This window comes from Reinekea marinisedimentorum (genome assembly GCF_004341165.1).
In the GTDB taxonomy this organism is placed as follows: domain Bacteria; phylum Pseudomonadota; class Gammaproteobacteria; order Pseudomonadales; family Natronospirillaceae; genus Reinekea; species Reinekea marinisedimentorum.
Genome location: NZ_SLZR01000012.1, coordinates 1 through 56,624 on the forward strand (window position 1 = coordinate 1; position 56,624 = coordinate 56,624).

A 56,624-nucleotide genomic window follows, 5' to 3' on the forward strand; every position below is an offset into this window, starting at 1 on the left:
GTCTAATTCACTTCTTGCCGGGAGCGAAAAAGACGGAGTATTGCAGGTCACCTCCATTTTTTGAATGTGTGTCGCACTTAGTTTATGAATTCGGCAAGGCTAAGAAGGCAAATAAGAAGGACAGCCAGCTGATTATTCGTATCAGCGGAGCAGAGCGAGATGCTTTTGTTTCTCTGTGTGAAGATCTGGATACCAGCGCAGCAAGAGAAGTTCGAAAATTTATTCGGGGTTTCATTAAAGAAAACTCAGAGTAAGTAACCGGCCAGCGGTGTCAGTCGTTAGCTGGGAAATTTAAATCGCTGAAAGCGAAAATGGAGAAACAACATGGCTTCTAAGAAAGTGAAAGCACTGAAAAAAGAAATTAAAGCCCGTAAAACCAAAGTTGCTAAGCAGGAAAGCAAAATCAAAAAACTGAAAAAGGCACTGAAAAAAGCTTAATTCGTTTTTGAATTCCAGCCTGGCATCATTTGAATCACTATGGCTGTCAGGTTGGCTGTTGAATATTCGTCTTGTTCTTGCCGTCTTTAACGTTCAGTTTAAGATTTTGGTTGCCGCCAGAAACTTCCCTTCATGCTTTTGCAACAGGTTGCCGCTGACCTTGTAACCCAGTGCGACCGGGATAACCGCATTCAACGCGACTTTCAAAACCAACGGCAGGCCAGGCAGTGCTGCTTCGGTAAGCAGGGTGGCAAGCAATAGCAACAGCAGGGTCGGTAAAAACAGCGCGGCAATGTAGCCAAGCAATGCCTGTTCGCTGCACTGCAGGGTAACCTTGTCTCCTACCGCCTGGTGTCCATCTGCTTTGACTGTAATAGGGTCATTGCTTTCAGTAGGTTGCCATAACACCGCGCAGCTGTCTTTTTGAGCGCAATTGGCACAACCACCGCTGCGTGTCGCAGAGAGTTTTACCTGGTTGTTGCTGTTTTCAATAATGGTTGCACTGACTGAAGCCATAGGTCTTTCCTGTCTCTGTTGTCTTCTTAATAAGGCGATACGGGTGCCGGCACTCAGGTAAAACTGGCGGGGAATGGATGTTACACGAAGTGTGTACAGGCATTCCAGGCCAGCTTACCCCGGTGTTTAGGCGGCCAGCTCACTCGCCTTGGTGTGCGTATGGCAATTCTTCGGGCAAACGCGCGAGCACGAGCCGCAACCGATGCAATCGCCTTCGTCTTTTAATTCCATAACCATGACCACATCGTCTTCCAGATCATCGTACATGTCGTCGTCTTCATCTATTTCACGCTCAACCAGATCAAATACATCGCGTGGGCAAACTTTGTAGCATCGGCCGCAGCCAATACAGGTTTGCTGATTAATATCGGTAACAAATTCCGGTTCCCAGGGTGTGCCGGAGCGGGTGAGTGATTGAGTCGTCATCGTTGTTTCAGTCCTGTTTTTTGTAGTTTGCTTGGTTATTCCCAATCTTCATCCAAAAGCTCGAGCATTTTCTCTCGCTTATCGGACAGTTGAGATTTTGTTTTATTAAGTTGGCTCAGCCAGCCGGTACGAGCTGTCTTTCGATCCTGATTTATAGCGGCCAGCAATTGCTTAATGTTGGTGTCGCTCTCTACGATGATCGGTTGTATTTTCTTCTGCAGCAGTTGCTGCACTGCTGAAGGGCCAACAGCATTGCTGTACACCGCATTGCAGCCCGCTAAGGCGTTTATGCGGCTGATCAGTTTGTTCTGGCTGTGCTTACGGTCGGTTGCCGGGTATTCAATAGCCTTCTGCAAATGCCATTCATTCTTGATGAGCGCAAAAATCAGAAAGTTAGTTGCAGTACCGAAATGTTCATTCACATAAAGCCGGTCGCTGGTGGCAACGGCAATTCGCCCGCTGACTTCAGTTTCGTCAATGGCATCCACTAGCTGCAGTGATCTGTCTGGTTGTTGAATGTTCATAGCATTTATCTCCCGCAATACCGGTTATTTAACCGGTATAACTTCTTCTGGCCTGAAACGGTACGGGCTGTAAAACGGTTTAACCTCGTCGTGGTGGTTATCCAGCATCAGGTTGCCCAGCGTACTGAGCAGGGCGCGCGCGCCCTGATAACCGACCTGTTGCTGGTGCGCAGCGCCGAAGCGGTCATGGCTGGGCAAACCGGCACGCAGTACCGGAACTTTGTCTGCAAAAAATTCGGCACAATGGGTGTTGCCGATCAGAAAATCGGTTTCACCGACAACGTCATCTAAATCTGAATGGTCGCCAACAACGATTGTTTCTGCATGGGCTTTTTTCAGGTATGCGCTGGGCGTCGCGGTAACCCCAAGTTTGACGAAGCTGCCTGCTTCCTGCAGCAGCGCGTCGAAACCTAAAAGCAAATCAGATTCCAGTGCCAGTGCCGTGTTGGTGGTGGATAGCACGAAGTGAGTGTCCAGCAGTGAATCCTGCAAGCGCTGTCGGGCGCGATTAATAAAGGGTGCCACGGGCTTCTGTGTCAGCTGTGCCAACTGAAAGATAAATTCGTCCGTCGCTTCAAGGCCCATCAGGTGAGCAAACTTGAAGCAAGGAATGTTGAACTGCTGCTCCAGCCAGGTGCCGGTTTTAAACAGGCTCTCGCCTATTACGAACGTTGCGGCACTTTTGTACATGGCGGAAATATCTGCAACGTGGCAACCGCCGGTACTGGTCGGGCTGAAGTCATCCTCTTCCAGGTGTCCATCGAGAGAGCTCGAAAGATCGGGTACGAAAATGGCTTCAAGGCCGAACGATTCGGTATAGCCCTTAAGTATTTCGACATCCGCTGTGGTCAACGCAGAAGAGCAGAGAACGTTAATCTGATTGGCAACTTTCTCACCCACCGGCTGGGTTTTGTTCAGGGTTTTTACGTAGGCATCGACCGTTGCAGCAAAGCCGGATTGCAGCGAGCCGATAAAGTCAGGGCTGGAAACGGTAATAATTTTAACGTGTGAAAACTCCGGGTAGGCCTTGTAGAAATCGCGGACGTTGCGCTCTAAATCGCAACCCTGAAGTTCCGTCAAACCGGTCGACATCAGGGTAATGGCTTGCGGGTTGTGTTTTTCACACAACAATTGCAGTGCCTGAGCGATGTTGTCATCTGCACCCATCACGGCCGCTATCTGGTCTACCGCCGTATTCTGAATGGGCATCGGCTCACGGAAGTGCTGAATCAGGAACACCTTGGCAAAGGCGCCGCACCCTTGCGAGCCATGCATCAGTGGAATGCAGCCCTCAATACCCATACTGGCAAGGCTGGCACCGGTGGCCTGACTGGTTTTCAGTGGGCGGTCGGCCAGAGGTTTTTTATTGCGGAGTAGTTGAGCCATGGTTACAGCGCTCCTGTTTTAATTTCGGTTGTGGCGACTGGCTGGGTTTCTGCCGGTTTGGGCGTTTCATGCCAGGGGGCTGCTTTGCGTGCCAGCGACCAAACCGGGCTTTCCAGTGTACGGCACAGCTCTTTAGCGAGCGTGATCATGCCTTCGTAGCCGGCATAGGCATGGTGGCGTTCCTGATTGATATCCAGGAAGGGCAGTTTGGCTTTAACCGCGGTGTACATGTTGCGGCCGCCGGCAATGAGGATGTCGGCGTTGTTCATGCGTGCAACCTTCAGCAGGTTGGTTGCGCCGCCACTTTCCATCATGTGGGCATCTTCACCCATAATTTCTTTAATGCGGGCCTTGTCGGCTTCGGTGGATTTCTTGGTGCCGGTTGCTACGACTTCAATACCCAACTCATTTAATGCGCTGACCACTGACCAGGATTTTACGCCACCGGTATAGAGCAGGGCTTTTTTACCTTGCAGGCGTTCTTTGTACGGCTTAAGTGCTTCGCGTACGCGCTCTTCTTCGCGCTGAATCAGCTGTTCAGTTTGCTGGCTGAGAATCGGGTCACTCATAAAGCCGGCAAACTGGCGCAGAGCCTTGCTGGTGTCTTCAATGCCGTAAAAGCTGCCTTCAAACCAGGGGATATCCCAGCCTTCCTGGAGTTTACGGGCCACGTTTATCTGCGCGCGCGAGCAAACCACCATGGCGGCATCGGCGCGGTGCATGGTTTGAATCTCGTGGAACTGGGTGTCTCCGGCCAGGCAAGACAGCAACCGGTAGCCGAGTTCGGCAAACAGTGGTGCGACATGCCAGTATTCGCCGGCAATGTTGTATTCGCCAATCAGTACAATATCGTGAACAGGCTGAGCAGGTCGGTGCAGCATCATTGGCTTTTGCGGTGGTTCAGCAGTGCCGACCACCTTATCAACCATCACTTCGCCGGCGATGCGGTTACCGAGGTTTTTACTGCCATAGAAGCCAGCGGCATCGACAGAAATGACCGGGCGATGCCATTTTTCTTCGGCCAATTTGCAGATGGCATCGACATCGTTACCTTCCAGTGCCGGCACACAGGTCATGTAGACAAATACTGCCGGAGGGTCGTATTGCTCGACTACCTGTTTGATGGAGTGCAGCAGGCGCTTTTCGGCGCGGCCCATGATGACATCCTGCTCATTGAGGTCGGTAGTGAAGCCATGACGAAACAGATTATCACCGTGAGCACGGGTACCTCGGTTGTTCCAGCTGTTGCCGGCGCAAGCAATAGGGCCGTGAACAATATGGGCAACATTGGCAATGGGCAGCAGCGAGATTTGCGCACCGTCGAAACTGCAGCCGCCGGCCGTATTACCCGGGACCGGTCGCGCACAACCGCTTTTCTCGCCCTTGTTGTGGTCGCATGCCGGTTCGTCCATCAGTTCACGAATGTCGCTCTGTTTCATTGCCAATTACCTGAAAAGTATTCGAATTGGCTGATGCAATGCGCTTGCCAAGGCTAAGTTATTGATTTTTAGGGGTTTGCTTTGTAGTGAATGCGACAAAGACGGTGCTAATGTCTTGTCGCATGCCGACAAATCAGGCTCATCATGGCGGGTTTTGAAATTGCCGGTCAGTCAGCGTATGATCGCCGGCTTTTTTCGCAGGGTGGTTAAATTATGTCCATTTGTGGTCTGGATTTCGGCACATCAAATTCAACGGTATCGCTGCTAAATGACAGCAACGTGCAAATGGTGCCGCTGGAGCAAAATCCGCTGAGCGGGCAGATGGAAACCACGCTGCCCAGTGCGCTGTTTTTTGATTTTGAAGACGACACCATCAGCTTCGGTCGCGAAGCCATTGCACAGTATACCGATGGCGATTTCGGCCGGCTGATGCGCTCCATGAAGAATATTCTGGGTTCGTCCAACATGGCCGAAGGCACTCAGGTGAAGGCGACGATGTACAGCTTTGATGACATCATCCGGTTTTTCATACAGAGCCTGAAAGAGCGCACAGAAGCTTTCGCCGGCTATGAAGTGAGCTCCGTGGTGTTGGGTCGCCCGGTACATTTCAACGATGATGATGCGGCGCTCGATGCGGAAGCAGAATCCCGCCTGGCGGCCATTGCCAAATCCATCGGCTTTAAGGATGTTTCGTTCCAGTTTGAGCCCATCGCCGCCGCATACGATTACGAGCAGCAGATCCGCGGTGAAGAACTGGCGCTGATTATTGATATGGGCGGTGGTACATCTGACTTCACGCTGATGCGTTTAAGCCCGGAGCAGCGGGGCAAGGCGGATCGGACGGCAGATATTCTCGGCCATCACGGCATTCACATTGGTGGTACTGACTTCGACCGTCACCTGAGCCTGCAAACGGTTATGCCTCATCTGGGCCTGGGCACGCCTTACAAAGATAAGCCCAACCTGACGATGCCACGACATTATTATGTCGATTTGGCCACCTGGCATGTGATCCATCGCCTGTACGAACCCAAGGTGCTGCGTGATATTGCCGAGCTGACTTTGCAGGCAAAAGATTCGCTGGCACTGAAACGCATGGCCGACGTGTTGAAGAATAAGCAAGGGCACCGCCTGGCAGGGCTGGTTGAGCATGCCAAAATAGAGCTTTCAGATTCACCGGATTACTTTATTGACTTGGGTTTTATTGAATCTGCCAGTGCCGGGCTTGCGCACCTGCCGGTTACTCAGCTAAACCTGGAACAGGCCGTACACAGCGATGTTGAAAGAGTCATTCAGGCTGCAGAAGAGTCGTTAACCCTTGCCGGACTGAAAAAACAGCAGGTAACCACGCTGTTTACCACGGGCGGTTCTACTGCTTTACCAGTGGTGCAGAAGCGGGTTCGTGAAACCTTCCCGAATGCCAACCTGGTTGCCGGTGATCTGTTTAATAGTGTGGGGGCCGGCTTGGTGTTGGAAGCGCAGCGCCGCTACTGTTAACAGCAAATAATAGCGAAGATTTTGCACAAGCTCGCTTAACCGAAAACTGCTTGTCAGCCGTTGACCGTGGCTTTTTGTGCCGCACAGCGGCCAGCGAAATTCAATGCCTGCGGCGAAACACCGGCGGCCTGCAAAATAGTCGAAAGCTTATCGGAGATTTCCGTGAGCTCTTCATTTGCCTGAGAGCTGGCAACAATGCCGGCTCCGGCACAGGCGGTCAGTGACTGGCCGTGCATTTCCGCGCAGCGGATAGCGATTGCCCATTCGCCATTGCCCTGCGCATCGCACCATCCCACCAGCCCGGTAAAGTAGCCGCGGCTGAAAGGCTCGCTTAACTGAATGTATTGATGAGCAGCGGCTAGTGGCTGGCCGCAAACCGCGGGTGTAGGGTGCAGCGCTGCAGCCAATTCCAGTACATGATGGTCGCCTGTCAGTGTGCCCTCTATAAGGGTAGACAGGTGCAGCATGGTGCCTGTGCTGATCACCGAGGGTGACCGGGGTACCGTGATGCGACGGGCGAAAGGCCGCAACGCCTGCTGCATGGCTGCGACGACGATAGCGTGCTCATGCCGGTCTTTGGGGCTGTTCAGCAGTGTTGCTTCCAGCTCACGATTTTGCTCGCTGTAACTGGCCCGCTTTCGGGAGCCTGCCAGGGGGTTCGCACTGAAGTGATCCGCCTGTTTGCGAATTAGCAGCTCCGGGCTGGAGCCGAGCAGCCATTTGCCCTGGCCTTGTACATCGCTCAGCGGTGCACAGAAATTGAAGGCTGACGGGTTCTTCTGAATCAGCGTGAGTAGCAGTTGCTCGGGTTGGAGCGGGTTAGTAAAACCAAGCGTCAGTGCTCGCGCCAGCACCACCTTTTGCAGCGTACCGCTTTGCATCTGTGCAATGGCACTTTTCACTGAATGTTTAAAGCTTTCCGCATCAGGCAGTGAAGTGACGGAAAGAAGCGGGTTTTCTGGCCAAAAATCAGGTGCAATCGGTGGTGTTAAGGGCTCGCTGATCAGAGTGTGCTGCGGTAAAACAAAGCGTGCTGGTGTACTTTCATTGAATGGAATCACACCAAAAGCGATTGGGTTATCGTGTCTGTCATGCCGCTGTGCCTGCAGCCAGTTGTTTACCGTAGCGGCCAGACGGGGTCGGCTCAGGGATTGCTGAAAACGGCTGCGTGCTCCGCAAGCCAGCATAGATACCGAGCTGTTGGAAAAAAAGAATGGACTGTCAGCACTCGGCCAATCGCGGATATGTTGGCACATTCGCGCAGTGCTAATGGTCTGTTCTGCCATGAAGGTCGTTCCGGTTTGAGGGTTGCTGACATCTGCCTTGTAGCTGCTCGGGTGAGCAGAGGCTGCTTATTTTACCATGAAGCATCAGAATGTCGCAGCGTGCACAGGGCGCAGGTTCGGTAGAGGCTCTGTTGCCTTGATCTCATAGCGTTATACTGTTTCGGCAGTCTTAACAAAAACAGCTGAATCCGCTAACCTCTGGCGCATTTAGGCGAGTGCGCTTCATCTCCTTCGCGGCAGACCAGCAGCGGCGAATAAAAACCGGAAACCGATTCATAAACATGACCCTGGCAGAACAAAACTATTACTGGGCCGAGCAGATTGTGTGCGCGCTGCGTGGCTGTGGAGCGCAGCACTTCTTTATTGCGCCGGGCTCACGTTCAGCGCCACTTACACTGGTGTTGCTGCGGCTCGCAGAGGTTCTGCCAGATGTCTATTGCCATACCGGTTTCGATGAGCGCAGCCTAGCCTTTGCGGCATTAGGGGTGGTTAAGGCCAGCGGCTTGCCAGCGGTGACTGTGACCTCTTCCGGCAGTGCCGTGGCCAACCTGTTACCGGCCATGGTGGAAGCGCAGCAATTGCAACTGCCGCTGGTGGCGTTGACTGCCGACCGGCCAGCGTATCTGATTGGTGTTGGTGCTAATCAGGCTATTCATCAGCCGGGCATCTTCAGCCACTTTGTTGCTTTTGAGTGTTCTTTACCGCTGCCAGATGGGCCATTGGCAGCGGCCGGTCTTCAGCTCAGCCGCCATCTGCATGGCTCCATGCGGCAACAGCCCGGGCCGGTACACCTGAATGTCCCCTTTGCCGAGCCACTGTACCCGGATAGCCGCCTGCCACTGCGCGCTGTGCCGGTGAGCACTGCGCCTGCTCCGGCGAAACTGGTGAGGCCTGCAAACATTATTGATGTTCACGGCGAGTGCCTGATTATCGCTGGCAGCCTCAATATTGCTCAGGCACAGCAGGTACTGAAGCTGGCTGAAGCGCTGCAGGCGGTGGTGATAGCAGATATTACCAGTCAGCTGCGACAGCTACAGCATCCGCGGGTTTTGGCCAACAGTTACGAGCTATGCACCACTGAACAGCCGCTGCTGAACCAGTTCAAAACGGTACTGCAGTTTGGCGGGCGTTTGGTCAACAAGCCGGTGAACCAGTTTTTAGCTCAGTATCCGGGGTGCTATTGGCTTATTAACGAGCACGATCAGCTGCTGGACCCGACCGGGCTGGCGCAGTGCCGGAGGATCCCGGCAGCGCACTGGCCTTTGGCGTTTAAACAGGCGGGAATGGCCACCACGACGCTGCAACAACAGTTGATTGCGCGCAGTGTCGATATTGCAGGTCATTTGGCTGAACAATGGCAGAGGCAATATTCCGAATACCATTGCTTGCATTTGCTATCTGGGTTGATTCCGGCAGAGCACCTGTTGTTTTTGGGTAACAGCCTGACCATTCGGTTATACGAGCGCACAGCGGAGTGCCGGGAACGGTACCCCGAAGTTTTCAGTAATCGCGGTGCCAGTGGCATAGATGGACTGCTGGCAACCGCCGCCGGTTTGCAGCTTGCGCGAGGCCAGCCGCTGACCGTCATTGTGGGCGACCTGTCGGCGCTGCATGATTTAAACAGCCTGTATTGGCTGAAGCAGGCCGGTCAAACACTGGTGCTGATTGTGCTCAATAATGATGGTGGGCAGATATTTTCCATGTTGCCCGCGCGGCAGCAAAAGGATGTATTTGAGCAGGGTTTTGAGCAGCCGCATGGAATTTCTCTGGCGGCCATTGCCGCTGCGATGGGGCTTACGAGCGAGCAGGTTGCGGCCACAGAGCAGCTCGCAGAGGCGTATCAGAAGGCTTGCCGCAGGGCCGGCGCAACCGTGATTGAAGTGCTGTTACCACGCGATGCGTTTATTCGTCATCACCGGGCATTGCAGTGCAGGCCAACATGAAGCCATGGTTCTTTTTGCCTGGCTTTATGGGCAACAGCCATGATTTTAACCACTTGGCTGAAGCGATGGGGTTGCCCGCCCCCGTATTCTGGCAGTGGCCGGAGGTTGACGCGCCGGTAAGTTTTGAGCATTACGCGCAATTGGCCTGGCAGCATTTTCGGGCGCAGCTGCCTGCGCAGTTCTCGCTGTATGCCTACAGCATGGGCGGGCGAATAGCCTCCTTTTGGTGGCGCTATGACGATTTTCAGCAGCGTTGCCAGGCGCTGGTGATTGCAGGCAGCCACCCAGGGCTCGCCGAAGCACAGGCACGACTGCAACGGGCGCAGCACGATGCCCGCTGGGTACAGGCCTTTGCTTCTCAGCCGCTGTGCGATGTGCTGCAGCGCTGGTATCAGCAACCGGTGTTTGCGTCGCTTTCCGGGCAGCAAAAAGCCCGGCAGATTGCCAACAAACTGCAGCGCAGCGGAGTGGCGTACGCGCAGATTTTACAGTCGGCGAGCCTTGCTCATCAGCCACTGCTGGGCGATAGCTGGCGGGCAGAGCCGCGGCTGAGTTATGTTGCCGGAGAGCTCGACGAAAAGTTTTTAACCCTAGCGCAGCAGTATTGCTGTGAACATCAACTCATCCGTATTGCCGACTGTGGTCATATGGCCCATTGGGAAAAGCCCGCGGCGCTGGCCGATGCCCTGGCAACACGGTTCAACACAGGAAATAACGATCGATGACTCAATATGCTCCGGGCCACCCTGGCCATAGCACTATAATACCGGGTACCGAATGGGCGGATTGCTCTGAGCCCTACAGCGATATTCTTTACCACAAGGCCGAAGGTATCGCGAAAATTACCATTAACCGGCCTGAAGTACGCAATGCTTTCCGTCCGAAAACCGTGAAAGAGATGATTCATGCACTGGCCGATGCGCGTTTCGATGCAGACATCGGTGTGGTGATCTTTACCGGTCAGGGTAATATGGCATTTTGCTCCGGTGGTGATCAGCGCGTTCGTGGTGATGCGGGTTATCAGGATGATGAAGGCGTACATCACTTGAACGTGCTCGATCTGCAAAAAGACATCCGTTCCTGCCCTAAGCCGATTATTGCAATGGTGGCAGGTTATGCCATTGGCGGTGGTCATGTGCTGCATCTGGTATGCGATTTGACCATCGCTGCCGAGAATGCCCGCTTTGGTCAGACCGGACCTAAGGTCGGTTCATTTGATGGTGGTTTTGGCGCCAGCTACATGGCCAGTGTCGTCGGCCAGAAGAAGGCGCGGGAAATTTGGTTGCTGTGCCGTCAGTACGATGCCCGACAGGCACTCGATATGGGCCTGGTGAATACGGTCGTGGCGCTTGAGCAATTGGAACAAGAAACCGTCAACTGGGCGCGTGATATTCTAAAGCACTCACCACTGGCGCTGCGCACGCTGAAATCTGCCTTTAATGCCGGTCTTGATGGTCAGTCGGGCATTCAGGAGCTGGCGGGCAATGCCACTATGATGTTCTACATGACGGAAGAAGGCCAGGAAGGGCGCGATGCCTATTTGCAAAAGCGGCATCCCGATTTCAAAAAGTTTGTGCGTAAGCCCTGATGATAATCTGGACGGCGTGGCGTGGTGATATCGCCTTTAAAAAGCCGCTGCAATTAAAGCGTGGCTCTGTTGCCGTTCGCAGCCTGCTGTTCATTCGCAGTGAGCAGCAAGGGTCTATTTGTTGGCACGAGGTTGCGCCACTGCCGGGGTGGTCGCAAGAGACGCTTATGCAGGCAGAGGCTTTTTTACTTGCCAATCAACAGCGTTGTTTGACTGAGTTGGCCGCACTGCCGGGCATTCCTGCTTCGGTCTCGTCTGCTTTGTGGCTGGCACAATTGCCGGAAGGTATCGGGCCGGTGCGCAGTAATCAGCTGTTGTTGAGCGGGGAGTCTATCGCCGGCGAGCCATCTGATGTAGTCAAAGTTAAGGTGGGTGTTCAGCCATTGCTGCAAGAAATCGAGCGGCTTAAAACACTACTGGTCACGCTTCGGCCCGGTCAGCGAATTCGGCTGGATGCCAACCAAAGCTGGAGCTACACCGACCTCGCACAGCTTACCCAAGCGCTGGGTGATAGTGCCGCCATCGATTACATTGAAGAGCCTTTGTTACCTGGGCTTGGCTACAGTGACTGGCAGCGGATTTGCCCTTACGGCTATGCGCTGGATGAGTCGCTGCACAGCGGTCTGCCGCAGTATCACCCCGGTTTAAAGGCGTTGGTGATTAAACCCACGCTGCTTGGCAAGGCCAAGACGCTCAGTTGCCTGAGTTTTACCGCACAGCATCAAACTGGGCTCACCGTCAGCAGCAGCTTTGAAAGCCCGCTTGGACTAAGCCACCTTAAACGCCTGGCACGGCAATGGGCACCCAACGGTTATCATGGCTTGAATACGGAGGCCTACCTGCAAACGCAGTTACAAACAGGGCCTGAGCAGGCTTTGCGGCCAGTAACCCAGTTGCTGCATTGGCAACCGCTATGGTAAGTGTATTGGGCCCTTATCTGGCCCGATTAGCTCAGGCCGGAGAGGTTGTTTTTGATGCTGACCGAGGCCTCAGCGGTGGTGATTTTTTAGCGCAGATGGAACGTCAGCAGCACCTTTTGATGTCTGCATGCGTAACTCAGCAGGATATTCTTGCGCTGCAGGTGGGTAAATCGCTGAGCGATTGGAAGGCGCTACTGGCGGCGATAAATCTGGGTATTCCGGTGGTGGTGCATCAGGCAAAGCAACGGCTGCCGGATTGGGTGAGCGTGCGTTTTGATGTCGCAGCCGAGCGACTGACGCGACTGCGCCCGGCGCATGCCCACTGTTTGCCAGAGCCCATGCTGGCAACGTTCAGCTCTGGTTCTACCGGCCAGCCGAAGGCAATTTGGCATAGGGTGCAAAATTTTATTGAGAGCGCCAACGCCTGCAATCAGCTGTTGCCGTTGAGTGTAAGTGATCGCTCATTGGTGTCGTTGCCGCTGCACCATGTGGGTGGTTTAGGTACGGTTTTCCGTGCATTGACAGCCGCGAGCCAGCTCGTCTTTAGCGGCCCGGCAGATAGCCTTGAGGCATTAAAAGTACAGGGCATAAGCCGACTGTCACTGGTGCCTACGCAACTGTACCGGTTGCTGGAGCAGGGCGTCGCACCGGGGCAGCTCGCCGTTTTGCTGGGCGGTGCACCAATCCCAGAAAGCCTACTGCAGCGCGCGCGCAAACAAGGCTGGCGCATACACCGCAGTTACGGTTTAAGTGAAATGGCCTCGCAGGTGATCACCGAAACCGCTGACGATTACTGGCAGCTGTTGCCTCATGCCGAAGTGACGGTAGTGGGTGGCGAACTCTACGTGAACGGGATCAGCCTGTTTACCGGCTATGGCGACCCCTTTCAGTTGCGTCGTCCGCTAACGACACGCGGCTTTGCGACGGGTGACCTTGCCAGCTGGCAGGGCAACCGGTTCTTGTTTACAGGCCGCAAAGACAATACCTTTATCAGCGGTGGTGAGAATGTGCAGCCAGAGGCCATTGAACAGCGCTTTATAGATGAATTTAAGTTTTCTCAATGTGTGGTCGTTGGTCGGCACGATGATGAATGGGGGCAGCGCTGCGTGTTGTGTATTCCAGCAACCAGTAAGGTGAGCTGCCAAACCCTCAGCCTCTTCGCGCAACAGCTAATGCCGCATGAACGGCCGGTGCAATATTACCTGCTACCTCAAACGGGGCAGTTGAAGGTCTCGCGACCGCTTATAACAGAGATGGTGACCAGGAATGATCTGGAAGAAGTCAGTTGATTTGCAGCTAATCAATAAGATGAATGCCAATACGGCTGTTGCTCAGTTGGGTATTGAGGTGACTGCCGTGACCGACACAAGCCTGGTGGCGCGTATGCCGGTAGATCATCGCACCCGGCAACCCTTTGGGCTGTTGCACGGCGGAGCCTCTGTTCTGCTTGCCGAAACGGCCGGAAGCATCGCTGGCAATCTGTGTGTGGATGAACACAGCTATTGTGTTGGCCTGGATATCAACGCCAATCACCTTGCGGCGGTAAAAGCGGGGTGGGTCACTGCAACTGCGGTTCCGGTAAAGCTCGGCAGCCGAGTGCAGGTTTGGCAGATAGATTCAGTGGATGACAGCGGCAGGGCGGTGTGCGCTGCACGCCTGACGCTGTTGGTTCAGCGGCAATAACAAAGAGTCGCATCCATCATGCGACTCTCATCTTTGCCAACTGCTTATAGTGCGCAGCCGTAAATGGCAACTTCGGTATAGGCACTCCAGGCATTCTGCGTGGTGCCGTTACCAATAATGCGTACATAGCGGCCATCAGTTTTTGCGATCTCAATGGTTTGCATGCCCAGTGTATTGCCAGAGCTGGTTCCGCTTTTGAGCACTTTTACCCATTGTTCGCTATCGGTGGATGTTTCCACTTCATAAAACGCCTGGCGGGCATCACCTTTATAGAAGGCAATTTCCAGATTATTGATTACTGCAGGCATACCCAGATCAAACATCAGCCATTTGCCTTGCCCTTCAGATGACCAGCGTGATTCCGGTGAGAAGTCGTTATCTAATACATTGGCTGGCTTGTGATCTTCATCGTATTCACCCTGATCAAACGCGCCAGTGATCTGCAATTTTACCGGGTTTGCACAGGCAGAAGCCTTCACGCTAACCTCAGGAATGACGTTGGCAATAACCTCGGGTTCTTCGCGCGGGGTTATAATCGGAGCTGCTTCCAGTTTCTTTGCAACTTCTTGTTGTTCTTTTTTTATCAATGCATTGACTTGGTCATCTACAGATCCGGGGGCTTCGCTTTTGGAGCAGCCGGTTGCCGCCAGGGCAATTGCAGTTACAAGTAATGCAGTAGAAACAGATTGAATCTTCATTTAACGTCCCATTATGACTTGTGAGCAGGGATAAAGTTAAAAACTAATGTCGTTCCAGTCAATTAATCTTGTCAATAATTTGAAATTTCGGTGTGCAACAAAAAGGCCGCTGTGTGGATGCAGAGGGGAAGCATGCCCAGCGGCAACGGAGGAAACGTTAAAACAGCGCGTATATTCAGTCATCATCCGGCTCTATGGTGGCAATAATGACCCCGACAGAGCTTTCCGGTGAGCGGCTCAGACTGGCGCAGCCCAGGCTGGCAGCAATCAGATGCAACTGATAATCATCGTTTTCCCAGTAGGGATCTTTACCCCCCATATCGTCCTCGCTGCACAGAATGAAGCGGAACTGTGGCCACTGGGTTTTCATCTCGGCAAGGGTTGAGTCATTCGCGCCCTTTTCGTTCAGCAGGGCGGTAAATTCTTCAATCGCAGCCGGAGTCAGGTTTTCTGTATTGATTGCTTGGGCCTGAGTCATAACTAATCCTGTATCCGGTTTAGGCTTGTTTTTCCAGAATCTTTTTAATCCATGGCGGTGGCGTGCCTGCCAGCATGGTGCATACGCGTTGCATGAACTCTTCAGACGGTGCCGGTGTTGCCTGTTTAATGGGGTGTACATCGGCGTTGGTGACTTTAGCGGCAGCCGGGCCACCAATAGAAAGTGTTGCCAGAATCTGACAATCGCGGATTAAATCAGTCAGGTAGTCTGTCCGGTTCATGCCGCTTTCCTGGGTTTCCACTTCCCGCACATCGGTTAAACGGAAGCGTTCGCTATTGGCTTCGTAAATTAAGATGCGCAGGCATGAGCCAAAGTGGCCATCGATCATTTCTTCATTGTTCGAGGTCACCGCAATTTTCAATACCGGCCCGGTTAACGGTGGGGTTTCGCTAATCACCGGAGCCTGCATCGATGAAATAGACTCACTGGTCAGAATTGCCAGCGCCTGATTCGATTGTCCGCGTTCAATATCGGAATTTAATCCGATCATGAACTGGTAGAACTTTTTAGGGCTCAGAGATCGCAGCTTCTTTTCGTTCAAGGGCTCGCCCAGTTCTTTTACCAGGTTTTGAACGAATAGCTGCAGGCTGAGTTGTGGCACAGCTTTGGCTGCCATGCCGAGCCGCAAAGCAAGAGAATCTTGTATTGCTTCTGTCATAGTGCCTCTCCTGAAGGTTAAAACTGCAATTAGTTAGCTGGGTTCTTGCGGGGCTTCACCTAAGCGCGTTTTGCCCTTAATGTGATCGGCAGCTTTGGTGGTGCATCCAGCGGATCAATGTAATAGCTGGAGCCGTCGGCTAAGTCGAACTGACCACCCCAGCGGTCTTCAGAATCAAATTCAATGGAAGTTACAGTTTCTTCCAGGTCTTTTTTAGCGATGTACAGCGTCAGGTTACCGGTTTCGGTTTCCTTTCTAATCATTACGCTAGGCATGTGTTTGTATCCTCCAATGGTAGTTTTTTTAATTTCAAAGGGGTCATAGTCTTTGATTTTGGCCATGCTATGGTCAGTAAAACCAATGACTCTGACCCCTTTGGAATTAACAGGGGCCGGGCAGAGCCCGGACCCTTAACTGGCTTGCAAAGCCGACTGTTATCGAACCAGGTCGAATGTCAGGTCGGTTTTGCCCAGTTTCATGGAATCGGCATCCAGTTTTTCCAGTACCGCGTTAACAATGGTTGTTAACATCATCATGCCGCCTTCGTAACCCAGGGTGGTGTTACGGTGCAGGTGATGGCGGTCGAAAATCGGGAAGCCCAGACGAATCAACGGTACTTCAAACTCTTCGCCTTTTGCTTTGGTATCTGCCTGAATGAACTTGGCATAAGAGTTACCAATCATGAAATCAGGCTTGTTGGTGAATACCAGAGAGCGGAAGTGCCACAGGTCTTTACCGAAGTGAACTTCAGCGTTTGCAGTTCCCGGAGCTTCAGCAATAAGTTTTTCCATTTTCTTTTTCCAACGCTTGGTGCCGTTGTTACAAAGAATATGTTTAACTTCGCAGCCCAGTTCCTGTAAGAACTTGGTTAGACCGAACAGGTAGTCAGGATCACCGTAGATAGAGAAGCTAACACCGTGCAACCAGGTATGGGAGTCGGTCATCATGTCTACCAGACGGCCGCGCTCTTTTTCCAGAGAAGCAGGAACTTCTTTACCGGAAAGCTCAGCAATCTTCATGACGAAATCGTCAGTCCAATCCAGACCCATAGGGATGTTGAGTGTCGGAACTTCATGGTTCCAGGTGCCTTCCACATACTTCTTGGTTTTAACCAGTTGATCCGGTTGCAGCAAGATAGTGGTTTTAGCATTTGGAGCGTCTTTCATTTCAGAAATCGGCGTACCACCCGCGTACATACGGTATTGGCCGTCTGCCGGAGTATCCAGAACTTCCGTCGGGTCACACAACAGGCTGTAGCCGGTATCGAACTCCTGCATCATGCGGTGCATAACGCGGTAGTTACCCAGGTAAGTTTCGAAACCCGGTACCAGGTTGATCTTGCCGTTGCTGCCTACTTCTTTGTCTTCCATCTCATTGATGGTGAAGTAGCGAGCCATACCCTCAAACATGTTGTCCCAACCGGTTGTGTGGCTGCCCACAAAACTAGGGGTGTGCGCGAATGGCACAGGCATGTCTTCAGGGATGTAACCTTCCTTCTTGGCGTTGCCGATGAAGGCGTTCAGGTCATCACCGATAACCTCAGCCATACAGGTTGTAGAAACCGCAATGACTTCCGGCTTGTATAACGCAGTCGCATTTTCCAGACCGTCGAACATATTCTTTTGCCCGCCGAATACTGCAGCGTCTTCTGTCATAGAGTCAGAAACGCAGGCTACAGGCTCTTTAAAGTGACGGTTAAAATAGGTGCGGAAATAAGCGACGCACCCTTGTGAACCGTGCACATACGGCAGGGTGTTTTCAAAACCCAGAGCACACAATACAGAGCCCAAAGGCTGACATGCTTTTGCCGGGTTAATGGTTAAGTTTTTACGTTCGAAGTTTAACTCTTTGTACTCTTCGGTCGTTGTCCAGTCGAAGACTTCTTTGATTTTTGCATCATCATAGCCTTCTTCGTATTTGGCCCGTTTATTGGCCATCATGTCCTGATATTCGTCTTGCTTAAATAACGAATATCCAGGCTCTACTTTGTCAACAGTCTGACTCATAACATCTCCTTCCTGTGCCACTCAAACGTGAACATCCAGGGTGATCGTGTTGCGCGTTATACGTAAAATTACGTGTCCTGATACGGGTTCTGATGAAAACCTTAGGCAGTTTCTGCTAAAGCTTCGTCTTCAGTTTTTTTCCAAGGTGCAGTCAATTTATCCCAACATGGATTGTTCAGGGTCATGTCCATATCGCGTGCGAAGATAGCGAAGCCATCAAAGCCGTGGTAAGGGCCTGAGTAATCCCAGCTGTGCATCTGACGGAAAGGAATACCCATCTTCTGGAAGATGTATTTCTCTTTCACACCCGCACCAATCAGGTCTGGTTTAATGACTTCTGCAAACTTCTCTAGTTCAAAGCCGGTCACGTCATCGTAAATCAGCGTGGCGTCTTTCACTTCAGTTGCAGTTTTTACGTAGTCATCGTTATGTGCGAATTCATAACCGGTACCCACGATTTCCATACCCAGGTCTTCATACGCGCCGATAACGTGACGAGGACGCAGACCACCAACGTACAGCATGACTTTTTTGCCTTGCAGACGTGGCTTGTACTTTTCAACGATGGGTTCCCACTGCTTCTTGTATTCAGCGATAACTTCTTCAGCTTTTGCCTGAATCGTTTCGTCGAAGAAGGCAGCAATTTTACGCAGAGATTCTTCACACTTGGTTGGGCCAAACAGGTTGTATTCCATCCAAGGGATACCGTACTTCTCTTCCATGTGACGAGAGATGTAGTTCATAGAACGGTAGCAGTGAATTAGGTTCAGCTTAACGCTTGGTGTGTTTTCAAGCTCTGGCAGAGTACCGTCACCAGACCATTGAGAAACAACGTTCAGGCCGATTTGCTCCAACAGGATACGTGAAGACCAGGCATCACCACCGATGTTGTAGTCACCGATGATCGCAACATCGTAAGGGCCCACTTCACGCTTCTGTTCTTTATCGGCAGCGCCTTCGAGAACGTAGTCGCGAACCGTGTCGTTAGCGATGTGGTGACCCAGAGACTGAGAAACACCGCGGAAACCTTCACAGCGAACCGGAACAATGGTTTTACCGATCTCTTTGCCTTTGGTTTTAGCAACGGCTTCAATATCGTCACCGATCAGACCAACCGGGCACTCAGACTGAATTGAAATGCCCTGAGCCAGAGGGAACAGAGTTTCAATTTCGTCAACAATGCTCGCCAGCTTTTTGTCACCGCCGAATACAATGTCACGTTCCTGGAAATCGGAAGTGAAGTTCATGGTACCGAAAGCGTTTACGCCAGTGGTACCGGTGTAGTAGTTACGACGTCCCGCACGTGAGTACTGACCACAGCCAACCGGGCCGTGAGAAACGTGGATCATGTCTTTGATAGGGCCCCAAACCACACCCTTAGAACCTGCATATGCACAGCCACGGGCCGTCATTACACCAGGTAGAGATTTACGGTTTGAAGTTACACAGCTTTTAGTCGCTTCAGTGTCGTTCGATGCCAGGTGCTTGGTACGGTCTTTCTTAGCTTTCGCCGGATAGACGTCAAGCACCTCTTCGATCAACGCGTCGGTCGCAGATTTGTCTATTGTCATAACAGACTCCTGTTAGTTATTTGGTTGATCGAAAAATTAAGCAGTAGCTTCTTCAGCTTTCTGACCAATGATTGATTCGTCTTCAACATCCATGATGCCGAATTCCATCAGCAGGTCTTCCAGCTCATCCATCGTACAAGGGTTAGGTACAACGAACAGTTCGTTATCCATGACCTTACGGGCAAGAGCGCGGTATTCATCAGCTTGCTGACATTTAGGGTTGTATTCGATAACGGTCATACGGCGGATTTCAGCCTGCTGTACAACGTTGTCGCGTGGTACGAAGTGAATCATCTGAGTGCCGATTTTTTCTGCTAATGCGATGATCAACTCGTCTTCACGGTCACACTTACGAGAGTTACAGATCAGACCAGCTAAGCGAACACTGCCGGTTGCTGCATATTTACAGATACCTTTAGAAATGTTGTTCGCGGCATACATTGCCATCATTTCACCGGAAACAACGATGTAGATTTCCTGTGCTTTGTTTTCACGAATTGGCATTGCGAAACCGCCACATACAACGTCACCCAGTACGTCGTAGAATACGAAGTCTAAGTCTTCTTCGTACGCGCCTTCTTCTTCAAGGAAGTTAATGGCTGTGATTACACCACGACCGGCACAACCAACACCTGGCTCTGGACCACCAGATTCAACACAGCGAACACCGCCGTAACCTACTTTCAGTACATCTTCCAGTTCGATATCTTCAACTGAACCTGCTTCGGCCGCCATCTCCATAATGGAGTTCTGAGCTTTTGCGTGAAGGATCAGACGAGTTGAGTCAGCCTTTGGGTCACAGCCGATAATCATGACGTTCTTACCTGCTTCAGCCAGAGCTGCTACCAGGTTCTGAGTAGTCGTTGATTTACCGATACCACCTTTGCCGTAAATTGCACATTGACGAATAGCCATAATAGTTTGTCTCCGATTGTTCGAATGACGGTTCCCTGTAAGGACTATTGCGAATACCGCGCCAAAGGTTTGCGATTTGATCCAAGTGCCCGTTTTATGCTGCTTTAGGAGGAGGCCGGGAATTTGTTGACTGGCAAATGTCGGTACAGAATGTTGGCTTTTGTTGGGTAGGTGACAAACAAACTATTCGGTCAATAACCTTTTTTGTCGCTGATTAAGACAGCGCAGCTTTATTGAAGGCGTGGAATGAAAACTGCAATCGCCTGCGTTGCAAAGTTTTAAAAGTGAAATGCAGCACCCGCAAGAAAAGGAGAGTTTGTTATGGCATTAACTGAAGAACAGAAAGAAATTAAAAAAGAGTACGCAAAGTATAAACGCAAGGTCACCGAGATAGCCGCCGCCATTCACGATATCGTGGAAGAAACCATTTGGACGGATTACGGCAAACTTGCTGTGCTGAGTGTCGACGTTGAAACCGCGATGCAGGATGTAATTGCGTTTAAAGAGAAACATGAGTTTCTGAGATGATGCTTTTGCGGTGGCCTGTTGGGTTTTATCGCAGAGTAGTCTTTTTCGGTGATTGACCTGGGGTTGTGTCGGGCTGAAGCCCGACCTACAAATGTGGCGTGGCTGTAGGTTGGCCTTTAGGCCAACACCGGTAGTCGCTGAAGCTTCGGTTGGGTTGTCGGGCTAAAACCCGACCTACAAATAATGCGGCTCGGTTGTAGGTTGGCCTTTAGGCCAACAGGGTCGCTTGTAAATCTGTGGTTGACTTTGTCGGGCTGAAGCCCGACCTACAGAACGCGGTGTGTTTGTAGGTTGGCCTTTAGGCCAGCAGGGAAATTCGCCGTGCCTGTCCAATTTTTCCCAGAGAACCTGTATAAAGTAGCCAGGAATTCAGGTTCAGGACCACAGGATGAAAAAGTACACAACTTCCAGCCACTGGGGAGCTGGAATTGCGGAAGTAAAAGACGGCAAATTACTGCGGGTAAGCGCTCACCCGCTCGACCCGGACCCTTCCAAGATCAATGACAATATGGATAGCTCCCTTTACGGGCCGGCGAGAATTAAAAGACCGGCGGTCCGTAAAGGCTATTTAGAGAACGGCCCTCAGTACCAGAATAATAAGCGGGGGCAGGAACCTTTTGTTGAAGTCAGCTGGGAAAAAGCCTTCGAGCTGATCAGTGAAGCCGTGGATTCAACGCGCAAGACACACGGTAATAAGGCCATCTTCGGCGGCTCTTATGGCTGGGGCAGTGCCGGTCGGTTTCATCATGCGCAAAGCCAGCTTAAACGCTTTTTGAGTTGCGCCGGTGGCTTTGTAAGAAGTGAGGGTAATTACAGCTACAACACTGCATTAGTGTTACTGCCACACATCGTTGGTGACTTTGATGAGTTGACCTCAACTGCGACACGCTGGTCGAGCATCGCCCGGGATGGCGAACTGGTGGTGATGTTCGGTGGCATACCGGTTAAGAGTGCGCAAGTGTCGCCCGGTGGCTGTACTCGGCACCGTTTAAAAGATGACCTGCTGGCTTGCCGTAAAGCGGGCGTCCGTTTTGTAGATATTAACCCGTGCCGGTCAGATTCCCCCGAGGAGATTGAAGCAGAATGGCTGGCACCGGTACCGGGTTCAGATTCTGCGCTTATGCTGGGACTGGCGCACACACTGCTGACCGAAAACCTGCATGATCAGGCCTTTCTTGATACCTACACAGTCGGCTTCGAGCAGGTGAAAACTTACCTTCTGGGTGAGCAGGATGGCATCGAAAAAACCGCCGAATGGGCCAGCGCGTTATCGGAAATCCCGGCCGAACGCATTCGAACGCTGGCTCGTGAGATGGCGCACTCCCGTACCTTCATCTGCACGGCAGCCGGTGTTCAGCGAACAGAGCATGGTGAACAGACCCTTTGGGGAACGATTACACTCGCCTCCATGCTGGGTCAAATCGGCCTGCCCGGCGGCGGCTATGCCATCGCCTATGGCTCGGATGGCGGAATAGGCCTTATGAACCGCCCGATACGCTGGCCGGCTTTCCCTAAGGGCAATAACCCGGTGGATACCTTCATTCCGGTGGCCTGTATTGCCGATATGCTGCTGAACCCCGGTGCCGACTATCAGTACAACGGCATGGACCTGACCTACCCGGATATTCGAATGGTCTGGTGGGCCGGTGGTAACCCGTTCCATCACCATCAGGACATCAACCGGCTGATTAAAGCGTTTCAACAACCGGAAACCATCATCGTCAATGAAATCAACTGGACCTCAACGGCACGGTTTGCCGATATCGTCTTACCCGTTACCACAACACTGGAGCGTGAAGACATTGGCGCCGGCTCGCGTGATAACAGCCTGATCCCCATGCCACGGGTAATAGACCCGGTTGGTGAGGCGCGCGATGAATTTGATATTTTTACCGAGATTGCCAAGCGTTTGGGTATTGGAGAGCAATTTACGGGTAATAAAAACGCAAGGGGCTGGTTGGAAGACATGTGGCAGGCGCTGAAGCCGGAATCTCTGGCTCTGGGTGTTGAACTGCCGGATCTGGATAGCTTCCTGCAGGGCGATGTGATCGAGTTTGCTGATCCAAACCCAGATACCATTTTGCTCGAAGATTTCCGCAAAGACCCAGCGGCTAACCCGCTAACGACACCGAGCGGTAAGATCGAACTCTACAGCGAACGTATCGCCTCGTTTGGCTATTCCGATTGCCCCGGGCAGTTCAGCTGGCTTCCACCAACGGAGTCACTGACGTCTGAGCGGGCTAGAAGCTTTCCGCTGCATATGATTTCCGGCCAGCCGAAAACCAAACTGCACAGCCAGCTTGATCCGGGCAGTTACAGCCGCAGCGTCAAAATTGAAGGGCGAGAGCCGATTATGATTCACCCGGCCGATGCCCTCGCACGCGGCATTACAGATGGCGATATTCTGAAAGTCTATAACGATCGCGGCGCCTGCCTCGCCGGGGCTGTGGTAACAGACGACATTCGTGAAAAAACCGTCTATTTGTGCACCGGCGCCTGGTACGACCCGCTTGATCCGAAAGCTGAAAACAGCCTGGATAAACACGGTAACCCGAATGTGCTGACCCAAGATAAACGAACATCACGGCTGTCGCAGAGTACCGCGGCGCACAGCGCTTTAGTCGAGGTTGAGAAATATGAAGAGGCGCTGCCGGCAATCACGGTATTCGATTCACCAGAATTTATTTAAATTCAGCGGTATGTCGGGCTATGGCCCGGCAGCCTCGTTTGCATCACTGTTCAACCTTCCCGGAAATTTGCTTACCCATGAATTTTAGACACTACAAAGCTACGGATAAACACACTTGCCTGGCCATATTCGATAGCAATTCCGATACCTACTTCGATGCCAGTGAACGAGCAGAGTTCGAGGCCTATTTGGATTCTCTGGGATCTGACAGTCATTATTTTGTCGTTGAACTGCAGGGGTGTACCGTTGCCTGCGGCGGCTTTGGAATATACGAAGATACAGGTAGTTTGTGCTGGGGCATGGTTCTTCGAAGTTATCACGGAAAGGGTATAGGCAATGCTTTGACTCGTTACCGGCTCAATAAGCTCAGGCAGAGCCCGGTTGTTTCTGTGGTTAAGATTGAAACCTCACAGCACACTCAGGCATTTTATGCCCGGCACGGCTTCGTGGTATTGAATACCGTTGAAGATGGCTTTGGTGTTGGCATTGATTGCGTTGCGATGCAGTTGAGTGTTCGTGGAGATGAATTTAAATGAAAATAAAAACTCTGACTTGGCAGCAAACCATCGATATTCGTCATCAGGTGCTATGGCCTCACAAAGATCCTTCGTTCTGCAAAGTAGAAGGTGATGAAACCGGGCGCCATTACGGAGCCCAGGTGGATGGCTGCATTGTCTCTGTGGCCTCGGTTTATATTCACGGTGATAGGGCACGGTTACGAAAGTTTGCCACCGTTGCTGCGTTCCAAAAACAGGGAATAGGGACTGCAATGCTTAAGCACATGCTGGCGGAAGTCAGTCAGATACCGAATGTTAATCTGTTTTGGTTTGATGCACGAGAATCAGCCATAGCCTTCTATAGAAAGTTTGATTTTAAAACAGAGGGGGAGCGGTTTTTTAAAAGTGATATCCCTTATTTTAAAATGACTAAAAAGCTTTGATAGTGATAATCGGCTTACACTGTTAAGGTCGCTCGAAATTATTAATGGAACAGTTATTTGGAAATAGAAAGGCACCCGTGAACAGAATGCGGAACCGCTTTGTCCCGATGCTGGAACGGTGACCGGCTAAACCAGCCTGTTTAAATCATGCTTTTAAATTTGTAATCCCTCTGATACGACCTAAAATTGACCCAGGCAGCCGAAAATTTTTTCAGCTGTCGAAAGAGGGCTGATGTATGTCCAATCACGATGATCCTGATAACGACCCCTGGCGCGGTCACAACAAGTCGCTTCCTGATTTAAACGATGTATTTAGTGATAATTTTCGTCGTTTTAAACAAATTCTTCCGGGTGGAAGCCCATCTAGTTTTGTAATTCTCATCATCATTATATTGCTCGCAGGTGTTGGTTGGACAGCGCTCTATACCGTTCCCAGCGATTCGGTTGCAGTCGTGCAACGTTTTGGCCAGTACATCAAAAATGTGCCTCCCGGTCTGCACTTAAAGCTGCCGTTTGGTATTGATACCGCGAAGATCGTACCTGTTAAGCGTCAACTGAAACAAGAGTTCGGCTTTGCGACTCCTGGCGCCAATGATCCTTACCAATCGCCCAAGGGGCAGGAAGGGCAACGTGAAACTCAAATGGTTACCGGTGATTTAAACGCGGCTCTGGTGGAGTGGGTGGTTCAGTACCGTATTTCAGACCCGGTAAAATACCTGTTTGAGGTTCGTGAACCGAGCGAAACTTTGCGCTATGTGTCTGAATCGGTAATGCGCGAAGTAGTGGGCGATCGCACAGTGGATGAGGTCATCACTATCGGGCGTCAGGAAATAGAATCTGAAGCTCTGCTTAAGATGCAGGCCCTGTCAACGAAGTATGTTATGGGCATCAGCATTGATCAGGTGCAATTAAAAAACATCAATCCGCCTAAGCCGGTTCAGGAATCCTTTAATGAAGTGAACCAGGCGCAACAGGAAAAAGAAAAGCTGATAAATGAAGCCCGGCGTGATTATAACAAGGTAATACCGCTGGCATTGGGTGAGAAAGATCAGCGTATCCGAGAGGCGGATGGCTATCGCTTAAAGAGGATCAATGAAGCGGAAGGCGATACCGCCCGGTTCAATGCACTGTATGCAGAATATATTAAGGCACCCGAAGTGACTAAGCGACGGATCTACATCGAAACCCTGCAAGCCGTGCTGCCGGGTATTCAGTCAAAAATAATTATCGATGAAAGCACCAATAATGTTTTGCCGCTCTTGAACTTGGATGCTCAACAAGGAGCGAAGCCATGAAAACTAAGAAAAACGGCTTAACCTTTTTGCTGGTAATTTTCATACTGGCGTTCCTTGGGCTGAGCAATGCGCTTTATACCGTAAGTGAAGTACAGCAGGTTATTATTACACAGTTTGGTAAGCCCGTTGGCTCGCCGGTGGTGGATGCAGGCCTGCATATCAAGATGCCCTTCATTCAGGAAGTCAATGCAATTGATAAGCGTGTTCTGGAGTGGGATGGTGACCCTTCCGATATGCCCACTAAAGACAAACTGTATATTTCTGTCGATTTGTTTGCGCGGTGGCGTATTACAGATCCGCTGCAATATTTTTTGCGCCTTCGCGATGAGCGCAGTGCACAATCCAGGCTGGACGATATTTTAGGCAGTGAAACCCGTAATGCGGTTGCCAAGCATGAACTGATTGAAATAATCCGGACAACAAAAGATCGCGAACCCCTGCGAGAAGGCTTGCTGAGTGATGTTGAAGATGAACTGAAAATCGGCTCACTGGTCCCCATTCACAAAGGCCGAAAGCTGGTAGAGCAGGAGATTTTCGCCGCAGCGGCAGAAAAGGTTCAGGTATTTGGTATTGAATTGCTCGATATCCGTTTTAAGCGCATTAATTACAATGCCAGTGTTCGCCCGAAAATCTACGAGCGCATGATCAGTGAGCGCCGTCAGATTGCTGAGCGTTTTCTCTCGGAAGGTAATGGTGAAGCGGCAAGAATTCGCGGGGACCGGGTTCGGGATTTGGACAAAATCCAGTCCGAGGCCTATCGGCAGGTTGAAGAGATTCGAGGTGAGGCAGATGCCAAAGCCGCAGAAATATACGCCCAGGCCTACAATCAAAGCCCGGCAGCTATCAGCCTTTATGAGTTTACCCGAACAATGCAGTCCTACCCGGCCATTATCTCCAGGAATACGACGCTGGTGTTATCTACCGACAGTGAACTGTTCAAGTTTTTGAATGGCGTGCCGTAGTTCAGTTGTATTTATCGGTGAAAGACAGCTCTGCCTTGCCAACGATGGGGGTACTTTCTATCGCCGTCATAAATGTTTCAAAGTCGACTGCAACAGAACTTTCTTTGGGCAGTGCCGCCGGTGTTTCCGCAAGCGCAAAAATAGCCATTGTGTAGCTGTGAGCCCCGGGGCTGTGGCTGCATGGTGAGGTATAGGAAACCGAATCTCCATCTTTGTTCGAGCCCATAAACCAGTCGCCGGTTTCGGCCATGCCATACGGAATGTCCGTCACTTCAGGGTTGATGTGCCATAACAGCAAATAGGAATTTGCGTGAGCATGGTCTTCAGCATTGGGGAAGTGATACATGACAACCGCCAGCGATTGTGTGTTTTCTGGTACGTTTTCCCAGCGCACAGGAATCGATTTTTCGATGCCATCCTCTTTAAATTCACATCGATATTGTGGGAGCAGTTCATTGCGTTCATTGACAGCGTCACTAAAAATTCTGAAGTCTTCTGGCCCGTATTGCGTTGCTAATGATTCAAAAACCCGGCCGGGTCGCTGCTGGTCAACCGGTGCTTTGTTACCGTTTGGTTCGTTGAGCGGTGGCGGTGGTTGTTTAAATACATCGGGATCGAAGCCCGCGGTTTCAATCGCGTTGTCTAACTCCGGGCCGCCTTTTAATTCTGCCTTTCGAAACGCCTGCTGAATGGTTATTGCTTCTTCATTGGAAAGCGTTACAGCGCTATAGGGGCTCAGGATGTTATTGACGGTAATCTGCAGTTCATTTTCGCTGTGCGGGTCGGGTTTGATGATGACAATGCCAGTGGTCATCAGAAGTATGAGCAGGAACGGTAATAGCGGCTTTAATTTAGGTGTGCTCATTAAGGATGTTTTCCACGTGCGGTAAAGGCTGTCATTCTAGCCTTCAGGCGCTCAGGTGGAATGTTAAAAATGTAAAACTTATACAGGGCTCGATTGCTACCGGGCCCTGTTTTGGGGTTAAACGGCTTAGGCAAGCCGCTTAGTAAGCGCCGTCGCTGTAGGTTAATTCATAGCTGTGGCTGTAAATTTCCAGAATGTTACCGAACGGGTCTTCCATGTAGATCATGCGGTAAGGTTTTTCGCCCGGGTAATAGTAACGTGGTTTTTCCATACGTTTTTTACCACCAGCGGCAACAATCTTCTCAGCCAGGCCTTCAACATCCGGGTCTTGTACACAGAAGTGGAAGATACCGGTTTTCCAGTATTCAAAATTGTTTTCCGGGTTTTGCTGATTCTTAAACTGGAACAGCTCAACGCCAATGCGGTCGCCGGTGGACATATGGGCGATACGGAATTTCTCCCAGCCACTGCCGAAGACATCGGTGCACATCTCGCCGATGGCGCTGTCATCTTCGGTGATGTTTGTTGGTTCCATAATCAGGTACCAGCCCAATACTTCGGTGTAAAACTTAACGGCTGCGTCAACATCCGGCACGGAAATGCCGATGTGCGAAAAGGTTCTTGGATAGCTGTTGCTCATGTTTGTTGCCTCACTGTTTAGGTTATGAACAGTTTACAAAGGCCGGATAAGTATAGAAAATTATCGTTTATTATATTTGTGAGTAAGAAACGTAATGATTAATCCGCAGTGGTTGCGTACTTACTGTACGCTGGTCGAAGTCGGTCATTTCACCCAGACCGCCGAACGACTGCACATGACGCAATCCGGTGTCAGCCAGCATATTCGTAAGCTGGAAGAGCAGGTGGGGGCGGATTTGCTGGTCCGGGAGGGCAAACAGTTCTCGCTGACGCATGCCGGTGAGCGGCTGTACAGCGAAGCGCAGCAAATCGTTACCGCGCTCACTGAATTGAAACAGCGCATTAAAGAAGATCCGCCGTTTGAGGGGGAAGTTCGGCTGATGTCGCCCGGCAGTGTTGGCCTGCGACTATATCCGCGCCTGTTGGCCCTGCAAAGCCAGCACCGGCAGTTAGTCATCGACTACCGTTTTGCTCCCAACTCTGATATTCAACGATCCATCGCTAAATCGACCGCCGATATCGGCCTGATGACAGCCGCCAGCACCGTACCGGAGGTGTACTCGATTGCCATCGCAGAAGAACCCCTGTTGCTGGTTACTCCAGCGCATATCGAAGAGCCGGGCTGGGAGGTGCTTTTGCAGTTGGGTTTTGTGGATCACCCCGATGGTGCCTATCATGCTCAACTGCTGCTGTCAGAAAATTATCCGCAGTTTCAGAACAGCCGCCAGTTTTGCAAATCTGGCTTTTCCAACCAGATCAACCTGATTCTGGAGCCGGTAAGCAGAGGGCTGGGCTTTACGGTGTTACCAAAGCATGCGGTAGAGGCGTTTGCCAAGCGGGAGCAGATTCGGGTGCATCTGTTACCGAAGCCAGTGACTGAAACACTGTACCTGGCCACCCATACCAAAAAGCCGTTGTTAAACCGAATGAATACTGTCATTGATGAACTTAAAAAGTGGATATAGGCATTAGCATCTGGCAGGGCGAGTAAAAACTCTAAACAGGAATACAAATATGAAAGTTGCGATTTTTTGTGGCTCGGCACGGGGTAATGACCCCATTTATGAGCAGTCTACCAAAGAGCTGGGGCAATACCTGGCGAACAACGGGGTCAGCCTGGTTTATGGCGGTGGTAATGTCGGATTGATGGGCACGATTGCGGATGCCTTTCTGGGTGAAGGCGCAGCTGTTTATGGTGTGATGCCAGAGCACCTTGTGAACCGCGAGCTCGCCCATAAAAATTTGACCGAGCTGACCATCGTTACCGATATGCGCGAGCGTAAAGCCGCCATGATGGAGCAGGCCGATGCCTTTGTTGCCCTGCCCGGCGGCGCCGGTACGCTGGAAGAAATCTTTGAAGCCTGGACCTGGGGCCAGCTTGGCCTGCACAAAAAGCCGAGCGCGTTCTATAACGTCAATGGCTACTACGACAGCTTACTGAGCATGATCCGAACCATGGCAGAGTCTGGTTTTGTGCGGCCGCACTATGCTGATTTACTGATTAATACCGATAGCCCGTCACAACTGCTCAGCGAGCTTCAAAACTTTAAAGCCCCGGCAGATAAGTGGTCCTAATTTAAGAACGGAGTTCAGCAATGGAAATTATCCGCAGCAAAGAATTCACCGCCAGCCGCGCCTGGGGTGCCAAAGACATCAGTAATATGAACGGCATTACCACCCGCTTGCACTGGACCAACGAGCCATATCAGTGGCACATCAACGACGGTGAAGAGGTCTTTGCTGTGTTGGATGGCCAGGTGGAAATGCGCTATCGGGAAGAAGGGCAGGAAAAGACCGTTTTGCTCGAAACCGGCGATATCTTCTTTGCTTCTGCCGGTACTGAACACGTAGCCCACCCTGTAGGCGAGGCAAGAATCCTGGTGGTCGAGAGCGAGGGCAGTGTTTAACCGCTGCCCCAGGCTTTTATACCCATTATTTTTACAGGGCCCACTAGGTTAACTGAGAAAAACAATTTTTAAGTATTCTTGTGTAAAAATATCAATAAATCATTATTCAATTTATTCCATTGTGGACTATTATTGGGTTGAAAATAATAAATGCAATTTGGAATATCGATAACACGACGTCTCAGTACCTTATGCCCTGCAACCGAAAGCCCTGCCTGACAAGCAGTCGCCCGCCTTAGTTGTATTCACCTGAGAGCTGAATGGCTTAAGCGCTGCGATGAGCCGTATGCATCGAAACCCATAGCAAAAAAGAACCGCTTTTAAGTCAAACGAGCTCGTTAGGGAGTGACGCTAGAAGCTATTTCCGGTCATGGTTTTGTACTCCAGTGCTTACAAATAGCAAAGAGACGGACAGTTGCCGGTATTGCTGTTTTTTGGGATTTTACTTGTTTGGCCTTACTGATAATTCAAAAAATAAAAGGTACCGCCATGCGATTGATTACAACAATGCTACTCACACTTTTCATAATTTCACCACCTGCCCAGGCTGAAGTGGTGGAGGTGCTGCACTTCTGGACGTCGCCGAGCGAATCCAGAGCGGTTGATGTTTTAAAGGATATGATTCAGCAGCAGGGGCACACCTGGCAGGATTTTGTCGTAGAAGGCGGCGAGAACGCGGGTGAAAGTCTGAAAAAACGTGTGCTAACCGGGTATCCTCCCACGTCTGCTCTGTCGCAAGGGCTTGATATTACACGTTGGGCGCGGTTAGGTTTTTTGCAAAATTTAAACAGCCTCGCCGCTGAGGAAGGCTGGGATCAAAACCTGCCGGCTGTCGTTGCCGATGCCGTTAAATTTAACGGATCTTACGTTGCAACACCTGCCAATATCCACCGGATAAATTGGATGTGGGCGAACCTGAGCCTGCTCCATAATGTGGGGGCAACGGTTCCGGCCAACTGGCAGGAGTTCTTTAAAGTGGCCGAGCAACTGCGAAATGCCGGCTACCAGGTGATTGCACAAGGCAATGAACAATGGCAGCTTTATATTACCTTTCAGTCGCTGGTGCTCTCGGTAGGGGGGGCTGATCTTTACCAGAAGCTCTTTGTTGAAAAGAACTTTAAAGCAGCCAAAAGCCCGGAAATGGTGACGGTGTTTGAAGTGTTGCGTCAGCTGCAGCCTTACTTCTTTTACGATAACAACACCTCCTGGAACCGGGCGACAGAGCTGGTCATTCAGGGAGAAGCTGCGTTTCAGTTTATGGGTGATTGGGCAAAAGGTGAGTTTCTGAGTGCGGGTATGACGCCAGATAAAGACTTTGCCTGCCAAGCCTTCCCCGGCACACAGGATGAATTCTTGTACACATTGGATACGCTGGCTATGTTCAGGCTTAAAGATGAAGCTGATGTTCAGGCGCAAAGGGTTTTGGCAAGCGCCGTGATGAGCACTGAATTCCAATCCGCTTTCAATAAAGCAAAGGGCTCCATACCGGCAAGAAAGGATGTTTCGCTGGCAGGCTTTGATGAATGCGCGGTACGCAGCCGGAATGAATTCGATGCCGCTGATATCCGTGGTCATTTATTACCGACACCTTCGCAAACACTTTCTGAGAATGTCCGTATGGAGTCGCAAAAAGTTATCGATGAGTTTTTGAGTGATCAGGAAATGACGCCAGAACAGGCTGCAGCCCGGTTTTCAAAGCAAATGAAATTGGGCTCTTATATGTATTAGGGTCAAACAGTCAGGTATGTGCCTGACTGTCTGTTTGCTTCGCCTGTGCCAGGTCAGAGCAATAGACGATATCAAAGGTTTGGGAGCGGAACGTTGCCCGCACCCGAGGCCTGCTCTTTTCCTAAGGTTGAAGGTTCCGGGTTACGCCATTCGGCGCAAACCTTCTTCTCATTATCTGCGGCGTGCTGTGTACGAAGCAGGTGATCATGGGCAGGCTATTTATAATTGTGCTGTAAAAACACAACCTGGTTACGGCCTTCAGCCTTGGCTTTGTATAGCAGGCTGTCGGCCTGTTCAAATACCTCACTCAAGCGCAATGCATTGCCGCTGCGGCTCTTCCGCTCTACGGCAATCGCCCCGATAGATAGGCTTAAAACGCCTGCTTGCGGGTTGCCGGGGTGCTGTATTCTTTGAGCCAATAGTGTGTGGCGTATTCGCTCGGCGGTGGTGTAGATATCACTCGGTTGGTATGCCTGCAGCAGTACCACAAATTCCTCGCCGCCGATGCGGAAAGCAAAGTCGGTGGTGCCCAATGAGCTGGTCATTGCAGCGGCAACTGAAGACAGCGCTTCGTCGCCTTTCGCGTGGCCATAAAGATCGTTGTAGGCTTTGAAGTTATCGATATCACAGACCAGCAGACCGAAGCATTTTTTTGCAGCCAGCGTTTCAGCCATGTAGTTTTCAGCAATGTTGGTGTAGCGGTAGCGCGAACCCAGCCCAGTCAGGGCATCGGTGTCGGATTGCTTCTTCAGGATATTCAGCTGCACTTTAATATTGCTGACCAGATTGCCGAAGCGGCTGGCCAGCATACCAATTTCATCCTCACGGTTTTGTTCTGGCAGTTCAGATAATTCTATTTTTTCCAGATCCTGATCCATAAATACGGCCAGGCGGCGCAGCGGAGCAACAATCCACCGGGTTACCCAGAATATCAGTAGCGTCGAAATGGCCAATGCAATAGCGGCTTCACCTAAAACGTGCCGCCACACCTGTTGCTTCAGTGTGAACAGGCTGGTGGAATCAAAAACCGCCCAAAGTCTGCCGCCTTTCTGGTTCTGCAATGGCATTACAATGTGCATGGTTTTGGTCTGTGCATCCAAATGAATTTCATCCCTGGAAATTGCCGGCTCCGCCCAAGGTGCATGGAAGGTATTTTCAAGGTTATGGCTGTTCAAAATAGACTGATGGTCGGCAATGGCTTTTTGTAGCAGGTAGAACATCTTGTCGCGCTTCACGGCATCGTCGGTATCAACCTGTTGATGCAATATCTGCAGTCGGATCATTTCCTGTTCAGCCGACACGATTTCTTCCAGACTGACATCGGCCCGCCAAATCAATTGATTGGGCCGGTAATAGCGTACCTGCATGGGCATTTCGCTGTAATCAGAAATGCCTTGAATATCCAGATAGATCAGCGAATCAATCGCCAAGAGGTTGTTGCGCATATTCGGCAGCAGCAGGCTGTTGTAGGCGCGGCCGGAAATGCTCTGGGAGATATCCGTCACCAGTGGCAGCAGGGTGTGTTTGGCCATTGTGGCGGCATTGTCTACACGGGTATGCCATTCGCTTTGATAGCGTGAATAGCTCATCCCCACTATGAGAGTGAGTACCAGAAACAGATGTGAAAAAAATAGCATCTGGTTGATTTTGGGGGGCCGGAGCAATCTGTTCATGTGTTTGTTCGGGTGCCTACTATCTGCCGAATATCTCCAGGACCGGCTCCGCGCAGGTGCCGTTTATACAAATATCCTGGTAGGTGTTGTGGCAGCCGTGGCAGAAGTCTGGGTCGAGCGTGGGGTGCATCTCGGAAACATCTTCGCCCTTGCGGTTGTAACTGCCATAAATGGCGATGCCCGCTATGTGCTCGGTCACCCAAATGATGCCGTCAACCTCAGAAACAGCGACAACGGTAGGGCCATCGGTATAGTGGCCATGGCTTTGGTACTGTTCCAGTTTATCGGGGTGGACCCGTATGGTCAGTGCTGAGCCGCGGCCTTCATTGATCCAGTTATAGGCCTTAACGGATTCCTGAATAAACAGCGATGTATCGGGCGGTAAAACGGTATCCGCAGGCAGGGTCATGCTTTCTTTAACGATTGGCCAGGTTTCCCAGCCTTCCGGGTAGCTGGCCACCGACTCGGCAGCAACTGGCTGGTTTAGGAAAAAAAAGAAAATGAGCAGGCACTGCACCATCGCTGGTTTAATTGGCATATTGCGTCTCCGAAAGCATACAACCGGACGCATCTGAATACTCTGTTCAGCGCGTAACCCTGGGCTCTGCATTAGTTAGTTTATAGTAGACTATTTATATATCGGTAAACGCAGAGTTTTATTGATTACAGACGAGCTGAGGGGAATATTCCACACAAAATAACCGTCTATTGATTCTATCAATGGTTGATTACAGCATTGAGCGGGCCAAAATTGCCGTTGTGAGGGGGTGCCGCCCCGGCCGGGGCGGCTTGGCCGGTAATTTGAGGTTACCTGGCGGCTTCCATGGCCTGTTTAATCCATGAATCAAATAGGGCCTGATTGGCCTTAATCCAGTTATCGGCATGCGCTTCAATCTGCTCTGGTGAGTCTTCACCGTTGGCGATCAGCATGTTTTCGGCGCTTACGTCGTTAATAGACAGTTTGGCAACGGCAAACAGCTTAGCCGCAGCCGGGTTGTTTTCGGCAAAGGCTTTGTTGGCCAGAATGCGTTCCTGGTTGATGTCGAAACCGTAGTTTTTACCGTTCGGCAGGGCGGTATCGGTGCCGTTGGGGTTGGCCGAAAAGGGGACTTCAAGCCAAACTACATCTTTGCCCGGCGACAGAATTCCGGATACCCAGTAGGGCGTCCAGGTGTAGTAAAAAATAGGCTCACCATTGCGGTAGCGGGCAATGGTATCGGAAATAATCGCGGCGTATTGGCCCTGATTGTGGTTGATGTTATCGCGCAGTTCAAAGGCATCCAGCTGGTGCTCAATTACGCCCTCACAGCCCCAGCCTGCCTGACAGCCGGTGAGGTTGGCTTTACCGTCGCCATCGGTATCGAAAAGGGCGGCAATTTTCGGGTCCTGAAAATCGTTGATGTTGGTAATGCCGTATTGATCGGCGGTTTTTTTATCAATCAGGTAACCCTGCGCTGCACCATTGATGTAAGTGCCTTCACGGTAGAAGGCATCGTCACCGCCGGTCGCCTCGTACATGCTGTTGTGCAGCGGGTACCAGTTCACTGCCATGAAGGTGGCATCGCCATTGGCAATGGCGGTGTAGCCGGCGCTGTAGTCGACTTCTTTAATGCTTTGAACATCGTAGCCCAGTTTTTCCAGCGCTTTGTTGATGATAATGGTCTGGAAGCTTTCTTCAGCAATGGCGCTCTGAACCGGAGTTACCTCGACGCCTTCGCCGGGAAGGTGGTGATCGGCCATTGAGTTCACGGATAGGGTGGTTGCAATTGCAGCCACTAACATTGCTCTGTTCATGCTTGCTCCTTCAGTTGAGTTTTACTCGTTTGTTTCGTTGCCAGCCTTTTGCTGGCAACAAGGTTGAAAATGACGCCGGCGGGTCCGGCCTGATACCAGTGACGGGTGCCTCGGCCGCGTGCATCCTGACCTAGCGATTGGGTCATGCGGTCAAGCACGATAGCCAGGATGACAATGCCGATACCGCCAACGGTGGCCAGGCCAATATCCAAACGGCCAATGCCGCGCAGAACCATCAGCCCCAGGCCGCCAACGGAAATCATCGAGGCAATCACCACCATAGAAAGGCCCAGCATCAGGGTTTGGTTAACGCCGGCCATAATGGTGGGCATGGCCAAAGGTAGCTGAACCTTGAACAGCTTTTGGGCGTTGCTGGCGCCAAAGGAATTGGCGGCTTCTATCAGGTCTTCCGGAACCTGGCGGATGCCCAGGTTGGTCAGACGTATGACCGGAGGCATGGCAAAAATAATGGTGACCACAACACCCGGCACATTACCGATACCAAACAGCATCACCACCGGCACCAGGTAAACGAACGCTGGTGTGGTTTGCATGGTATCGAGCAGCGGACGCACGATGCGTGCGGCGCGGTCACTGCTGGCCATACCAATACCGGCGGGAATACCCACCAGCATGCAGAACAGCACCGAGGTGACGACCAGCGACAGCGTAGTCATGGCCTCTTGCCAGGCGCCTACAGCGCCGATGAAGGTCATGCCCAGCAGCGTGCCGATGGCCACTTTACGGCCGGTCAACTGCCATGCCAGCAGAGCCAGCAATACGATCATCAGCAGCGGCGGTACCGCATTAAAGGCGACATCGACCGTCGTCAGCGTGGCATCGACCGGGGCCTTAATCATTGAGAAGAACGGTCGAAAATTGCCAACCAGCCAGTCGATGCCGGTTTCTACCCAGCTTTCCAGCGGAATTAATTCATGCTCAAACGGGTTGGCCAGTGAAAACTGAGTGTCCGTCTGCAGGTCGCCGGCCGACATAAAGCTGCCGGCATCGGCAGAGGTATTTGCACCCCACGGGTCAGCTGTGGCTGCATCGGCAACAGGCTCGGTCGTTGCCCACGGATTGGATGCCTGATCGTTATTCGCCATTACGCGCTCTCCCTATCCAGTGTTTCCAGAAGACGGGTACGACTGATGTACCCTTTGTATTTGCCGTTGTCGTCGACTACAGGCACCGGGCAAGCGGTTTGCGCCACGGTGCTGATAATTTCGCTGATCGGCGTTTGTGCATTCACCGGGGTGACATCATCGAGCAGGGCGCTTTCCAGTGACGCATCTTTCTGCAGCATGCTGTGCAGCGAGTCGTCGGAAACCACGCCTAAAAACTGATTGGTTTTAGACACCACATAACCAAAGCTGCGGTCGTGATCGCGCAGCATACGCAAGCCGGTGCGCAGGCCTTTATCGGTGTCTTTTTTGATCAGGGTGGCCTGGGTATGCAGGGCAATATCCTGTGCGCTGAACACGTTGGCAACGTCCACGCCTTTAAAGAAAGACTTCACATAATCGTTGGCGGGCTTGTTGAGAATTTCATCGGGCGTGCCTACCTGGACCACTTCGCCGCCCTGCATAATGGCAATGCGGTCGCCAATGCGCATGGCTTCATCGAGATCATGCGAGATAAACACGACGGTGCGTTGCTGCTCAGATTGCAGGCGGATCAGCTCATCCTGCATCTCGGTTCGAATGAGCGGGTCGAGCGCGGAAAAAGCTTCGTCCATTAACAGGATGTCCGGGTCGTTGGTCAGCGCGCGTGCCAGACCAACACGCTGTTGCATGCCGCCGGAAAGTTCATCGGGGTAACTTTCGGCATGGTTTTCCAGACCGACCTGCGCTAACGATTCCATCGCCTTAGCGTGGCGCTCTTCCAGGGTTACACCGGCCAGCTCCAGACCAAAGGCGGTGTTATCCAGAACGTTCATATGGGGCATCAGCGCGAACGATTGAAACACCATGGCGATCTTCTTGCGGCGAACCTCGCGCAGTTGTTTTTCATTGATGCTGAGAATGTTTTCGCCATCGATCAGAACCTCACCGGCGGAGGGTTCAATCAGCCGGTTGAGCAGGCGAACCAGTGTCGATTTGCCAGAGCCGGACAGCCCCATAATGACAAAAATTTCGCCTTCATTAATGGCCAGGCTGGCATCTTTGACACCCACCGTCATACCGGTCGATTCAAAAATACTGTCTTTGTCTTTACCCTGTTTGAGTAAAGCCATTGCTTTCGCAGGGCGTGTACCAAAAATTTTGTACAACCCTTTTACTTCTAACTTAACGGTCATCTTTTAAGAGCCTGTTTTGAGTTATTTATCTGGTTTCTGTTTTAAACGGAGTGATTAGTTTTTTTCGGAGTGGAGATCGCCTGCGGCAACCTGATAGAACAGTTCTTTAAATTCTTCCAACTCACGAATGTTGGCTAAGAATTCTTCCTTCAGAACCTCTTCACGGTAGCTTTCGTTCTGTTCGATAGAAGCCCTGATGCAGCGGATGGATTCTTCAACGTTGCCCAGCTGCGCATAGGCACAACCCAGTTGGTAAAACGCATGGGCGTTCTGCTCGTCTTTTTCCAGCGCCTGCTGGCACAAGTTAACTGCCCACTGAGGTTCACCCAGTTCCAACACGGCATCGGCCTTGTAGGTGATGGCTTCAATATCCTCAGAGTCGATTGAAAGAATTTGATCGTAGGTACGGATCTTACTGGACGGGTTCAGCTCCTGTTGCGCACGCAGCCAAAGCGACTGAACTTCGCGTGTGGTCTCCAGTTCCTCTCGGTTCTCTTTAATATCCCGGGAGCGCGCCAGTAGCTGCTTTTCTATGGCACCAAGGCGGCTTTCATACTCGGTAATCAGCTTGGTGATTTCATCGTTGGCATAGGTGTGAATGCGCTCTTTGATGTCGCGGATCGAAGTCCAGCCGACAATCACCAGAATGGACGAGGCCGCCGCTACCAGGTAGAAAAAGTAGGTGACGGTATCGGTGGCGTAAGTGACTGCCCGGTCTACCGACTGGTGCTCGCGATCGAGAATCTGCTTTTGCAGCTCATTGCGCTGAGCCAGCATTTGCGTGCGCAAAGCCTTCAGCTCGTCGAGGATATAGCGCTCAATAAAGGGCGTATAAAGTGATTCATCGAGCGCTTCCACGGTTTCATCGGCCTGCTCCTGCACCGTTTGCGTGGTGGTTTCGGCCAGAGCAAACAGTGGCAGGAGCAGTGCGAACAGGCTGAGTGTTATGATGCGAGACATATCGCCCTGCCATGATTATGAACTTCCACCAGTGAGGCATGCAGTGCCTTAACCGCTTTGTGGTAGTCGTCTTCTTCAACAATGTACTGCACATCCACTTGGCGCATACACTGATGCACGGCCAGAATGCTGACGCCAGCTTCGGCGATGGCGGTGGTCGCCTTACCCAGCAGGCCCTTCATTTTTAAATCGGAACCAATGGCCGAAACCGCAGCAACCTTCTTCTGGTCGATCTCTGCTTCGGTAAACTGCTGTTCCAGTTTTTTGCGGATGCGCTTAACCGTTTTCAGATTGGTTGAAAGGTAATGGGTCACCGTGTTGGCATTAATGTCTTTTGAAACGATGTGTGCTTTAAACTCTTTGATAATGGAAACGATCTTCGGGTCGTACTCGTGCAGACGGCCGGCCATTTCCTGATCAAAAACTTCCAGTGCGAACACGCCTTTGGTGCCGGCAATAATTTCCACGCAGGGGTTATCGCTTACGTAGTCACCGGTAATCAGGGTGCCGTAATGTTCCGGTTCAAAGGTGTTTTTAACGCGCAGCGGAATATCGTGCTGGCGCAGGCCTTTTGCTGCTTTCGGGTGAATCGCTTCCATGCCCAGATTGGCCAGTTGATCGGCAACGTCGTAATTGGTGCGGCCAATCGGCACGGCGTTCTGTTCGCCAACCAGGCGCGGGTCGGCACTGGAGAGGTGAAACTCCTTGTGGATGATTGCTTCATGCGCCCTGGTCAGTACCGCAATACGGCTGAAGGTCATCTCGCTGTAACCGCGGTCAAAGCGGGTCATCAGGCCTTCGCGGGTATGCGCATAGCCGGTCACGATGGGCAGCTCGGTTACCAGGTTCACACCCTTAAAGGTGTTTTCGATGCGCTCATCCAGGCTCAGGTGAGAATCCGTTTGCCAGCCGGTCAGGTCGATAAAGCGGGCATTAATACCGTCGCGTTTTAACAGCGTTGCCATGTTAAAGGCACTGTGCGCTTCACCAATGCTGGCCAGCATTTCGCGTACGGTGTGCAGGTGGGCTTCTAATGCGAAGTGGCCGTGACGACACAGGCTTTGCAGATCGAGCAGGCATTTCTGCGCATCCACTAAGCGCTCATTCACAAAGCTGTTGGCCTTGCGTAGCCTGGTTTCGTCTTCCGCAAAGAGCGTCGCGTTCAGCTCGTGCAGTTGGCTGCGCAGCGCATTCAGAGCCGTCAGCCAGCTGTCGTCTTCGATGCTGTTGGCAAACAGTTTAAAAACGCCGGGTTGGCCGCTCTTTTTGTGGTCGAGTAATTTATCGGTGATGCCACCATAGGCCGAAACAACGAAAATCCGCTGGTATCGGCTTGCCGGGTTGGCAGGTTTTAAAATGATGTTGTCACGGACGGAGTCGTAATCGCTCATCGACGTGCCGCCAATTTTTTCTACCGTGTGCATCCTGTTTCCTTAAATAGTTTCTGCGGTCAGTTCGTAGGCACCGTCTTTGTTATGGACTTCCTTACCATTCAAAGGTGGGTTAAAAACGCAGGCCATTTTCATTTCACTAAAGGCGCGCAAAACGTGTTTGTCGTGTTTGTCGAGAATGTAAACAGTGCCCGGTGCAATGGGGTAAACCTTGCCGTCGGCCAGGGTTTCTATTTCACCTTCACCGCTGATGCAGTACACCGATTCCAAATGATTCTGGTAGTGCATCTGGAAATCAGCGCCCTTGTAAATGGTGGTGATGTGAAACGAAAAGCCCATGTTGTCGTCTTTCAGCAGCAGGCGGGTACTGTCCCAGTTACCGTCGGGGGAAATAATTTTGCGGCCGTCTTTCTCGGCCTGTTGCAGGGTTCTTACAATCATTTTTAATCCTTAAAATAATAAAATCCTGCACGGCGGCCGTCTGCCGCCATGCGTGTATTCGATGGTGTGTCGGGTAAAGAAAGCGTTAGCTGACCCACTTTACGTTTTCGTCCACCTGTACGTGGTCGAAGTAGCAGCTTTCATCCGGCAGTTCGTCGGTCTTCAGGCAGATCTTCTGGACAGATTTTTCCAGAATATCCAGGCCGCGCTTCAGGTTGCCTTCGCTGATGGTGAGCGGGCAGAAGATTTTAATCACCTGATCTTCAGCGCCGCTGGTTTCAATGATCAGGCCGTTGGCAAAGGCCTCTTTGGTGATCTGCGATGCAATGTCGCCATCCACACAGTTAATGCCCTGGAACATGCCACGGCCACAGGTACTGAATACGCCTTCGCTGTATTGCTCGGCCATCGCCTTCAGGCGTTTTTCAACGTACTGACCTTTCTGCAGAATGCTTTTAGTGAAGGCATCGTCACGCCAGTAATGGTCCAGCGCTGCCTTTGCCGTCACAAAGGCCAGGTTGTTGCCACGGAAGGTGCCGTTGTGTTCACCCGGTTTCCATTGGTCGAGCTCTGGCTTCATCAGTACAACGGCGAACGGCAGGCCGTAGCCGCTGAGTGATTTCGACATTGTGACGATATCCGGTTTAATGCCGGTTCTTTCAAAGCTGAAGAAGGTGCCGGTACGGCCACAGCCGGCCTGAATATCATCAACAATCAATAGCACATCGTGCTTAGTGCACACGGCCTGCAGACCCTGCAGCCATTCAAAGCTGGCCGCATTCACACCGCCTTCACCCTGCACGGTTTCTACGATTACAGCCGCAGGTTTATCGATGCCGCTGGAAGAATCTGAAAGTACCTTGTCCAGGTAAGCGTTGGTGTCGACATCGTCACCCAGGTAGCCATCGAAGGGCATGCGGCTGACACCGGAAAGGCTCACGCCAGCGGCGCCGCGGTGGTGCGAGTTACCCGTTGCTGCCAGCGCGCCCATGCTGACGCCGTGGAAACCATTGGTGAATGAAATTATGTTTTCCCGGCCGGTGACATTGCGGGCCAGCTTCAATGCAGCCTCTACCGCGTTGGTGCCGGTTGGGCCGGTGAACTGCATAACATAGTTGAGGTCGCGCGGCTTCAGAATCACCTCGTTAAAGGTTTCCAGGAATTCAGCCTTGGCCTTGGTGTACATATCCAGGCCGTGGGTGATGCCATCGTTGGTGATGTATTCGACCAGTGCACCCTTGAAATTTTCATTATTGTGGCCGTAGTTCAACGTGCCGGCGCCGGCCAGAAAATCGAGATACTGATTGCCTTTTTCATCCCAAAGCAGCTCGCCCTTGGCGCGGTTAAAGACGCAGGGGAATGAACGTGCATACGAACGTACTTCAGATTCTATTTCTTCAAAAACTGTCATTTCTCTCTCCGGTTTTTTTTCTGTGAGACAGGGCCAATACGCACCAGCATTTCGCTGTCGTGCTCGCCCTGGAAGTGCGTGAGTGAGCCGTAATATTCAGACTTCTCTAACGACGCACTCAGGCGGTCGGCAAGGCGGGTAAACAACGCCCACGATGCCTTGTTGCTCTCGGTGATGGTGGTTTCGATGTAGCGAATGCCCGACATCGCCGGACGGCTCAGGATGGATTGGATCATGCGGGTGGCCAGGCCAGTGCCGCGCTGGCTTTCATCAACGGCAACCTGCCAGATAAACAGGCTGTCGTTGCGCTCCGGAACGCGGTAGCCACTGATAAAGCCGACAACGTCACCGTCGTCTGTTTTGGCAATGACCGAGGTGGCGGCAAAGTGGTCGCATTGCAGCAGATTGCAGTACACCGAATTTCGATCCAATGGCTGGCATCCGGCGACCAGCCTGTTCACTAAGGCTCCATCGGTACTGTGGGGGACGCTTAGCGTTACTAACTTAGACATCTATTTAATATAATCCTAATATTTCGTGCTCTAAATAATAACTAAGGGCTAAAAATGGTAATTCAAGCTAAAAATGCATTATAAAGCATAAAAATCGATCAGTTAGTGTTCGGAAAAGCATTGTACACTAATTAATATTAAAGAAAAGTGACAGTATTTGATGGGTGTTAGCTGTAAAAAGCATTGATATCTAAATATAAACAAAGTTCTTGCTTAGGTTTTTACGCCCTCCCTATAATTAATGTTTAGTACTCAACGTTTTTAGGGATGACCGATGGAAAAAATAGATGAGGTATTGGTGGCGTTGCGGCGGGTCATTCGGGCCACCGATCTGCACTCCAAGTATTTGGCAAAAACCACCGGACTCACGGCACCGCAATTGCTGCTGTTGCAAACCCTGAGGGATAAGGGCAGTCAAACTATTGGTGAGCTGGCAGGCTTTATGAGTTTAAGTCAGGCCACGGTAACGACCATTATTGACCGTCTGGAAAAGAAATCGCTGGTGGAGCGTGAGCGCTCAACAACCGATAAAAGAAAGGTGTTTGCGTTGCTTACCGAAAGCGGTAACGCTGTATTGAAAGATTCACCGGCACCGCTGCAGGAGCAGTTTGCCCGTCAGTTCGGTGATTTGCAGGAGTGGGAGCAAACCATGATTATTGCCTCGCTGCAGCGTATTGCCCACATGATGGATGCGCAGCATATCGACGCAGCGCCGGTGCTGGATGTGGGTACGCTGGATCGCCAAACCACGTCCATTGAAAAGCCCGAAGCCTTTAAGCACGAAGACTGAGCCGGCTTAATCGAGATACTTCCAGGTAGCGGCACCGTCAAAGTGACGAATTCGAATCTGCTCTAACACATCCGGCCCGAACATTCGGTAGTTCACCGCCAGGCGCTCACCGGCACCGTGCGTGGTGCTGGAATAATGCGTCAGGCCACCGCAAACCTTGCAGAAATTAAAGCTGATGGATTTATCACCATAGCAATAGGATGAAAGCCCGCCATCGCCAATCGTCAGGGTGACATCGGCTTTGGTAAAGTAGCCCCAGATGGCGCCGTAACGGGAACATACCGAGCAGTTACAGCTGGTGCCGGTTTCGGTGACTTCGGGGATTTCCAGTTTCACATTGCCGCAATGGCATTGGCCTTTCACGATACTGATGCTCCTCTTTGGTCTGCCACCCAATTAAAGCTGCAATAGCTGAATATTGCCAGCAGTCGCCGATGCCGTGTTTTCTGTGCTCTGCTCGTATTAGAAAAATAAATATTTTAAATGATCCAATGTGGACTACCCTGAGTTTGAGTTGCTGTTGAAAGCTTAAATTCAGGTTTTTGATCGAAGGCACAGTCAGGAGGTGCAGGTTGGATACTCAATCTCGAATCCGCATAAATTTAAGGGAAGTGGTTGCCGCCATTGAAACCACCGTCTCGCTGGTGGGTATGGACGACACCAATCACGGTAAGCGTGTGGCTTACATTGCCTGTCAGCTCGGCCATGCGCTTGGCTTTTCTCAGTCGGATGTCGATTTTCTCTATGATTTCGGCATGCTGCACGATATCGGCGTTTCAACCGAAGCGGAGCACCGTAACCTGGTGGCGAATTTCGACTGGGGCGAATCCGGCTTGCACTGTGAAGTCGGCTATCAGTTGTTACAGGGTTTTCACCCGCTGGCTCATTTGGCGTTGCCAGTTTTGTATCACCATACCGCCTGGGTGGAGCTGGAGCGAATGAACGTGCGTCCGCGCGAAGCACTCATGGCCAATCTGGTTTACCTTGCCGACCGCATAGATGTGCTCAGTGCTGAACACTACGGCGACGATATACTGATTGCCCGTCACCAGGTGGCTGAGCTTATCCAGCTTAAGAGTGGCAGCTATTTTAAACCTGAATATGTGGAGGTGTTTAAACGGGTGGCGCAGTCAGAATCGTTTTGGCTGGCGCTGGAAAGCCGACACATTTGTCGTTACACGTGGGATATGAACCGCGTCACTATCCATTCCACACTGACGATCGGTCAGCTTAAACAACTGGCCATGATCATTGCGTACATCGTCGACCAGAAGAGTAAATTCACGGCGCAGCACTCCATTAAGGTTGCCGAGGTGGCGCGCTTCCTGGCGGAACTTTTTGGGATGACAGAAACCCAGTGCGACAAAATAGAAATAGCCGGTCTGCTGCACGATATCGGCAAGCTGCACACGCCCGATGCCATACTCAATAAACCCGGCCCGCTAGATGAGCATGAACGGGCAGTGATGAATCAGCACAGCTTTGAAACCTACGAAATTCTGCGTCACATTTCCGGTATTGAAGATATTGCCATGTGGGCGGCGTTTCACCACGAAGGTGTGAACGGCCATGGCTACCCATTCCACCCAACCGAGCTGGAGCTTTCCACCGAGGCGCGAATCGTTGCCGTAGCCGATGTCTTTCAGGCGCTGGTGCAGGACAGGCCCTACCGCAGGCGCATGCAGCCGCAGGAGATCCGTAAGCTGCTGTTGCAAAAGGCCGAGGCCGGTAGCCTGGATGCATCAATCGTCAGGCTGGCCCTGAGTAACATGGATCACTGCTATAACGTTGCTCTGGGCGCGGCGGATGCCAGCGGTCAGTACGATATTTCTTTTGCCTGATGGCGCAATTTAACGGCTGGTTTTCACCAGTAAGATTGCGCCTTTTATTTCTGGGCTTACCGGCTTTTCGCATCTGACGTACGATCTTTTCAGTTTTTATACTGTTTGTTGCGGCGTCATAAAAATAAGTTTTGGTCGCTGCGGACCCTCTTTACTACCAAGACTTGAGGACACCCTATGAGGTTTATTTGTTTTTCTGGCAGCTTTCACAGTAAGAGCAAGAGTATTGCCATTCTGGAATGCATTAAGGATATGTTTGCAGAGCATGAGTTTGAAATTCTGCCATTAGCCTCGCTGCCGTTTTTTTCCAACGAACTCAACGAAGAAAGGCCGGCCAGTGTGCAGTTTTTTATGAGCCGGGTAGAAGATGCGGACGGCATTATCTGCTGCACGCCAGAATACAATCACAGCGTGCCGGCGGTATTAAAAAACGCCATCGACTGGGCTTCGCGGCCGGCTTTTAATTCGCCGTTGAAGGGCAAGCCGGTGAGCATTATTACACAGGCGATGAGCCCGGTAGGTGGTGCGCGGGCGCAAGAGCACCTGAAGCTGATCTTTGATTCCACACTGGCGAGGAATCACATCTGTCATGAAATGATGATTACCGATGTAAATAATATCTTCGATGAACATATGCACATTGTTGATGCCAAGGTAAACGAGCGACTGCAGCGTCATGTGAGCAGCTTTGTTGAGTTTGTTGCTGGCTGATAAACAGTGCATGGCGTGTCATGGCGGTGTTTCGAAAGCAAGGCTTCATCCGTGGCTCCTAACCCCTTAAGCTTGATTAGGGCGGCGCCCGGACCCATGTTGAAATTGTCCGGTCGGGACTAACACATGGAGCCTTGTATGAATTTTCTGATCTTTCTGGGCAGTGCTCGCGAAAGTACACCACCCAAGCCGGCGCGGCTCGGCGCTAGGGTGAGCGAGTTTACGCTGAACAGCCTGAATGCACTTTACCCGGAGCACCAGGCAGAAGTCATCGATGTGCTTGATTACCCGCTTGATGCGGTCTTTAAGCCCCACTTTGCTTACCCGAGCGGCAAAGCACCGCAGGCACTAAACAGCCTGGCTGAAAAAATCAAAGCAGCCGATGGCTACCTGATGGTCAGCCCGGAATATAACCACACCATGAGCCCGGCGCTTAGCCACCTGTTGAATCACTTTGGCAGCTCTCTGTTTGCCTATAAACCCAGTGCCATCGTGACCTATTCTGCCGGTCAATGGGGCGGTATGAGAGCCGCCATTGGGATGCGCAGCTTTCTTTCGGAATTGGGTTGTCTGCCCGTGTCTGCAATGATTCATGTTCCCAAAGCCCAACAGGTATTTACCGCAGAAGGCGAGGTTCAGCCTGAAGAAGATGAGTCGCGCTGGCAGGACTACTTCGGCCGTACGCTGAGCCAGCTCATCTGGTGGGCGCAGGCCACGAAAGAGCATCGCGCTCAGGTAGACCCACACTCGTTGATCCGCAGTTTTAAAAAGGACCCGAGCGAGCGCAATGCGCCCTGAGTGCCCGGTTAAGCCTTCGGGCTGGTGGCGTCTAAAATCTGCTGGTAAAGCGCTTCGGCTTCGGCCGTGAGTTCTGAATAAGCTCTGATATCGCCGTTGCGCTGGGCGGTCATGGCCTGGGTCAGTTTTGCCTCGCGCAGTTTTTTCAGCTTTTTGGTGGGGTCGCTCTTAAAGATAGAAATCATCGGTCATCTCCGGTCCGTTCTGTGGTTATACGCGACGCAACTGAAAAGGGTTTAGTGCGGCCACCGCTGAATGAAGAGCCGGCCGCATTGACTGGCACCAAGCCGGTTAGTTGCTGTGTTCCGGCACAGCCAGGCGGTTAGCGCCGGGGCGCCTGATAACCTGCAACAACGAGCAGGCCGCAATGAGTACCATACCCAGCCAACCGACGGCAGAAAACTGTTCGCCGACAATGGCAATGGCCAGCAGCGTCGCCACTGTCGGCTCGAGCAGGGTAATCAGTGTAGCTTTGCTCGCTGCCACATAAACCAGGCCATAACCGAAAAGCAGATAACCCAGAAACATAGGTATGGTTGCCATATAGAGGGCCACCATGACGTTGTTGAGGCTTGAAAACATATGCTCGCTGGTAAAAAACAGCGAAGGCAGCAGAAACACCGCTGCCAGCCCGAACATACTGGCCATGGCCGATTTAGAATCGATGCCCCGGTCAATCATTTGTTTGGCCGACCATGAGTAGCCTGCGTAGGTGAGGGCAGCCACCAGCCCCAGAACAACCCCCCAAATGTGAATGCCGCTGCTTTGATGTTGCTTGCCCAGCGTCAGCAGCACAATGCCGGAGCCTCCCAGCAGAAAGCTGAACAGCCACAGCCCACTGATGCGCTTTTTGTTGATCAGCCTTTCCAGTAACACCGAAAACAGCGGTGCACTGGCCAGTGAGATGACCGTGCCAACGGCAACGCCGGCAGCGCGCATCGAGCTGTAAAACGCCAGCGGATAGATGGCGACAGAAAGCCCGCCCAGCAACAGCGTTTTAAATTCCAGCATTAGCCGTGCGCGGTCGTGTTTCAGTGCTTGCAGCGAGGTGAGCATGAGCAGAACACCGCCGACCCCCATCGCGAATGCGCCAATCGCTAATGGACTGACATTCGGGGCAAAGCTTGCCGCCGTGCCGGTAGAGCCCCAGATGATGCTGGCTAAAACGATGCTCATGGCACCGTAAAATTCACTGTTTTTCATTGCTGTGGGCCGCCCTGCAGATAAAACCTGTGAAGATTCTAATCAGTGGCCTGGGCTAATACTTTGCAGATTGGACGCTTTTGCATGCGTACAGGACGTAATTAATGGCTGACTTTTGAAGGTGGCAAACCAAAATAGCGCGAGAACCGACGGCTGAATGCGCTTAAATCGCTGTAGCCCACCGCCTCGGCCACGGCCTGAATGGGGTAGTCGGTATGCAGCAGCAGCGCCTGAGCTTTTTCCATGCGTCGCTTGGTCAGGTATTCGGTAACGGTTTGGCCGCTTTGCTGTTTGAACAGCTTCTTGAATTGAGTGGCGCTCAAACAAGCGATGCCGGCCAGCGCTTCAATGCTGAGTTCTTCTGCCAGGTTGTCTTCCATAAACGCCAATACCTTACGGATTCTGGGCTCCAGTTTTTTGACCAGCTGTTGTTCTGACAGCAGCTGATAAAAGGTCTGAAACATCAGGTTTTCAATGTTCGGGTTTATCTGAAACTTCAGCTGTTCCTCAATGAAGGCCAGGTACTGGAATAACGGTGAGCTGATGGCAAAGACGATGCAGTCCGAGGATGTCATCTGGTCCGGCAGTTCGTTTAAATCGGCGACGACAAATTTTGCCGCGGCATCGGCCGCAAAGTGATGCATCTCTTGGCGTTTTACCACCACGCATTCACCCGGTGTTACCTTGCCGGTAAAGTCTTCCACCTCAATGCTGATAACGCCGCGTAACGGCAGTACCAGCTGATGAAAAGGGTGGCTATGGCCACTGCGGGTGGGCTGGTAAGAGCGAATAGAGAGTTGGTTTGCCATTGCGAAGAATCTGCCTGTTGCTTTCGGCCGAGAATACAGCGCAACGCCGGGTTCGCCAACTGCGCAGGCTACACGGCGTTGTAGAACTCGCCCGGCCCGGCAAGCTCGGCCGTAAACTCTTTCAGTTCGGTCAGGCAGCTGCCGCAGTTGGTGCCGCATTTCAGTTCGGCCTGCAGTGATTCCAGCGTGCCGTTCGGCTGAACTTCAAAGTAACTTTTGATTTGCGTATCGGTAATGCCAAAGCAGGTACAAACGGTTTTGCCAGCGGAGCTTTCGTTATCAAAATTACCGGTAACCAGCGAGTTCAGGCTGATGTTATCGGCCCCAGCGTGGGTGGCTTCATCGAGGAAGGTCACCTCCGGCCAGCTGCACTTTTCTGTGCTTGTGGTAACCCACAGGTTCAGCCCTTCGGCATCGAACTGTGCCCATTGCGCAGAGCCGGAAAGGCTATCGTGCAGCGAGTAATCAAAATCACCCTCCGCCAGCCTGTCGATGAAGCCTGCCAGTGGTTTATCGCTGTAAAACTTCACCAGCGTGCCGTTGCCGGTGTAGCTCTTAAACCAGACCGTATTCTTCAGCCATACCGGTTGTTCATCATCCTGTTTAAAGAAGACGAATCCGTTGTGTTTTGCTTCGGCCTTTTTAAAGCTGACAAAGCTGTGCTTACTGGCCGGTTGGCCGGAAATAGGGTCGACGGTGCTGGCCAAACAGTTGCCAACGCCGCCCTTGCCGGCGAAGTGTTCATTCCAGTGCATGGGTGCAAACAACTCGCCGGGGTTTTGGGCCGCCTCCAGCCGAGCCAGCGCATAAAATTCACCCTGCTCAGAGTAGATGTTCAGCAGGTCGCCATTACTGATGCCGTGGCTGCGGGCATCTTTCGGGTTCAGGTGAACCTCTAACTGGTTGGTATGTTTGTTCAGTGTGGCAGCCATGCCGGTGCGCGCCATGGTGTGCCACTGGTCGCGCAGGCGGCCGGTGTTCAGCACAAAGCGGTGATTGCCGGCAACGGGGGTAACCGGCTTTACCGGTACCATGTTGGCCTTGCCGTTTTCGGTGGCAAAAACACCGTTGCCAAACAAACGGCTGGCATCGGTTTTGCCATCCAGCGGCCACTGTTTCGGCTGCCAGTTCTGGTAATCGTCGAAGCTTAAATTGGCCACTGCACTTAAATTAAAGGTGAGCGGCGTGCCGCTGTTGATGGTGCTGAGCTGTGCGTGTTCACGAAACACTTCGTGTGAATTCTGCCAGTTGAAGGCTTGCGTAAAGCCGAGCTTTTTCGCCACATCGGCAATGGCTTGCCAATCGGCCCTGGCCTGACCCGGCGCAATCAGGAATGGACGCTGACGCGATATTAGGCGGTCAGTATTGGTGACGGTGCCGTCCTTTTCACCCCAGGCGAGCGCCGGTAGTTTTATCTGGGCGTAATTCAGGGTATCGGTTTCGCCAATAACATCGGAAACAATCACGGTTTCAACATGCTTGAGTGCTTCGCGGATTTTATTGGCATTGGGCAGACTGGCAACCGGGTTGGTGGCCATAATCCACAGCACTTTAATTTTGCCCTCTAGGCAGGCATCGAACAGATCGACCGCCTTCAGGCCTGGCTTGGTGGCCATTTTTTCCGCCTGCCAAAAATCGCCGACCTGCTGAATGCTCTGTTCATCGAAGGCGCGGTGTACCGCCAGTTGATTGGCCAGACCGCCCACCTCGCGTCCGCCCATGGCATTGGGCTGGCCGGTAATGGAAAAGGCATTGGCGCCGGGCTTGCCGATGCGCCCGGTGGCCAGGTGTACGTTGATCAGGGCATTGCCTTTATCGACGCCGGATTCTGTCTGGTTTAAACCCATCGACCAGGCCGTCGTGGTTTTTGCTGTGTTGGCGAAGAGTGCAAAAAACTCGAGCATTTGCGGCTCTGAAAGGCCGCACAGCTCCGCCTGTTTTGCGGTATCGGTGCCGACATCTTCTTTGGCCGCCGCTAAGGCGTCGGCGAAGTTTTCAACGTGCTGTTCAATGTAGGCGGTATCGCAACCGTCGTTTGCCGCCAGGTAAACCAGCAGCGCGTTAAACAGCTGACCATCGGCACCGGGTTTAATGGCCAGATGCAGGTGCGCTTCTTTGGCCGAGGCCGATTTGCGCGGGTCGATCACCACCAGTTTCTTTCGGCCATCGGCCTGTTGCGCTCTCATACGGCGCTGGAACAACACCGGATGTGCCCAGGCCAAATTAGAGCCGGCCAACACCAGCAGCTCGGCCTGGTCGATATCTTCAAAGTTTATCGGCGGGGCATCTTCACCAAAGGCGCGCACATGAGCGGCCACGGCAGAAGACATGCACAGGCGCGAGTTGGTATCGACATTCGCCGTTCCTAAAAAGCCTTTCGCCAGCTTGTTGGCGGCGTAATAGTCTTCGGTTAACAGCTGGCCGGAAAGGTAAAACGCAAAGGCATCCGGGCCGTGCTCTGCAAGGGTGCTGCGGATTTTTTCTGCGATGGTCTCCGTGGCGCTTTCCCAGCTGGCAGGTTCGCCGTTTACCTCGGGCACCAGCAGGCGTTTGCGCAGGGGAAGCACATCGCCCAGGTGAGTGCCCTTAACGCACAGCTTGCCGAAGTTTGCCGGGTGGCTCGCATCGCCCCGCACCTGAACCGTACGGTCATTGGAATGCGGAATGCTAACGCCACAACCAACGCCACAATAGGCGCAGGTTGTTTTTACGGATGTATCGCTCATAGAAATCTGCTGCCTTTTAGATGGCCAGTAACACGGTGTCTTGCTCAATTTTTACCGGGTAAGTGTTTAGGGTGACTTCGCTGTCTTCCAGGCACTGGCCAGTTTCCAGGTTGAAATGCTGCTTGTAGATTGGGCTGGCCACGACGGTTTGTCCTTTCAGTGAGCCGATAATGCCGCGCGAAATAACATTGGCGTTGCTGAACGGGCAGTAGTTATCAATCGCGTAGATGGCATCCAGTTTTTTGATGTAAAAAATAGCGATCTGCTTGCCGTTAAGCAGTGCCGCAACGCCGGAATCTTCAACTAAATCGGCCGTGCTGCAAACGGATTGCCATTGGGTTTTAAGTTGCGCAGTCATGTTTGTTCTCCCTTATGCTGAAGCGATCAGCGACAGTTTTTCATCTTTGGTGGCCGGACGAATCTGGTTGCGTTCTTCAACGAAGACGACGTTGTTGTCTTTTTCATCGGAGTTGACAAAGGTACGGAAACGCTTCAGTTTTTCCGGGTCTTTCAGTGTTGAAGCCCACTCGCATTCCCAGGTTTCAACGACGTGGTTCATCTGTGCTTCCAGTTCATCGCAGATACCCAGCGAATCATTGAGGATGACATCTTTCAGGTAATCCAAACCGCCTTCCAGGTTTTCCATCCAGCGGGCGGTACGTTGCAGGCCATCGGCGGTGCGGCTATAGAACATCAGGAAGCGGTCGATAATTTTGATCAGCTCGACATCGGAAAGATCAGTCGCGAACAGATCGCCGTGGCGAGGCTTCATGCCGCCGTTGCCGCAAACGTACAGGTTCCAGCCGTTTTCGGTGGCGATAATGCCGACGTCTTTACCCTGTGCCTCGGCACATTCGCGGGTACAGCCGGAAACCCCAAACTTGAATTTGTGTGGCCCGCGCAAGCCCTTGTAGCGGTTCTCGACCAAAATCGCCATGCCGACAGAATCCTGCACGCCGTAACGGCACCAGGTGCTGCCGATGCAACTTTTTACATTACGCAGCGATTTACCGTAGGCCTGTCCGGTTTCAAAACCGGCATCGATCAGCTTTTGCCAGATTTGAGGCAGCTCGTGTACCTGCGCGCCAAACATGCCAATGCGCTGCGCGCTGACCACCTTGGTGTACAGATTAAATTCGGCGGCAATTTCCCCGAACTTCATGATTTTTTCCGGGGTGATTTCCCCGCCGGCAATACGCGGAATGACCGAGTAGGTGCCGTCCTTTTGCATGTTGCCGAGGAAGGCATCGTTGGTATCCTGCAGCTTAACGTGCTCTCGGTTTTGCACCGGCGCGTTCCACACGGCCGCCAGAATATTGGAAACGACTGGCTTACAAACATCACAGCCCAGACCTTCGCCGTGTTTATCGAGCAGCTCGTCAAAGGTTCTGATCTTTTCGACCAGAATTAGGTGATAAATTTCCTGACGGGTGTAGTGGAAGTGCTCGCAGATGGATTTATCAACGGTGATGCCGCGCGCCTCCATGGTGGCGTTGACCACATCTTTAACCATAGCGCTACAGCCACCACAACCGCTGCCTGCGCCGGTCGCATCTTTTACTTCAGCCGGTGAGCAGCAGCCGTTATCAATGGCGCTGACGATATCGCCTTTGGATACGTTCAGGCAGGAACAGATGGTGGCGGTATCGGGCAGAGCATCGACGCCCAGTGCCGGCGCCGCGTTGCTGCCCAGGTTTGGCAGAATCAGGCTATCGGGCTCGGCGGGCAGATCAATATCGTTCAGGTGGTATTGCAGCAGGGTATCGTAGCTGCTGTTATCGCCCACCAGAATGGCACCGAGCATTTTCTTGCCATCGGCGGTGGTCACCAGTTTCTTATAAATACCCTTGTGTTCATTGCTGTAGCGGAAGGTGAGTGCACCCGGTGTAGCGGCGTGGGCATCACCAATGGAGCCAACATCGACCCCCAACAGCTTCAGCTTGGTGCTCATATCGGCACCTAAAAAGGCCGTGCTGGGCTCACCGGCAATGTCTGCGGCAGTGGTTTCTGCCATGCGGAAGCCCGGCGCCACCAGGCCGAAAATCTGGTTTTTCCACAGCGCCACTTCACCAATGGCGTAGATGTTTTCATCGCTGGTCTGGCAGTGATCGTTAATCACCACACCGCCGCGCTCACCCAGTTCCAGGCCGCATTCTTTTGCCAGTGCATCCTGCGGGCGAATACCGGCAGAGAATACCAGCAGATCGGTTTCCAGCGGTTCACCTTCGGCAAAGGTCATTTTCAGACGGTCATCGGCGGTTTTTTCAATGCTTTGCGTGGCCGTTTTGGTGAGCACGCTAACGCCTAAATCTTCAATCTTTTCTTTTAGTAAGCCGCCGGCGGCATCATCGAGCTGTACCGGCATCAGGCGCGGTGCAAATTCCACAACATGGGTTTTTAGCCCCAGCGATTTCAGCGCGTTGGCCGCTTCCAGACCGAGCAGGCCGCCGCCAATCACGACGCCCACTTCACGGCCCTGAGCTGCGGCTTTCATAGCATCTAAATCATCGAGCGTGCGGTACACAAAGCAGCGGTCGTTATCGTAACCGGGAATGGGTGGCACAAACGCATAAGAGCCGGTGGCCAAAACTACCTTATCGTAATTTAAAACTTCACCACTGCTTAAGGTGACGGTTTGCGCGCTGCGATCAATGCCGGTGGCCTTTTTGCCGAGGTAGGTTTTAATGCCCTGCTGTAGATAATCGGCCTCGGTGCAGTAGGCGAGTTCAGCGTGGTTCTTGCCCTGAAAGTATTCAGAGAGGTGAACGCGGTCGTACGCCGTAACAGCTTCTTCACCAATGATGTGCAGTTGCCAGTTAGCGGCGTTAGCCTGCTTTTGCCATTCACTGACAAAGTGATGGCCGACCATGCCGTTTCCGATAATAACCAGATTTTTCTTAGTTGCAGTGTTCATGTGAAGTCCTCAGGCTGCGTTGTTGGCTCGTCCGGTGAGCGCGTGTGTGGCATCGCTGACCGGTTGTTGCGTTCGTATCAATTCGTTGTAAAAAGTGGTGAGGCTTAAATCACCAATCAGCTCGGCACCAATCACCTGGTTACCCAGTAAGTGAACGGCGCGGGCACGAAGATTCTTTTCATCGACAAGGGTTAATACCCGAGCCTTGGCATTGCTGATATCGCCGGTTGAAAACACATCCATGCCGGAAATTTTCAGGCGCGTATCCAAATTAGAAATGGCAAAGGTCTGGTTGGCACCGCACAGGTTTCTGGCCAGTACTTCTGCCTGCTCGTAAGCCGGCGCAACCAGACCGAAAATGTGGCCATCGAGCTCGGCGCATTCGCCCAGGGCAAAAACATCTTTGGCAGAGGTTTGCATGCGGTTGTTGATTAAAATGCCAAAGTTGCAATCGATGCCGGAGCTCAGCGCAACCTTGCACGAAGGCTTAATGCCGATGGCGGAAATCAGGCAATTGGCGTTCAGCGTTTTGCCGTTAGAAAGCTTAATGGCGGAAAGTACCGGGACGGATTCAATCGCCTCTATCTGCGTGTTCAACTCCAGATGAATGCCTGCGTCGGTAAAGGTTTGTTCCAGCAGTTGTGCCAAAGGCTTATTCAACTGGCGGTTCAAGACATGGCCAGCCACCTGTATCAGAGAGACTTGATAGCCCAGCTGACGTAAACCCCAGGCGGCTTCCAGGCCAAGCAGACCGCCACCGAGCACCGCGATGTGAGAATCTTCCGGCAGGTTGCGCAAGTAGTGGCCATCGTCCAGCGTGCGGAACGCGCGAATCGCAGGTTGCGGGTAATAGTCGAGCGCCGGCATGCGTGGCGAAGCGCCCGTGGCAATTACGGCCTTGCTGTAGTGCAGGGTTTCATTGTTGCTTAGGTAGGCCGTGTTGCTATGGGTATCGAGCCGGGTGACATCGGTCAGTGGCAGCGTTTTAATAGACAGCGTGGACCAGACATCTTCATTCACCAGCGCCAGCTCGTCGTCGGTTCGTTCACCGGAAAGCCAGGGCGTTAACTGAATGCGGTTGTAACCCAGGTGCTTTTCACGGCTGACCACAACGATGGGGCTTTTATAACCCAGCTCGGCCAGTTTATTGAGCAACCGGGCCGCAGCCATGCCAAAGCCAATAATCAGTAATGGAAGCTTTTGTTCGCCGGTAACGCTTTGCAACATTTTCTTTCACCCAAAAAAAAACGCCCTCGGGTAGAACCCGAGAGCGCCAATGCTCGATACGCAAATCACAGTGTTAATCGGGAAGTTACTGACAAGTTGTAAATAACTTTCCGATGAATCCTATATAGCGAAGGCTGTGCCAGTTTTCTGAAATGCCCATTCGGCGGGGGTTTCGCTAAATATCATTGCTAATTTCAGTGATTTTGATGGCCCCAGGCTGCACCAGTTGAGCGCAAATGCGGTTCAACACGTTCTCAATTGGTGCCGACGCGCACTGTTCACGCTGGTCCGCATAGGTGGTTTAAGGTGCAATGCAGTTTCGGTAAAGTGTTGGCCACTATTTACAGAGTGTTAGGGTAACTATTTATGTATTTCGGAAGTGATAATCAGGCGGGTGCATCCGATAAAGTGATGGCTGGGTTAATGGCTGCCAACAGCGGCGTCAGTGCAGCCTACGGTGATGATGAATGGACAGCCAAAGCCACCAAGCAGATTCAGCAAATGTTCGATTGTGACGCTGAAGTCTTCCTGGTCAGTACCGGCACCGCAGCTAACTGCCTGGCGCTTTCCTGTATGGCTTCGCCGTGGCAGACCATTTTGTGTCATGGCCAGGCGCACATTATTAACGATGAACTGACAGCGCCAGAGTTTTTCACGCAGGGTGCGCGCCTGGTCGGCCTGGATTCCGAGCTGCCCAAGCTGACTGCAGCTTCTCTGGAAAAACACCTGAGCTTCGGCGCAGCCCACCCGCCGCACAATGCCGAGCCGGGTGTACTCAGCCTGACTCAGCTTTCAGAGGCCGGGCAGCTTTATAGCATAGAAGAACTGAATCAACTGACATCTATAGCCCATGAGCATGGCCTGTATGTTCATATGGACGGCGCCCGCTTTGCCAATGCCGTGGCTGCACTCGGTTGCCACCCATCGGAAATCAGCTGGAAGGCCGGTGTTGATGTCCTTTGTTTAGGCGCAACCAAAAACGGCGCACTGTGTGCCGAAGCCGTCGTCTTCTTTAACAAAGAACTGGCGAAAAATTTTGTAGCCCAGCGCAAACGCGCCGGCCATTTAATCTCCAAAAGCCGCTGGCTGGGCGCACAATTTTGCAGCTGGCTGGACGATGAGCACTGGCTGGCGCTGGCGAAGCATGCCAACAGTATGGCCGCACAACTGAGCGCCGAGCTTTCACAGCTTTCATTCATGCGGGAAGTTTGGCCGGTAGCCGGTAACGAACTGTTTATGATTATGCCGAAACAGGCCATTGAGTTTGTTCGTGAACGAGGCGCTATTTTCTATGAATGGCCGCAGAACTTATTGCCTGCGCATATAGAAGTAGCAGAGGGTGAAGATGCCGTGCGGTTTGTGACGTCGTTCAGGACGACGGGCGATGAGGTGAGTGGGTTTGTGGGGGCGTTGAAGGAGTTCTCGACATGCCAGCACTGTTCAATATCTACATAGCCATGCATGTCTTTTGGGTTTCGGTCTTTTAGAATCCCGGATAGCTTAAGCTCATGCATAAGTTCGAACGCACCATTTTTGTAGGTGACTGCGAATTTGTCAGATGTATTGTCAAGCAGCATG

Annotated in this window: 56 protein-coding genes; 23 read left to right on the forward strand and 33 right to left on the reverse strand. The window is 52.0% G+C overall.

Features of this window, described 5'->3' with window-relative positions; genetic code table 11:
* Window positions 1-254 (forward strand): hypothetical protein (locus tag BCF53_RS13390; protein WP_424511408.1); only part of this gene is annotated, 254 nt, incomplete at its 5' end.
* Window positions 255-531: 277 nt separating this feature from the next.
* Here BCF53_RS13390 and BCF53_RS13395 read toward each other — a convergent pair.
* The 5 genes from BCF53_RS13395 to nifE form a co-directional block, all read right to left on the reverse strand.
* Complete coding sequence (locus BCF53_RS13395) at window positions 532-954, reverse strand: SoxR reducing system RseC family protein (protein ID WP_132702249.1); 423 nt, start codon at window positions 952-954, stop codon at window positions 532-534.
* Between the two features lie 126 nt (window positions 955-1,080).
* Window positions 1,081-1,380, reverse strand: a complete 300-nt coding sequence (fdxB, locus tag BCF53_RS13400) for a ferredoxin III, nif-specific (RefSeq protein ID WP_132702250.1) — start codon at window positions 1,378-1,380, stop codon at window positions 1,081-1,083.
* Window positions 1,381-1,415: 35 nt separating this feature from the next.
* Window positions 1,416-1,904 (reverse strand): NifB/NifX family molybdenum-iron cluster-binding protein, encoded by a 489-nt coding sequence (locus BCF53_RS13405; RefSeq protein ID WP_132702251.1) that lies wholly within the window; start codon window positions 1,902-1,904, stop codon window positions 1,416-1,418.
* Window positions 1,905-1,928: 24 nt separating this feature from the next.
* Entirely contained in the window at window positions 1,929-3,290 is a 1,362-nt protein-coding gene (nifN, locus tag BCF53_RS13410; RefSeq protein WP_132702252.1) for a nitrogenase iron-molybdenum cofactor biosynthesis protein NifN, read from the reverse strand.
* Between the two features lie 2 nt (window positions 3,291-3,292).
* On the reverse strand, window positions 3,293-4,729 hold the full coding sequence (gene nifE / locus BCF53_RS13415) for a nitrogenase iron-molybdenum cofactor biosynthesis protein NifE (RefSeq protein WP_132702253.1): 1,437 nt from the start codon (window positions 4,727-4,729) through the stop codon (window positions 3,293-3,295).
* Between the two features lie 213 nt (window positions 4,730-4,942).
* Between nifE and BCF53_RS13420 the strand changes: the two genes are divergently transcribed.
* Window positions 4,943-6,226 (forward strand): Hsp70 family protein, encoded by a 1,284-nt coding sequence (locus BCF53_RS13420; RefSeq protein ID WP_132702254.1) that lies wholly within the window; start codon window positions 4,943-4,945, stop codon window positions 6,224-6,226.
* A gap of 53 nt (window positions 6,227-6,279) precedes the next feature.
* Here the strand turns inward: BCF53_RS13420 and BCF53_RS13425 are convergent, their stop codons facing one another.
* A complete protein-coding gene (locus tag BCF53_RS13425) occupies window positions 6,280-7,512 on the reverse strand; it encodes an isochorismate synthase (RefSeq protein WP_132702255.1) in 1,233 nt (410 codons plus the stop codon).
* 281 nt (window positions 7,513-7,793) lie between these two features.
* Here BCF53_RS13425 and menD point away from each other — a divergent pair, with 281 nt between their 5' ends.
* From menD to BCF53_RS13455, 6 genes are read left to right on the forward strand one after another with little or no spacing between them, the layout of a single operon-like run.
* Window positions 7,794-9,455 carry a 2-succinyl-5-enolpyruvyl-6-hydroxy-3-cyclohexene-1-carboxylic-acid synthase gene (gene menD, locus BCF53_RS13430; protein ID WP_132702256.1) on the forward strand — a complete coding sequence of 554 codons (1,662 nt, stop codon included), beginning with the start codon at window positions 7,794-7,796 and terminating at the stop codon, window positions 9,453-9,455.
* Window positions 9,452-10,180, forward strand: a complete 729-nt coding sequence (locus BCF53_RS13435; protein WP_132702257.1) for an alpha/beta fold hydrolase — start codon at window positions 9,452-9,454, stop codon at window positions 10,178-10,180. Before menD ends, BCF53_RS13435 begins: the two co-directional genes overlap by 4 nt.
* A complete protein-coding gene (menB, locus tag BCF53_RS13440; RefSeq protein ID WP_132702258.1) occupies window positions 10,177-11,043 on the forward strand; it encodes a 1,4-dihydroxy-2-naphthoyl-CoA synthase in 867 nt (288 codons plus the stop codon). The genes BCF53_RS13435 and menB overlap by 4 nt, the downstream gene beginning before the upstream one ends.
* Window positions 11,043-11,963, forward strand: coding sequence for an enolase C-terminal domain-like protein (locus tag BCF53_RS13445; protein ID WP_132702259.1), 921 nt, complete (start codon window positions 11,043-11,045; stop codon window positions 11,961-11,963). The genes menB and BCF53_RS13445 overlap by 1 nt, the downstream gene beginning before the upstream one ends.
* Window positions 11,957-13,252, forward strand: a complete 1,296-nt coding sequence (locus tag BCF53_RS13450; protein ID WP_132702260.1) for an AMP-binding protein — start codon at window positions 11,957-11,959, stop codon at window positions 13,250-13,252. The genes BCF53_RS13445 and BCF53_RS13450 overlap by 7 nt, the downstream gene beginning before the upstream one ends.
* Window positions 13,230-13,646: a hotdog fold thioesterase gene (locus tag BCF53_RS13455; protein ID WP_132702261.1), complete on the forward strand. Its 417-nt coding sequence runs from the start codon at window positions 13,230-13,232 to the stop codon at window positions 13,644-13,646. Before BCF53_RS13450 ends, BCF53_RS13455 begins: the two co-directional genes overlap by 23 nt.
* Window positions 13,647-13,690: 44 nt before the next feature.
* Here BCF53_RS13455 and BCF53_RS13460 read toward each other — a convergent pair whose 3' ends face one another.
* The 7 genes from BCF53_RS13460 to nifH all read right to left on the reverse strand — a co-directional run bounded on the left by BCF53_RS13460 (window position 13,691) and on the right by nifH (window position 19,993).
* Window positions 13,691-14,344, reverse strand: a complete 654-nt coding sequence (locus BCF53_RS13460; protein WP_132702262.1) for a discoidin domain-containing protein — start codon at window positions 14,342-14,344, stop codon at window positions 13,691-13,693.
* Window positions 14,345-14,519: 175 nt separating this feature from the next.
* Window positions 14,520-14,822, reverse strand: coding sequence for a hypothetical protein (locus tag BCF53_RS13465; protein ID WP_132702263.1), 303 nt, complete (start codon window positions 14,820-14,822; stop codon window positions 14,520-14,522).
* A gap of 19 nt (window positions 14,823-14,841) precedes the next feature.
* Entirely contained in the window at window positions 14,842-15,501 is a 660-nt protein-coding gene (locus tag BCF53_RS13470) for a NifB/NifX family molybdenum-iron cluster-binding protein (protein ID WP_132702264.1), read from the reverse strand.
* Between the two features lie 59 nt (window positions 15,502-15,560).
* Entirely contained in the window at window positions 15,561-15,776 is a 216-nt protein-coding gene (gene nifT, locus BCF53_RS13475) for a putative nitrogen fixation protein NifT (RefSeq protein ID WP_132702265.1), read from the reverse strand.
* 159 nt (window positions 15,777-15,935) lie between these two features.
* Window positions 15,936-17,507, reverse strand: a complete 1,572-nt coding sequence (gene nifK / locus BCF53_RS13480; protein ID WP_132702266.1) for a nitrogenase molybdenum-iron protein subunit beta — start codon at window positions 17,505-17,507, stop codon at window positions 15,936-15,938.
* A 101-nt stretch (window positions 17,508-17,608) separates the two neighbouring features.
* Window positions 17,609-19,078 (reverse strand): nitrogenase molybdenum-iron protein alpha chain, encoded by a 1,470-nt coding sequence (gene nifD, locus BCF53_RS13485; RefSeq protein WP_132702267.1) that lies wholly within the window; start codon window positions 19,076-19,078, stop codon window positions 17,609-17,611.
* A gap of 36 nt (window positions 19,079-19,114) precedes the next feature.
* Window positions 19,115-19,993 (reverse strand): nitrogenase iron protein, encoded by an 879-nt coding sequence (nifH, locus tag BCF53_RS13490; RefSeq protein ID WP_132702268.1) that lies wholly within the window; start codon window positions 19,991-19,993, stop codon window positions 19,115-19,117.
* Between the two features lie 321 nt (window positions 19,994-20,314).
* Here nifH and BCF53_RS13495 point away from each other — a divergent pair, with 321 nt between their 5' ends.
* From BCF53_RS13495 to hflC, 6 genes are all read left to right on the forward strand, one after another.
* A complete protein-coding gene (locus BCF53_RS13495) occupies window positions 20,315-20,521 on the forward strand; it encodes a CCE_0567 family metalloprotein (protein ID WP_132702269.1) in 207 nt (68 codons plus the stop codon).
* Window positions 20,522-20,909: 388 nt separating this feature from the next.
* Window positions 20,910-23,210, forward strand: a complete 2,301-nt coding sequence (locus tag BCF53_RS13500) for a molybdopterin guanine dinucleotide-containing S/N-oxide reductase (RefSeq protein WP_132702270.1) — start codon at window positions 20,910-20,912, stop codon at window positions 23,208-23,210.
* A gap of 77 nt (window positions 23,211-23,287) precedes the next feature.
* Window positions 23,288-23,746 (forward strand): GNAT family N-acetyltransferase, encoded by a 459-nt coding sequence (locus tag BCF53_RS13505; RefSeq protein WP_132702271.1) that lies wholly within the window; start codon window positions 23,288-23,290, stop codon window positions 23,744-23,746.
* Window positions 23,743-24,150, forward strand: coding sequence for a GNAT family N-acetyltransferase (locus BCF53_RS13510; protein ID WP_132702272.1), 408 nt, complete (start codon window positions 23,743-23,745; stop codon window positions 24,148-24,150). Before BCF53_RS13505 ends, BCF53_RS13510 begins: the two co-directional genes overlap by 4 nt.
* A gap of 236 nt (window positions 24,151-24,386) precedes the next feature.
* Window positions 24,387-25,445: an FtsH protease activity modulator HflK gene (gene hflK / locus BCF53_RS13515; protein WP_132702273.1), complete on the forward strand. Its 1,059-nt coding sequence runs from the start codon at window positions 24,387-24,389 to the stop codon at window positions 25,443-25,445.
* Window positions 25,442-26,407: a protease modulator HflC gene (hflC, locus tag BCF53_RS13520; protein WP_132702274.1), complete on the forward strand. Its 966-nt coding sequence runs from the start codon at window positions 25,442-25,444 to the stop codon at window positions 26,405-26,407. The genes hflK and hflC overlap by 4 nt, the downstream gene beginning before the upstream one ends.
* A 1-nt stretch (window position 26,408) precedes the next feature.
* Here hflC and BCF53_RS13525 read toward each other — a convergent pair whose 3' ends face one another.
* Both BCF53_RS13525 and BCF53_RS13530 read right to left on the reverse strand, forming a co-directional pair.
* Entirely contained in the window at window positions 26,409-27,272 is an 864-nt protein-coding gene (locus BCF53_RS13525) for a hypothetical protein (protein ID WP_132702275.1), read from the reverse strand.
* Window positions 27,273-27,411: 139 nt separating this feature from the next.
* Window positions 27,412-27,912, reverse strand: coding sequence for a lactoylglutathione lyase family protein (locus tag BCF53_RS13530; protein WP_132702276.1), 501 nt, complete (start codon window positions 27,910-27,912; stop codon window positions 27,412-27,414).
* Window positions 27,913-28,006: 94 nt separating this feature from the next.
* Between BCF53_RS13530 and BCF53_RS13535 the strand changes: the two genes are divergently transcribed.
* The 4 genes from BCF53_RS13535 to BCF53_RS13550 all read left to right on the forward strand — a co-directional run bounded on the left by BCF53_RS13535 (window position 28,007) and on the right by BCF53_RS13550 (window position 31,546).
* Complete coding sequence (locus tag BCF53_RS13535) at window positions 28,007-28,876, forward strand: LysR family transcriptional regulator (RefSeq protein ID WP_132702277.1); 870 nt, start codon at window positions 28,007-28,009, stop codon at window positions 28,874-28,876.
* A 49-nt stretch (window positions 28,877-28,925) separates the two neighbouring features.
* On the forward strand, window positions 28,926-29,486 hold the full coding sequence (locus BCF53_RS13540) for an LOG family protein (protein WP_132702278.1): 561 nt from the start codon (window positions 28,926-28,928) through the stop codon (window positions 29,484-29,486).
* A gap of 20 nt (window positions 29,487-29,506) precedes the next feature.
* Window positions 29,507-29,818 carry a cupin domain-containing protein gene (locus BCF53_RS13545; protein WP_132702279.1) on the forward strand — a complete coding sequence of 104 codons (312 nt, stop codon included), beginning with the start codon at window positions 29,507-29,509 and terminating at the stop codon, window positions 29,816-29,818.
* A gap of 489 nt (window positions 29,819-30,307) precedes the next feature.
* Window positions 30,308-31,546, forward strand: a complete 1,239-nt coding sequence (locus tag BCF53_RS13550; protein WP_132702280.1) for an ABC transporter substrate-binding protein — start codon at window positions 30,308-30,310, stop codon at window positions 31,544-31,546.
* Between the two features lie 215 nt (window positions 31,547-31,761).
* On the opposite strand, the gene BCF53_RS13555 is transcribed toward BCF53_RS13550, so the two are convergent.
* From BCF53_RS13555 to ectA, 10 genes are all read right to left on the reverse strand, one after another.
* Window positions 31,762-33,183, reverse strand: coding sequence for a sensor domain-containing diguanylate cyclase (locus tag BCF53_RS13555; protein ID WP_165901920.1), 1,422 nt, complete (start codon window positions 33,181-33,183; stop codon window positions 31,762-31,764).
* Window positions 33,184-33,238: 55 nt separating this feature from the next.
* Window positions 33,239-33,757: a hypothetical protein gene (locus tag BCF53_RS13560; protein WP_207902736.1), complete on the reverse strand. Its 519-nt coding sequence runs from the start codon at window positions 33,755-33,757 to the stop codon at window positions 33,239-33,241.
* 269 nt (window positions 33,758-34,026) lie between these two features.
* Window positions 34,027-35,013 (reverse strand): glycine betaine/L-proline ABC transporter substrate-binding protein ProX, encoded by a 987-nt coding sequence (gene proX / locus BCF53_RS13565; RefSeq protein ID WP_132702282.1) that lies wholly within the window; start codon window positions 35,011-35,013, stop codon window positions 34,027-34,029.
* On the reverse strand, window positions 35,010-36,119 hold the full coding sequence (gene proW / locus BCF53_RS13570; protein WP_132702283.1) for a glycine betaine/L-proline ABC transporter permease ProW: 1,110 nt from the start codon (window positions 36,117-36,119) through the stop codon (window positions 35,010-35,012). Before proW ends, proX begins: the two co-directional genes overlap by 4 nt.
* On the reverse strand, window positions 36,119-37,312 hold the full coding sequence (proV, locus tag BCF53_RS13575) for a glycine betaine/L-proline ABC transporter ATP-binding protein ProV (protein ID WP_132702284.1): 1,194 nt from the start codon (window positions 37,310-37,312) through the stop codon (window positions 36,119-36,121). Before proV ends, proW begins: the two co-directional genes overlap by 1 nt.
* 54 nt (window positions 37,313-37,366) lie before the next feature.
* Window positions 37,367-38,272: a TPR end-of-group domain-containing protein gene (locus BCF53_RS13580; RefSeq protein ID WP_207902737.1), complete on the reverse strand. Its 906-nt coding sequence runs from the start codon at window positions 38,270-38,272 to the stop codon at window positions 37,367-37,369.
* Complete coding sequence (locus tag BCF53_RS13585) at window positions 38,257-39,696, reverse strand: aspartate kinase (protein ID WP_132702285.1); 1,440 nt, start codon at window positions 39,694-39,696, stop codon at window positions 38,257-38,259. Before BCF53_RS13585 ends, BCF53_RS13580 begins: the two co-directional genes overlap by 16 nt.
* Window positions 39,697-39,705: 9 nt before the next feature.
* The gene (locus tag BCF53_RS13590) at window positions 39,706-40,104 is read right to left on the reverse strand and encodes an ectoine synthase (protein WP_132702286.1); all 399 of its coding nucleotides are present in this window, start codon (window positions 40,102-40,104) and stop codon (window positions 39,706-39,708) included.
* Window positions 40,105-40,189: 85 nt separating this feature from the next.
* The gene (ectB, locus tag BCF53_RS13595; RefSeq protein WP_132702287.1) at window positions 40,190-41,515 is read right to left on the reverse strand and encodes a diaminobutyrate--2-oxoglutarate transaminase; all 1,326 of its coding nucleotides are present in this window, start codon (window positions 41,513-41,515) and stop codon (window positions 40,190-40,192) included.
* Complete coding sequence (gene ectA, locus BCF53_RS13600) at window positions 41,512-42,027, reverse strand: diaminobutyrate acetyltransferase (RefSeq protein WP_132702288.1); 516 nt, start codon at window positions 42,025-42,027, stop codon at window positions 41,512-41,514. The genes ectB and ectA overlap by 4 nt, the downstream gene beginning before the upstream one ends.
* A 274-nt stretch (window positions 42,028-42,301) precedes the next feature.
* On the opposite strand from ectA, the gene BCF53_RS13605 reads away from it, so the two are divergent.
* A complete protein-coding gene (locus BCF53_RS13605; protein ID WP_132702289.1) occupies window positions 42,302-42,817 on the forward strand; it encodes a MarR family winged helix-turn-helix transcriptional regulator in 516 nt (171 codons plus the stop codon).
* A gap of 6 nt (window positions 42,818-42,823) precedes the next feature.
* Here the strand turns inward: BCF53_RS13605 and BCF53_RS13610 are convergent, their stop codons facing one another.
* Window positions 42,824-43,180 (reverse strand): GFA family protein, encoded by a 357-nt coding sequence (locus BCF53_RS13610; RefSeq protein WP_207902738.1) that lies wholly within the window; start codon window positions 43,178-43,180, stop codon window positions 42,824-42,826.
* 209 nt (window positions 43,181-43,389) lie between these two features.
* Between BCF53_RS13610 and BCF53_RS13615 the strand changes: the two genes are divergently transcribed.
* The 3 genes from BCF53_RS13615 (at window position 43,390) to BCF53_RS13625 (ending at window position 46,167) form a co-directional block, all read left to right on the forward strand.
* Entirely contained in the window at window positions 43,390-44,658 is a 1,269-nt protein-coding gene (locus tag BCF53_RS13615; RefSeq protein WP_132702290.1) for an HD domain-containing phosphohydrolase, read from the forward strand.
* A gap of 177 nt (window positions 44,659-44,835) precedes the next feature.
* Window positions 44,836-45,369, forward strand: coding sequence for an NADPH-dependent FMN reductase (locus BCF53_RS13620; RefSeq protein ID WP_132702291.1), 534 nt, complete (start codon window positions 44,836-44,838; stop codon window positions 45,367-45,369).
* A gap of 138 nt (window positions 45,370-45,507) precedes the next feature.
* On the forward strand, window positions 45,508-46,167 hold the full coding sequence (locus BCF53_RS13625; RefSeq protein ID WP_132702292.1) for an NADPH-dependent FMN reductase: 660 nt from the start codon (window positions 45,508-45,510) through the stop codon (window positions 46,165-46,167).
* A gap of 8 nt (window positions 46,168-46,175) precedes the next feature.
* On the opposite strand, the gene BCF53_RS13630 is transcribed toward BCF53_RS13625, so the two are convergent.
* The 7 genes from BCF53_RS13630 to BCF53_RS13660 form a co-directional block, all read right to left on the reverse strand.
* Window positions 46,176-46,352 (reverse strand): DUF6435 family protein, encoded by a 177-nt coding sequence (locus BCF53_RS13630; RefSeq protein WP_132702293.1) that lies wholly within the window; start codon window positions 46,350-46,352, stop codon window positions 46,176-46,178.
* A gap of 106 nt (window positions 46,353-46,458) precedes the next feature.
* Window positions 46,459-47,370, reverse strand: a complete 912-nt coding sequence (locus BCF53_RS13635) for a DMT family transporter (RefSeq protein ID WP_132702294.1) — start codon at window positions 47,368-47,370, stop codon at window positions 46,459-46,461.
* 101 nt (window positions 47,371-47,471) lie between these two features.
* Window positions 47,472-48,179 (reverse strand): AraC family transcriptional regulator, encoded by a 708-nt coding sequence (locus BCF53_RS13640; protein ID WP_132702295.1) that lies wholly within the window; start codon window positions 48,177-48,179, stop codon window positions 47,472-47,474.
* A gap of 68 nt (window positions 48,180-48,247) precedes the next feature.
* Window positions 48,248-50,905 (reverse strand): nitrate reductase, encoded by a 2,658-nt coding sequence (locus tag BCF53_RS13645; protein WP_132702296.1) that lies wholly within the window; start codon window positions 50,903-50,905, stop codon window positions 48,248-48,250.
* Between the two features lie 16 nt (window positions 50,906-50,921).
* A complete protein-coding gene (nirD, locus tag BCF53_RS13650; protein WP_132702297.1) occupies window positions 50,922-51,263 on the reverse strand; it encodes a nitrite reductase small subunit NirD in 342 nt (113 codons plus the stop codon).
* Between the two features lie 12 nt (window positions 51,264-51,275).
* Window positions 51,276-53,819: a nitrite reductase large subunit NirB gene (gene nirB / locus BCF53_RS13655; RefSeq protein WP_132702298.1), complete on the reverse strand. Its 2,544-nt coding sequence runs from the start codon at window positions 53,817-53,819 to the stop codon at window positions 51,276-51,278.
* Between the two features lie 9 nt (window positions 53,820-53,828).
* Window positions 53,829-55,046 (reverse strand): NAD(P)/FAD-dependent oxidoreductase, encoded by a 1,218-nt coding sequence (locus tag BCF53_RS13660; protein ID WP_132702299.1) that lies wholly within the window; start codon window positions 55,044-55,046, stop codon window positions 53,829-53,831.
* 366 nt (window positions 55,047-55,412) lie between these two features.
* Here BCF53_RS13660 and BCF53_RS13665 point away from each other — a divergent pair, with 366 nt between their 5' ends.
* Complete coding sequence (locus tag BCF53_RS13665; RefSeq protein ID WP_132702300.1) at window positions 55,413-56,501, forward strand: threonine aldolase family protein; 1,089 nt, start codon at window positions 55,413-55,415, stop codon at window positions 56,499-56,501.
* The last annotated feature ends 123 nt before the right edge of the window (window positions 56,502-56,624 follow it).

Coding starts and splice junctions, on each gene's coding strand:
- nifH (WP_132702268.1), bottom strand. CDS start 19,993: ATGGCTATTCGTCAATGTGCAATTTACGGCAAAGGTGGTATCGGTAAA.
- BCF53_RS13590 (WP_132702286.1), bottom strand. CDS start 40,104: ATGATTGTAAGAACCCTGCAACAGGCCGAGAAAGACGGCCGCAAAATT.
- nifE (WP_132702253.1), bottom strand. CDS start 4,729: ATGAAACAGAGCGACATTCGTGAACTGATGGACGAACCGGCATGCGAC.
- BCF53_RS13435 (WP_132702257.1), top strand. CDS start 9,452: ATGAAGCCATGGTTCTTTTTGCCTGGCTTTATGGGCAACAGCCATGAT.
- nifN (WP_132702252.1), bottom strand. CDS start 3,290: ATGGCTCAACTACTCCGCAATAAAAAACCTCTGGCCGACCGCCCACTG.
- nirD (WP_132702297.1), bottom strand. CDS start 51,263: ATGACTGCGCAACTTAAAACCCAATGGCAATCCGTTTGCAGCACGGCC.
- BCF53_RS13510 (WP_132702272.1), top strand. CDS start 23,743: ATGAAAATAAAAACTCTGACTTGGCAGCAAACCATCGATATTCGTCAT.
- ectA (WP_132702288.1), bottom strand. CDS start 42,027: ATGTCTAAGTTAGTAACGCTAAGCGTCCCCCACAGTACCGATGGAGCC.
- fdxB (WP_132702250.1), bottom strand. CDS start 1,380: ATGACGACTCAATCACTCACCCGCTCCGGCACACCCTGGGAACCGGAA.
- BCF53_RS13395 (WP_132702249.1), bottom strand. CDS start 954: ATGGCTTCAGTCAGTGCAACCATTATTGAAAACAGCAACAACCAGGTA.
- BCF53_RS13505 (WP_132702271.1), top strand. CDS start 23,288: ATGAATTTTAGACACTACAAAGCTACGGATAAACACACTTGCCTGGCC.
- BCF53_RS13645 (WP_132702296.1), bottom strand. CDS start 50,905: ATGAGCGATACATCCGTAAAAACAACCTGCGCCTATTGTGGCGTTGGT.
- BCF53_RS13495 (WP_132702269.1), top strand. CDS start 20,315: ATGGCATTAACTGAAGAACAGAAAGAAATTAAAAAAGAGTACGCAAAG.
- menD (WP_132702256.1), top strand. CDS start 7,794: ATGACCCTGGCAGAACAAAACTATTACTGGGCCGAGCAGATTGTGTGC.
- BCF53_RS13635 (WP_132702294.1), bottom strand. CDS start 47,370: ATGAAAAACAGTGAATTTTACGGTGCCATGAGCATCGTTTTAGCCAGC.
- BCF53_RS13405 (WP_132702251.1), bottom strand. CDS start 1,904: ATGAACATTCAACAACCAGACAGATCACTGCAGCTAGTGGATGCCATT.
- proV (WP_132702284.1), bottom strand. CDS start 37,312: ATGACCGTTAAGTTAGAAGTAAAAGGGTTGTACAAAATTTTTGGTACA.
- BCF53_RS13620 (WP_132702291.1), top strand. CDS start 44,836: ATGAGGTTTATTTGTTTTTCTGGCAGCTTTCACAGTAAGAGCAAGAGT.
- nifD (WP_132702267.1), bottom strand. CDS start 19,078: ATGACAATAGACAAATCTGCGACCGACGCGTTGATCGAAGAGGTGCTT.
- BCF53_RS13420 (WP_132702254.1), top strand. CDS start 4,943: ATGTCCATTTGTGGTCTGGATTTCGGCACATCAAATTCAACGGTATCG.
- menB (WP_132702258.1), top strand. CDS start 10,177: ATGACTCAATATGCTCCGGGCCACCCTGGCCATAGCACTATAATACCG.
- BCF53_RS13460 (WP_132702262.1), bottom strand. CDS start 14,344: ATGAAGATTCAATCTGTTTCTACTGCATTACTTGTAACTGCAATTGCC.
- nifK (WP_132702266.1), bottom strand. CDS start 17,507: ATGAGTCAGACTGTTGACAAAGTAGAGCCTGGATATTCGTTATTTAAG.
- BCF53_RS13530 (WP_132702276.1), bottom strand. CDS start 27,912: ATGAGCAACAGCTATCCAAGAACCTTTTCGCACATCGGCATTTCCGTG.
- BCF53_RS13500 (WP_132702270.1), top strand. CDS start 20,910: ATGAAAAAGTACACAACTTCCAGCCACTGGGGAGCTGGAATTGCGGAA.
- proW (WP_132702283.1), bottom strand. CDS start 36,119: ATGGCGAATAACGATCAGGCATCCAATCCGTGGGCAACGACCGAGCCT.
- BCF53_RS13465 (WP_132702263.1), bottom strand. CDS start 14,822: ATGACTCAGGCCCAAGCAATCAATACAGAAAACCTGACTCCGGCTGCG.
- BCF53_RS13665 (WP_132702300.1), top strand. CDS start 55,413: ATGTATTTCGGAAGTGATAATCAGGCGGGTGCATCCGATAAAGTGATG.
- BCF53_RS13455 (WP_132702261.1), top strand. CDS start 13,230: ATGATCTGGAAGAAGTCAGTTGATTTGCAGCTAATCAATAAGATGAAT.
- BCF53_RS13450 (WP_132702260.1), top strand. CDS start 11,957: ATGGTAAGTGTATTGGGCCCTTATCTGGCCCGATTAGCTCAGGCCGGA.
- BCF53_RS13580 (WP_207902737.1), bottom strand. CDS start 38,272: ATGTCTCGCATCATAACACTCAGCCTGTTCGCACTGCTCCTGCCACTG.
- BCF53_RS13545 (WP_132702279.1), top strand. CDS start 29,507: ATGGAAATTATCCGCAGCAAAGAATTCACCGCCAGCCGCGCCTGGGGT.
- BCF53_RS13470 (WP_132702264.1), bottom strand. CDS start 15,501: ATGACAGAAGCAATACAAGATTCTCTTGCTTTGCGGCTCGGCATGGCA.
- BCF53_RS13535 (WP_132702277.1), top strand. CDS start 28,007: ATGATTAATCCGCAGTGGTTGCGTACTTACTGTACGCTGGTCGAAGTC.
- BCF53_RS13640 (WP_132702295.1), bottom strand. CDS start 48,179: ATGGCAAACCAACTCTCTATTCGCTCTTACCAGCCCACCCGCAGTGGC.
- BCF53_RS13525 (WP_132702275.1), bottom strand. CDS start 27,272: ATGAGCACACCTAAATTAAAGCCGCTATTACCGTTCCTGCTCATACTT.
- BCF53_RS13555 (WP_165901920.1), bottom strand. CDS start 33,183: ATGCTATTTTTTTCACATCTGTTTCTGGTACTCACTCTCATAGTGGGG.
- hflC (WP_132702274.1), top strand. CDS start 25,442: ATGAAAACTAAGAAAAACGGCTTAACCTTTTTGCTGGTAATTTTCATA.
- ectB (WP_132702287.1), bottom strand. CDS start 41,515: ATGACAGTTTTTGAAGAAATAGAATCTGAAGTACGTTCGTATGCACGT.
- BCF53_RS13540 (WP_132702278.1), top strand. CDS start 28,926: ATGAAAGTTGCGATTTTTTGTGGCTCGGCACGGGGTAATGACCCCATT.
- proX (WP_132702282.1), bottom strand. CDS start 35,013: ATGAACAGAGCAATGTTAGTGGCTGCAATTGCAACCACCCTATCCGTG.
- BCF53_RS13630 (WP_132702293.1), bottom strand. CDS start 46,352: ATGATTTCTATCTTTAAGAGCGACCCCACCAAAAAGCTGAAAAAACTG.
- hflK (WP_132702273.1), top strand. CDS start 24,387: ATGTCCAATCACGATGATCCTGATAACGACCCCTGGCGCGGTCACAAC.
- BCF53_RS13425 (WP_132702255.1), bottom strand. CDS start 7,512: ATGGCAGAACAGACCATTAGCACTGCGCGAATGTGCCAACATATCCGC.
- BCF53_RS13560 (WP_207902736.1), bottom strand. CDS start 33,757: ATGCCAATTAAACCAGCGATGGTGCAGTGCCTGCTCATTTTCTTTTTT.
- BCF53_RS13550 (WP_132702280.1), top strand. CDS start 30,308: ATGCGATTGATTACAACAATGCTACTCACACTTTTCATAATTTCACCA.
- BCF53_RS13625 (WP_132702292.1), top strand. CDS start 45,508: ATGAATTTTCTGATCTTTCTGGGCAGTGCTCGCGAAAGTACACCACCC.
- nifT (WP_132702265.1), bottom strand. CDS start 15,776: ATGCCTAGCGTAATGATTAGAAAGGAAACCGAAACCGGTAACCTGACG.
- BCF53_RS13660 (WP_132702299.1), bottom strand. CDS start 55,046: ATGTTGCAAAGCGTTACCGGCGAACAAAAGCTTCCATTACTGATTATT.
- BCF53_RS13585 (WP_132702285.1), bottom strand. CDS start 39,696: ATGCACACGGTAGAAAAAATTGGCGGCACGTCGATGAGCGATTACGAC.
- nirB (WP_132702298.1), bottom strand. CDS start 53,819: ATGAACACTGCAACTAAGAAAAATCTGGTTATTATCGGAAACGGCATG.
- BCF53_RS13605 (WP_132702289.1), top strand. CDS start 42,302: ATGGAAAAAATAGATGAGGTATTGGTGGCGTTGCGGCGGGTCATTCGG.
- BCF53_RS13445 (WP_132702259.1), top strand. CDS start 11,043: ATGATAATCTGGACGGCGTGGCGTGGTGATATCGCCTTTAAAAAGCCG.